This is a genomic window from Bordetella bronchiseptica (assembly GCF_900636925.1).
In the GTDB taxonomy this organism is placed as follows: Bacteria; Pseudomonadota; Gammaproteobacteria; order Burkholderiales; family Burkholderiaceae_B; genus Bordetella; species Bordetella pertussis.
The window spans coordinates 2,609,693-2,666,281 of record NZ_LR134326.1 but is presented as its reverse complement, the minus strand read 5'-3'; the positions used below and the strand labels follow the sequence as shown (position 1 = coordinate 2,666,281).

Here is a 56,589-nt window from a genome sequence, read left to right as displayed (position 1 = left end):
CCGATGTCGGCCGCCCAGGACGGCAGGGGCCGGCCGGCCAGGCGGCGCAGCAGGCCGCCGCCGCCAAACGGCCGGTTGACCAGCACCGCCACGCCACGGTCGGCGGCCAGCGGCAACAGGCGCTGCGCGGCCTGGCGGTCGTCCAGCGCATAGTTGATCTGCAGGAAGTCCAGCCGCTCGGCGCGCAGCACCGCCTCGACTTCGTCATACGCGCTCGCCGTGTAATGGCTGATGCCGACGTAGCGGATGCGGCCGGCGGCCTGCCATTCGCGCAGCACCGGCAGGTGGGTGCGCCAGTCGAGCAGGTTGTGGATCTGCATGAGGTCGATGCGCTCGCCGCCCAGCTGGCGCAGCGACGCCTGCATTTGCGCCAGGCCGGCGGCGCGGCCGCTGGTCCACACCTTGGTGGCGACAAAGGCGCGCTGGCGCAGGCCGGCTTCGGCCAGCAGCCGGCCGGTGACGGCCTCGGCGCGTCCGTACATCGGGGAGCTGTCCAATACCGTGCCGCCGGCGGCGAACAAGGTCCGTACGACCTCGCCGAGGGCGTCGTACTCGGCCGAGGGCCGGGCGACGTCGAAACCGATGTAGGTTCCGCAGCCGATCACGGGCAGCGGGGAGCCGTCGGCCGGGACCGGCCGCGTCAGCAGACTGGGCGCGGCCGGCACGCGCGGGGCGGCCAGGCCGAGGGCAGCCGCGCCGGCCAGGCGCAGGAAGCGCGCCCGGCTCATGGGCAGGTACTCGGCCGGGCGGGGCGCGGGACCTACTTCACCAGCGTGATCGGCACGTCGGCCAGGTGGATCACCTTGCGCGCCACCGATCCCAGCAGCAGGCCGCCGACCGCGCCCAGGCCCCGGGTGCCCATGACGATACGGTCGCACTGTTTCTCCTTGGCGTAGTTGGCGATGGTCTCGCCGTACTGCCCGGTGCGCATTTCGGATTCGAACGGGATGCCGGACTCGGCGACGACGGGCAGGACGGTGGCCAGGGCGGCTTCGCCTTCGGCCTGGTAGTAGCTTTGCAGCTCGTTGTGGCGCAGGAACATCTTGGCGTGGCCGGAGATGAGCGGCAGCTGCACGTTGAGCAGATGCAGCTGGGCGCCCTTGCTGTCGTTGGCGACCTTGATGGCTTCACGCACGGCGCGCACGGCGCATTCGGAACCGTCCACGGGAACCAGGATTTTCAGCATATCAGCCTCTGTGTTGAGAGTTGTCCATGGTTCAGCATAGGTTATCGCCTTTTTCAGCGCATTGACAGGAATCAATCCTGGTCGCGGCGCCTGCGTTGCCTGGCGCCCAGCAAGGCGCCCAGGCTCATGCCCACCAGCGCCAGGGCGTAATCGGCCAGCGCGACGCGCAGGTGGGTGGCTTGCGCTTCGGGGGGCAGACAGGCGTAGGACAGTCCGTGGCGGTCGAACCAGACTCCCGGCGCGAGCTCGGCCGGCCGGCCATCGGGCGGCAGGTGGGCGCGGGCGCGGTTGTACAGGCCGAGGTTGCAGCCCAGCGGCGTGGCGGCATCGATGGCGGCGAGCTGGGCCGGCGTGCATTGCTGCAGCCAGGTCGTGGCGGCGGCCAGCAGCAGGAATGCCAGTGCGGCCACGGCCAGGGCCGCCACCCGCGCGCGCGGGGCCAGGCGCGCCAGCACGGCGCCGGCGGCCAGGGCGCTGAGCAGGGCGAGAAAGAATGTGAGGCTCACCCGGCCGATGGGCAGCCGCTGCTGCACGGCCGGCGCAAGGTGGTTGGCCAGGATGGCATGGAGCGCGGCGCCCACCACGCCGGCCAGGCCGATGCGGGAGAACTTCGACATGGCGCGCACTATATATGAGGGCCCGATCGCGAATCGCTGGAACAGCAGGCTAAATCGGCCGTTGCGCCGGGTCATCGGGGGGCGGCGACAAGGGGGCGATGGCCGCCGGGTGCAGGCAGGCATCCACCGAGCACGGGCCCGGGCCGTGGCACCACAGCAGCGCCAGGCAGGCCAGCCACAGGGCCGAGGGCAGGGGTATCCAGAGGCCATGGGCCGGCAAGGCCAGTGCGACGCCGGCGATATGGGCGGCGGTCATGCCGGCGGCGGCGATGCGGGTGGAGGCGCCGGCCATCAGCAGCACCGCGCAGCCCGCTTCGAATGCGGCGTAGAGCGCCAGCGGCGTGGCGCCGGCGGCCACGCCATCGAACAGCGGGCGAACCGGCCGCAAGTCGACCAGGTAGCGCCAGGCGCAGAACAGTCCGCTTATGCCCATGCCCACTCGCAGCGACAGGACCGTGGCCGCCCAGGCCAGGGACAGGAGCCGGTGCGGGCGGGGGGCGAGAGAAGAGAGGCTGGTGCGCGACATCTGAGGGCGTTCGGAAAATAACCGCCCCATTATGGGAAGTCGCCTGGTTGATGTGGTCAGGACTTTATTTACAGAAGCGTAGGATATTTCTTAAGTCCGTCCCGCGCGTCCAGGCACAGCCGCAGGTCGCGCGCCAGGCGGCGCGCCGTGGCGTGCTCCAGCGTGGCGATGGTGATGCGCAGGCCATGGACGTCCTGGCGTACGCCGAAGGACCTGCCGTTGCGCAAGCGCCAGCCGCGATGCGCGAGCTCCAGCAGCAGCGCGGGGCTGTCCTGGGCCAGCGGCACCCACAGGTTCAGGCCGTCGGCCGGCCACTGCGCGGCGATCCCTTCGGCGCGCAGCGCGTCGGCCAGCCAGGCGCGCCGTTGGGCGTAGGCCCTGCGCGCCTGGGCCATCTGCGCTTGCACCGGCGCGGATGCCAGGCAGCCCGCCACGACGTCCTGTAGCAGGTGGCTGACCCAGGTCGTGCCGCTGGCCAGCCGCAGGCGCAGGCGCCGCGAGGTGTCGGGATCGCTGGCGACGAAGGCCAGCCGCAGGTCGGGCCCGAGCGCCTTGGAAACCGAGCGCACCAGGGCCCAGCGCAGGGCGGCGGCGGGAATGGGGCTGTGATAGGGCGAGGCCGACAGGTGGGCGAAGTGGTCGTCGGCGATGACCATGACATGCGGGTAGCGTTGCAGCACCTGGCGCAGCGCCCGCGCGCGGGCGCGGGTGAGGCTGGCGCCGGTCGGGTTCTGTGCGCGGGGTGTCAGCAGCACGGCCTGCGCGCCGTCGGCCAGCGCGCGCTCGAGGGCGTCGGGCAGCATGCCGGCGGCGTCCAGCGCCACGCCCTCGGCGCGCAGGCCCAGCGCGCGCAGCGCATTGATGCTGCCGAGAAAGCCCGGAGCCTCGACCGCCACCGTGTCGCCCGCGGCGAGGTTGGCGCCCAGCAGGCGCTCGATGGCGTCGATGGCGCCGTGGGTGAGATCGACCTCGAAGGCGGCCGGGCAGTCGCCGGCATACCACTGGCTTGCATAGGCCTGCAGGCGCGGGTCGACCGTGGCTTCGCCGTACAGGCGCGGCGGGCTGGCGCGTCCGGCCATGATGGCCAGCGGATCGGGCAGGCGGGCGGGGTCGGGGTTGCCGCTGGCCAGGTCGATCAGGGGCGAACCGGGATGCGCGCCGTCCTGCTCGCCCGGCTCGGACGGGCCGCGGATGATGGTGCCGCGCCGGCCCTGGCTGAGCGCCAGGCCGGCGCCGACCAGCCGCTTGTAGGCGGCGGCCACGGTATTGCGATTGACCCCCAGCGTCTGCGCCAGCTCGCGCACCGGGGGCAGCGCCTGGCCGGGCAGCAGGCGGCGCGCCTGCGCCAGCTGGCGCACGCTGTCGAAGATCTCGGCCGCGCTGGCGCCGGTGATGCTCATCTGGCCTGGGTCGTTATATACTTTGTCATAGGACAAATTCTATAGGATTCGAAACAGCCATGCACGCCGATACTGCCCAGGATGCGCCCGACGCGGCGGCGCGTTACCCCCGCGCCGACAGCGTGGCCGATTTCGAGCACAACCTGGCGGCGGTGCGGGCCCGCATGGCGGCGGCCTGCCAGCGGGCCGGGCGCGACCCGGCCGGCGTGCGGCTGTTGCCGGTCAGCAAGACGGTGGACGAGGCCCGCATCCGCATGTCGTATGCCGCCGGCTGCCGCGAGCTGGGCGAGAACAAGGTCCAGGAGGCCTACCGGAAATGGGAGGACATGGCCGACCTGGCCGACTTGCGCTGGTCGGTGATCGGCCATCTGCAGACCAACAAGGCCAAGCTGGTGGCGCGCTTCGCGGCCGAGTTCCAGGCGCTCGACAGCGTGCGCCTGGCCGAGGCGCTGGAGCGCCGCCTGCAGGCCGAGGGGCGCGCGCTGGATGTGTACGTGCAGGTCAATACTTCGGGCGAGGCCAGCAAGTACGGCCTGCATCCGGACGAGGCGGCGGCCTTCATCCGCCAACTGCCGAGCTACGGCGCGCTGCGTGTGCGCGGGCTGATGACGCTGGCGGTGCTGTCGGCCGACGCCGCGCGCGTACGGCAGTGCTTCGTGCTGCTGCGTACCTTGCGCGACCGCCTGCGGCAGGAAGCGCCGGCCGGCGTGAGCCTGGACGAGCTGTCCATGGGCATGTCGGGCGACTACGAGATCGCCATCGAGGAAGGCGCCACCGTGGTGCGGGTCGGCCAGGCGATCTATGGCGCGCGCGCCTTGCCCAACGATTATTACTGGCCTGACAGCGGCGCGGCGGACCGGGCGGAGGATGAATGATGAAGCTGGCGGCCCCCAATCCGCAGGCGCTTGCGCCGCTGCCCATCGACGTGGTGTCGATCCAGTCGCAAGTGGTGTACGGCCAGGTCGGCAACAGCGTGGCCGTGCCGGTGTTCAATGGCTTCGGCCTGCGGGTGGCGGCGGTGCCCACGGTGGTGCTGAGCAATACGCCGCACTATCCGAGCATGCATGGCGGCGCCGTGCCGCTGGATTGGTTCGAGGGTTATCTGGCCGACCTGGGCGCGCGCGGCGCGCTGGCGGGGGTGCGGGTGGTGCAGCTGGGCTACCTGGGCGGGCCGGCGCAGGCCGAGGCGCTGGGCCGCTGGATCGCGGGCCTGGTGGCGGTGCGTCCCGACCTGCGCGTGCACATCGATCCGGTGATCGGCGACCACGACAGCGGCGTGTACGTGGCGCCCGGCATGGTCGCGGCGTACCGCGATCATCTGCTGCCGCTGGCGCAGGGCTTGACGCCCAACGGCTTCGAACTGGAATGCCTGACCGGGCTGCCCACCGGCACCATGGAGCAGACCATCGCCGCAGCCCGCACCCTGCTGGGCGGGCGCGCCCGCTGGGTGATCGTGACCAGCGCGGCGCCGGCCACCTGGCCGCCGGGCCGGGTGCGCGTGGCGGTGGTCACGCACGACGACGCGCAGGTGCTGGAGCATGCCCATGTCGACACGGCGCCCAAGGGAACCGGCGATATGTTCGGTGCTGCGCTTACCGGCCACCTGCTGGCCGGCCAGCAGGTGGCCGAGGCCGCGCGCCGCGCCGCCCTGCAGGTCATCGAGGCGCTGGAACGCACGCGCGAGGCGGGCTGCGGGGAGCTGCTGCTGGCGGGGCCGCTCAGGTAGCGTCGTGTTACCTCGCGTAGTGGTATGACCGGCGCGGCCTGCAATACAGTGGTTCATCGGGCCGGCGGCAGCCGGCCATGGCCGCCACACGAGGACCGCGATGCTGCGCAAGGGAGACCGGGTTTCCAGCCCGTGGACGAATACGCTGGCGCGTCTGGAGGACGAGCGGGTGATGCTGCAGCGCATCGCCGCAGGCGTGCCCTTGACCGATGTGCTGCTGCACGTGATGCAGGCGGTCGAGGCGCAGTCCAGCGTGGAGCTGCTCACCTCGATCGCGTTCGTAGATGACTCGGGCATGCGCCTGCGCCATGTGGCGACGCCCAGCCTGCCGGCGGCCTATGTGCAGGCCACCGATGGCGCGGCGATCGGCCCGGGCGTGGCGTCGTGGGGCGCGGCGGCGTTCCTGGGCACGCCGGTCTATGTCGAGGACCTGACCGTGCATCCCAATTGGCCGCCCTGGCGCGAGGCGGCGACGCAGCACGGCTTGCGCGCCTGCTGGTCCACGCCGATCAAGGCGACCGACGGGCGCACCCTGGGCGTGTTCTCCAACTACTATCGCCAGCCGCGCCTGCCCACGCGCGAGGACATCGAGGCGATCGCGCTGGTGACGCGCACCGCGGCGCTGGCCATCGAGCGCCACCTGACCGAACAGGCGCTGCGCAACAGCAGCGTGCGCTGGCGCGGCATGTTCGAGCGCATGCAGGAGGGTTTCTTCCTGGCCGAGGCGCAGCGCGACAGCACGGGCAGCGTGGACGATTTCACGCTGCTGGAGATCAACCCGGCATTCGAGACGCAGAGCGGGCTGGCCGTCGGCCAGACGCTGGGCCCCATGCTGCGCGTCATGAGTCCGGCCGCGGCCGACAGCATCATGCGGATCTTCGTGGGCGTGATCGAGAGCGGCGAGCCGGCGCAGTTCGAAGTGGAAGCGCCCGGGCCGCCGCAGGCCTGCTACGAATGCCGCGCCGGCAAGGAAGGGCATGATCGGGTGGCGGCCTTGTTTCTCAATGTGACGGCGCGCAAGCTGGCCGAGAGCGAGCTGTGGGAGCGGCAGTACCGCAAGAATTTCCTGCTGACCCTGGGCGATCGCATGCGCGAAATCCACCAGCAGGACCAGATCGAGCAGATGGTGTGCGAGGAGTTGGGCCGGCACCTGGAACTGGGCGCGGTGGCGGTAATGGAATCCGTGCCGCAGCGTGGCGACCGCATCGCCGCAAGCTGGGGGCCGCGGCCGCCCTACGATGGACGGTCGATGCTGGAGTCCGCGCCGCTCACGCCCGATTACTACGAGGCGGTGCGCAAGGGGCGCACGGCCTATCTGTCGCCGTATCTGGCCGGCCCGGCGGGCAACCAGCAGCCTTCGGCCATCGTGGTCCCGCTGCGCCGCTGGGGCCGCGCCGACGGCACCTTGCTGGTGCGGCCCGATCCGACCCATCCGCTCAAGGGCACGGACATCGCTTTTATCGAAGAAGCGGCCGAGCGTATGTGCGAAGCGATCGAACGTTCGCAGTACGCGCGCGTGCTGGAACAACGCGTCGAGCACGCCATCGCCGAGCGCGACCGCATCTGGCGCCTGTCGCCCGAACTGCTGGCGGTGGCCGACCATGGCGGACGGCTGGTATCGGTGAACCCGGCAGTGCGCGCCATATTGGGCTGGTCGCCCGAACAGTTCCTGGCGATGGGGCTGGACGAGGGCGTGCATCCCGAGGACCTGGCGTCGATGCAGGCCACGCTGGAGGCCGAGCCCGCCGAGGGCATGCAGCCGGTGCGGCACCTGGAAAGCCGCCTGCTGCACAAGGACGGCAGCTATCACTGGATTACCTGGAGCCTGTCGCGCGCCGAGGGCAATGTGTACCTGGCCGGGCGCGACGACACCGACCTGAAGGCGCAGGCCGAAGTGCTGCGCCAGACGGAGGACGCCCTGCGGCAGTCGCAGAAGCTGGAGGCGGTGGGCCGGCTGACGGGCGGGATCGCGCACGACTTCAACAATATGCTGCAGGGCATCTCCGGCGCGCTGTACCTGATAGACCGCAAGCTGCGCCGCGGCAAGCCGGAGGAGGTCGGCAAGTATGTGCGCACCGCCCAGGAATCGACCGACCGCGCCGCGCGGCTGACCCAACGGCTGCTGACTTTCTCGCGCCAGCAGGCCATCGATCCGCAGGTGTTCGATCCGGGCGATATCCTGCGTTCCATGGATGAGCTGTTTCGCCGCTATACGGGCGAGCAGGTGCGCCTGACGCTGAAGCTGCCGGCGCAGTCGTGGCGGGTGCGCTGCGACATGAACCAGTTCGAGAACGCGGTGCTGAACCTGGTGATCAACGCCTGCGACGCCATGCCGGCCGGCGGCGATCTGGAGATCGAGGTCGCCCACCGCGAACTGGACGCGGCGGCGGTGCAGACCAATCCCTGCGCCGAGGCGGGCGAGTTCGTCGAGGTCTGTGTCTCGGACATGGGATGCGGCATGGCGCCGGACGTGCTGGCGCGCGTGTTCGAGCCGTTCTTCACCACCAAGCCGATGGGGCAGGGAACCGGCCTGGGGTTGTCGATGATTTATGGTTTCGCCCAGCAGGCGGGCGGCATGGTGACGATAGCCAGCGTGCAGGCCGAAGGCACCGCGGTGCGGCTGTTCCTGCCGCGCCATGTGGGCGAGCCCGTGGCCCTGCCGGCGCCCGAGTCGTCCGAGCCGCCCGCCGCGCCCGCGCATGCGGCGGTGGTGGCGCTGGTGGAGGACGATGAGCATGTACGCGACATGGTGCGCGCGGCGCTGGAGGAGCTGAACCTGACCGTGCTGACGGCGGCCGACGGCGACGCCGGCCATCGCCTGCTGCAAAGCGACGCCAGGATAGACCTGTTGTTGAGCGATGTAGGGCTGCCCGGCATGAACGGCCACGCGCTGGCGCAGGCCGCGCGGGCGCTGCGGCCGGCCCTGCGCATCATTCTGATGACGGGCTACGCCGATGAACGCGAGAATGGCTGGGCCCGGCAGGAGCGCGACGTCAGCCTGATACGCAAGCCGTTCTCGCCCGGGGAGCTGACCGCCCGCGTGTGCCGCTTGCTGACGACCAGTCAGGACTGAACGCGGCACAGCGCCACCGGCCAGCGCGCGAGCAGTTCGCTCAGCGCCAGGGCGCGGCCCTGGTGGCCGGCGTGGGTAAGGATGTCGCGCCAGGGCGGGGCGTCGGCCGGCAGGTGTACGCAGGTGTCGCGCCAATGCGCGGCGGCGTCCCGGTCCGGTCCGGTCTGCCCGGCCAGCGCCAGGGCGCTGGCGCGCGGCACGACGATCAGGGCCTGTTGCGGCCCGCGGGTGCGCAGGCAGGCCAGCACATGCCGGGCGCGCGCGCCGCTGACGCGCAGCCAGCGGCAAGCGCCGTGTTCGAACAGCGCGGGTTGCTCGCGGCGCCATTGCAGGGCGCGGGCCACCAGGGCCTGCTTGGCGCGGCCGTCGCGCCACAGCTCGGGCAGCGCCAGCGCGCCGTTGCCGAGACTGGCCAGCGCGCCGCGCCGCGCGGCGTAGTCCACGGCGCGGCGGTTGTCCGGGTCCACCAGGCTGAGGTCCCACATTTCACAGCCTTGGTATAGATCCGGCACGCCGGGCAGGCCCAGCCGCAGCGCGGTCTGGGCCAGGCTGTTGACCAGTCCGGCCGGCGCCAGCCGGCGCGCCAGGGCGGCGACGGCGGGCAGCGCCGCGCCATCGTCGGCCAGGGCGCGCAGATAGCGCGCGCACAAGGTTTCGTAGGCCAGGTCGGGACAGGTCCAGCTGCTGCGCTGCCTGGCTTCGCGCAGGGCCTTGGCCTGCCAGGCGGCCACGCGCCGCAACAGCGCGGCCATGCCGGCCTGGTCGTCGGGCGCGAGGTCGGCGGGCCAGGCGCCCACCAGGGTCTGCAGCAGCATGTAGCGGTCGGCCCAGGCGGGCGGGGCGGCGCTGCCGCCGGCGTCGGCCAGCCATTGCCGGGCCCAGTCGCACCATTGTTGCGGCATTTCGCTCAGCACCGCCAGGCGCGCGCGCACGTCCTCGCCGCGCTTGTGGTCGTGGCTGGCGGTGGCCAGCAAGGCTTGCGGATGGCGGCGCGCGCGCGCGGCCACACTGCGGCGCAGCGCGCCGCCGCCCAGCGCGAACTGGGCCGGCGCGGCGCCGACTTCGTTGCGTGAGAGCAGGGTGCCGTCGCGGTAGAACCAGGTATCTTCGAGGGCCTTGGCCGCCAGGGGCGGGGTGAGTTGCTGCAGGCGCCGCAGCGCCAGACGGTGCGGCGCGTCCGCCATGCGTCCGTCGAGAGCCAGGCAGAGCGCGGCCAGCAGCGCCTGCTGGGCAGGGTCGAGGTGGGCGTTGGCGCGGGTCTGCGCCGTCTGGCGCCAGGCCTGGTCGGCGGCCTGGCCGGCGCCGCCTTCGGCATAGGTGCGGTAGACGGGAAAGCAGGCCAGCCATTGCGTGAGCACAGGGTCGATGGCGGCCGCCGAGGCACGCAGTTCGGGCAAGTCGGCCAGGCTGCGCGCCAGCGCGCGCCGCTCGGCGCCGAAGTGGCGCCGCAACAACCGTAGACGTATCCGCCGCAATTGTTCGCGCCAGTGTGGCCAGGTGCCGGCATTGTCGCGCCAGAACGCGGCCAGCGGCGCGGCGCCGCGCGCGTCGTGCAGCCAGGCCGAGGCTTCGTTCATGAAGTCGTAGCCGGTGGTGCCCTGGACCGGCCAGTCGGCGCGCAGCGTCTCCTTGTCGCCGAGGATCTTCTCCACCACCACATAGGGTTCGGCGCTCAGGCCGCGCGCGGCGCGCGCCTGGCCGGCCTGCGCGAGCTCGGCGCGCAGGCGGCGGCAATAGGCGCCGGGCTCGGCCAGGCCATCGACATGATCGATGCGCAGCCCATCGATCAGGCCCGCGCGGTACAGCGCCAGGGGCAGTGCATGCACGGCGTCGAATACCTCGGGCCGTTCGACCCGCACGCCCACCAGATCGCCGATCTCGAAGAAGCGCCGCCAGTTGATGGCCTGCGCCGCGCTGCGCCACCATGCCAGGCGGTAGGCCTGCGCCCGCAGCAAGGCATGCCATTGGGCGGGCGTTCCGCCATGGTGCAGCAGCAGCGCGGCCATGGGCAGGCTCGCCGGCGCCAACGGCAGGTCCAGCCCGTTGGCATGCAGCGCCGGCGTGCCGTCGGAGCCGGCGCGCAGCCCGATCTCGCCGCTGGCCAGCGCGGCGCGCGCGCCGCAGGTGAGCACGGGCAGCAGCACCCGGCCGCGCAAGGTCCGGCCGGGGGGGCGCCAGTCGATGTCGAACCAGTCGGCATAGGCGCTGGCCGGACCGTCGCGCAGCACCTCGCGCCACCAGCGATTGTCCGGATGGGCGGCCATGTGGTTGGGCACGATGTCGAGGATCAGGCCCATGCCGCGCGCACGCGCCGCGCCGGCCAGGCGCCGCAGCGCCGCCAGCCCGCCCAGTTCGGGGTTGACCTGGGCGTGGTCGATCACGTCGTAGCCATGGGTGGAGCCGCGCCGCGCGCGGGCGACCGGCGACAGGTACAGATGGCTGATGCCCAGCGCGTCGTAGTAGTCCAGCTGGGCGGCGGCGGCGTCGAGCGTGAAGCCGGCATGCAACTGCAGGCGGACGGTGGCGCGGATCATGGCCGTCCCCGGTGCGCGGCGATCGCCGCCAGCGCCAGGCGCGCGGCCGGCTGCACCAGCATCGCCGCGGCGGTTGCGGGCATGCGCCGGCGCCAATTGGGATGGTCCGGGCAGCCCGGCACGTTGGGCTGTTCGGCCAGCCCCGCCAGATCCTCGAGCGGCACCAGCATCAGCGGCGCACGGCTGCGCGCCACATGGGACAGCAGGGCGGCGCAGGGCGGCTCGGCGGGCGGCGCCGTAGCGGCCAGGCCGGGCGGGGCCGCCTGGCGCCACAGGGCGCGCCGGTCCTGGTCGCGCTGCCGGCGCTGCGCGTCGGCCTCGTGCGCAGGCACGCACCAGTCCAGATCGCGCGCCTGCCACCAGCCTCGCAGGGTAGGCAAGTCGTGCGTGCTGGTCATGGCGACGGCGCTGGCGGGCCAGCGGCCCGGCGGGCGAAAGCGTCCCGCGCCGCCTGGCCCGGTCTCGCGCTGCAGCCACAGTACGTCCATCCCGAGCACGCCGTGCGCGCGCAGGCGCGCGTTGAAGTCCCGCGGCACCGTGCCGAGGTTCTCGCCGATGAGCACGGCGCGGTGGCGCCACGCTTCCAGGGCCGCCAGGCGCAGCAGGTCTTCGACCGGAAAGGCCAGGTACGCGCCCTGGTCGGGCGGCGCGCCCTCGGGGATGACCCAAAGGCGCGCCAGGCCGAGTACGTGGTCGATGCGCACGCCGCCGGCGCTGGCCAGCGCGCGGCGCAGCATGTCGATGTAGGCCGCGTAGCCTTGCGTGGCGAGCGTGGCGGGCGAGCAGGCGGTCAGGCGCCAGTCCTGCCCGCCGGGGTGGCGCAGGTCGGGCGCCGCGCCCACGTTCAGCCCGCCGAGCATGGCGTCGGGCTGGGCCCAGGTCTGGCTGCCGGCCGGGTCCACCCCGACGGCGAGGTCTGCGATCAGTCCCACGCCCATGCCTGCCGCGCGCGCGGCGGCCTGGGCGTGCGCCAGGCTGCGCCGCGCCAGCCACTGGGCAAAGACGTGGAAATCCATCTCGCGCGCATGTTCGCGCGCGCAGCCGGCGGCCAGCGCCGCGGCGGGGCGGCGCCACGCCGCCGGCCAGCCGCGCCAGTCGGTGGCGCCATTGGCCGCGTGCAAGGCCTCGAACAGGGCGTGGTCGCGCAGCGCCTGGCCGCCTTCGGCGCGAAAGCGCGCCAGTTCGGCGGCGCGCGGGTCGTCGGCGGCCAGGCCGCGGTGCAGGCGCCGCAACATGGCCAGCCGCGCGCCCGCGGCCTGCGGCCAGTCGATCAGGGGGCCGTCGGCGCCGGACGAGGGCCGGCGCGCGGCGGCGCATTCGGCGTCGCTGAAGGTGTCGAGCGGGTCCGCGTACAGGATGTTGAGGAACAGCCGCGTGGAGGGCGAGTACGGGCTGCAGCGCCGCGGAGCGGCGGCAAACAGCGCGTGTGCGGGGCTGAGCGCCACCGCGTCGGCGCCGTGGCCCGCCGCGGCGACCGCCAGTTCGGCCAGCGCGCCGAAATCGCCATGGCCGCCATCGGGGTCGGCCGTGCCGCGCAAGCTGTAGATCTGCGCGGCCACGCCCCAGCGGCGCGGCCGTGGACTGGCGAGCAGGCGCGCCAGCGTGGGCGCGCGCGGCGGCGCGACCGCCAAGGCGATGGACGCGCTGCCCAGCCGCAACGTGTGGTAGCCGGGTTGCCTGGGTGCGCGCAGCGCCAGGCCGCCGGCGCCATCGGGCTCGGCCAGGCCGTGCGCCACCTGGCCGTTGTCCAGTTCGATGGCGTAGGGCGCGGCCGCGTCGCCGGGCACGCGCAGCATCCCGCCGGCGCGCGCGGTCAGCATGGCCGGACGCCGGGCGCGCCAGCGCGCCAGGGTGTCGGCGGCCTGGGCCGGCGTGGCCGCGGGCAGGTCGAGCGCGGCCAGTACCGCGCGCAAGACCGGCGGGGCGACGTCACGCGTGCGGCCCCATACATCGGTCCAGCGCGGCGAGACGCCCGCCAGCGCGCACAGCCGGGCGAGGGCCTGGTTCTCGCTCATGGCGCGGGCTCCCACAGCGCCAGCGCGCAGCCGCCGCGCAGCACGCCGGCGGCCAGGTCCTGGCCCGCGCCGGCCAGTGTGGCATAGGCCAGCTGGCCCGCCGGCGGCGCGGGCACGATGACGCTGCCGGGCAGCAGGTTGGCGTACAGCGTGAGCCGGGCGCCATCGCCCAGCCGCCACGCGGCGCGCACCGCCGCCGGGCCCAACGCCGCGGCGCCGTCTGCGCGCGCGCCAGTCAGGCGCCCGCCCAGCAGGCGCGCGCGCAGGCGTAGCAGTTCGCGGTAGTACTCGAACCAGGCCTGGCGTTCGGCGCCGGGCGGCGGCCAGGGGCACGAGCGGCGGTAAGTGTCCGGATCGTTCGGGTCGGGCGGGGGATCGCAATCATGCATCGACGCCGCGAACTCGCGCGCCCGGCCCGCGCGCACCGCGGCGGCCAGCTCGGGACCGTGGCTGGTGAAGTAGAAGAAGGGCGCGGTCGAGCCGTACTCTTCGCCCATGAAGAGCAGGGGAATGTGCGGCGCCAGCAACTGCAACGCGATGGCCGCGCGCAGGGCCGGCGAGCCGGGAGCGAGCAGCGAGGTCAGCCGCAGGCCGTCGGCGCGGTTGCCGACCTGGTCATGATTGTGCAGGAACAGCACGAAGGCCCACGGCGGCAGGTGCGCGCTGGGCTCGCCGCGCGCGCGCCCGCCGCGCGTGGGCGCGGCCTGGCCCTGGTACACGTAGCCTTCGCCGAGCGCGCGCGCCAGCAGCGCGGCGGGCGCCTGCGCGTAGTCGGCGTAATAGCCCTGCCGCTCACCGGTCAGCAGATGGTGCAGGACATGGTGGGCGTCGTCGTTCCATTGGGCATCGAACCCCTGTTCAAGCAGGCTGGCCTGGTTGGCGTCGTTTTCCACCACGAGGTGGACGCGGCGGTCCGGGCAGGCCGCGCGCGCCTCGCGGGCCAGCCCGGCCAGCCAGTCGGTGCGGCCCATGGCGTGCACGGCGTCGAGCCGCAGGCCGTCGAAACGATATTCCCGCAGCCAGTACAGCGCGTTGTCGATGAAGTAGCGCTGCACGGCCTGCTGCCGATAGTCGATGGCCGCGCCCCACGGCGTGTCGGCGCGCGCGTCAAAGAAGTCGGCGGCGTAGCGATGGAGGTAATTGCCGTCGGGCCCGAAGTGGTTGTAGACCACGTCCAGCATGACGCCCATCTGCAGGCCGTGCGCCGCGTCGATGAGGGCCTTCAGTTCATCGGGCGTGCCGTAGGCGGTGTCCGGCGCGTACGGCAGCACGCCGTCGTAGCCCCAGTTGCGCGGGCCGGGAAAATCCGCGATGGGCATGAGTTCGAGCAGCGTGACGCCCAGGCGCGCCACCTCGGGCAGGCGGCGGCGCAGGCCGGCGTAGCCGCCGCACAGGCCGGCATGCGCTTCGTAGATGACGCTGTCCTGCCAGGGACGGCCGCGCCACCCGGTGTGGCGCCACGGATAGCGGTCGGGTCCGACTACCACGCTGTGGCCGTGCACGTCGCCGTCCTGCAGCCGCGAGGCGGGGTCCGGTACGGCGCAATCCGCGGCGAGCCGATAGCGATAGCGCAGGCCGGGCGCGCCGTCCACGATGGCCTGGGCGTAGCCGTCGGGGCCGGGCCGCAGGGCGATGGGCGCGCGGCCTTCGATCTCCAGGGCGAGCGCGGGCGGCGCGCTGGGGGCCCAGAGCCGGAAGCGGATCTTGCCGGGCGCGCAGACCGTTGCGCCCATGGCGGCCGGCCGGTTCATGGCGCGTGCGCGCCGTCGACCGACGCCGTCAACAGCAGCACGGCGCGCGCGCCCACGATCGCTTCGCCCCCATCGCAAGGCGCGGCCGGCGCCTCGGGCGAGGCACTGTCGAGCGCCAGGGTCCAGGCCAGCGTCGGCGCCGGCAGGACGCAGGGCCGCGGCTCGGCCGCGGCGTTGCACAGCAGCAGGGTGACGTCGACGCGGCCAGGCTGGGCCGGGTCCGGCAGGGCGCGGCGCAGGACCAGCAGACGGCCTTCGGGCGCGTCCCAGTCCGCGGACGTCATGGGCGCGCCCCGCCCATTGAACCAGTCGATGGCGCCCAGGCCTTCCTGCCATTGGTGCGCGGGGTCGCCGTAGCGCGTCGCGCGCAGGCTCGGGTGGGCGCGGCGCAGCCCCGCCAGCCGTGCGGCGTAGGCGGTCAGGGCGCGGCCCGGCGTGCTCTGGGCGACGGCCCAGTCCAGCCAGCCCATCGGGCCGTCCTGGCAGTAGGCGTTGTTGTTGCCGCCCTGGCTGTTGCCGAACTCGTCGCCGGCCAGCAGCATGGGCGTGCCGTCGGCCAGCATGACGGTGGCCAGCAGGGCGCGCTGCACCCGGGCGCGGGTTTCGCGGATGGCCGCGCTGCTGGCGGCTCCCTCGACGCCCCAGTTGCTGCTGTAGTTCTCGCCGTGGCCGTCGGCGCCGTCCTCGCCGTTGGCCTCGTTGTGGCGCTCGGCGAAGCTGACCACGTCCTGCAGCGTGAAGCCGTCATGGGCGGCGGCGAAATTGATGCTGCTCCAGGGCCGCCGGTGGCGGTGGTCGAACACGTCGCGCGAGGCGGTCAGGCGCGTCGCCAGCGCGCCGGCCATGCCCGGGTCGCCGCGCCAGAAGCGCCGCGCGGTGTCGCGGAACTGGTCGTTCCACTCGGCCATGCCGGGCGGGTGGCGGCCCAGCTGGTAGCCGTCGGGGCCGACGTCCCAGGGTTCGGAAATCAGCTTGACGCGCGCCAGCACCGGATCCTGCAGCAAGGCGTCGAAAAAGCCGCTGCCGGCATCGAAGCCGGTACCCTCGCGGCCCAGGGTCACGCCCAGGTCGAAGCGAAAGCCGTCGACGCGGTAGTGGACGGCCCAATGGCGCAGCGAGTCCATGACCATCTGCAGCACGCGCGGATGCGACAGGTTGAGGGTGTTGCCGGTGCCCGTGTCGTCGATGTAGCGGCGCTCGTCGCCGGGCACCAGCCGGTAATAGCTGGCGTTGTCGAGCCCGCGCCACGATAGCGTGGGACCGAGTTCGTTGCCTTCGCAGGTGTGGTTGTAGACCACGTCCAGGATGACTTCGATGCCGGCCGCGTGCAGGCGGCGGATGGCGCGCCGCAGGTCGTGGGGCTGGCCGTCGGCCAGATAGGCCGGCTCGGGCGCGAAGTACGCCAGGGTGTTGTAGCCCCAGTAGTTGCGCAGCCCGCGTTCGACCAGGGTGCGGTCCTGCAGGAAGGCATGCACCGGCATCAGTTCCAGCGCGGTGACGCCCAGCCGGTGGAGATGGTCGATGAAGCGGGGGTCGGCCAGGGCGGCGCAGGTGCCGCGGATGGGTTCGCGCAGGTCGCTGCGCAGCATGGACACGCCGCGCACGTGCGCTTCGTAGATGACCGTGTGCGCCCACGCCGCGGCGGGGCGCCGCGTTGCGCCCCAGTGGAACGCCGGCTCGGTCACCACGGCTTTGGGCACGCCGGCGGCGCTGTCGCGCCGGTCCATGCTGAGGTCGGCGCGCGGGTGCTGCATGCGGTAGCCGAACAGCGCGTCCGACCAGCGCAGCGCGCCGGTCAGGGCGGTGGCGTACGGGTCGAGCAGCAGCTTGTGCGGATTGAAGCGATGGCCGGCGCGCGGGTTGTACGGCCCGTGGGCGCGATAGCCGTAGACCAGGCCCGGCTGCGCGTCGGGCAGGTAGCCGTGCCACACCTCGTCGGTGCATTCGGGCATGGGCAGGCGCGCCAGCTCCTTGCGGCCGCGCGCGTCGAACAGGCAAAGCTCGATGCGCGCGGCGTTGGCCGAGAACACGGCGAAATTCACGCCCAGGCCGTCGCTGGTGGCGCCCAGCGGGGCGGGCAGGCCGGGCAGCAGTCGGTCGGGCAGCGACGGATACATGGCTTTACTCCGAGTGGCGCAGGTACAGCGCGGTGAAGCCGGGCAGGTCCAGGACCAGCGATTGCGGGTGCCCATGGGCCGGGATGGGTTCGCTGCGCAGGCAGATGGGCGGACCGCCGCCGGCGCCGCCGTAGCGCGTCGCCCCGGTGTCCACGCGTACGCGCCAGTCGCCCGCGTGGGGTACGCCGAAGCGATAGCCCGGTCGCGGCACCGGCGTGAAGTTGCACACGGCCACCAGGCAATGGCTGGCGTCCACGCGGGCGAAGGCGAGCACGCTGTTGTCCGCGTCGTCGCCGACGATCCAGGCGAAGCCGCTCGGGTCGGCGTCGCGGCAATGCAGTTCGGGCAGGGTGGCGTAGACGTGGTTGAGATCCGCGACCAGGCGCTGCAGCCCGCGATGGGCCGGATCGTCCAGCAACGACCACTGCAGCATGGCGTCGTGGTTCCACTCGCCTTGCTGGCCGAACTCGCCGCCCATGAACAGCAGCTTCTTGCCGGGATGGGCCCACATGAAGGCGTAGTACAGCCGCAACTGGGCCAGCTGGGCGGCCCGCTCGCCCGGCATCTTGCCCAGCAGCGAGCCCTTGCCGTGCACCACTTCGTCATGCGAGAGCGGCAGCACGAAGCGTTCGGCATAGGCATAGACCATGCCGAAGCTGAGATCGTGGTGGTGATGGCGGCGATGGATCGGATCGCGCCGCATGTAGCGCAGCGTGTCGTGCATCCAGCCCATGTTCCACTTGTAGTCGAAGCCCAGACCGCCGTTGGCCACCGGCGCGGTCACGCCGGGCCAGGCGGTGGACTCCTCGGCCACGGTGATGGCGCCGGGGCACTGGACGCCCACGGCGGCGTTGAGTTCGCGCAGGAAGTCGATGGCTTCGAGATTCTCGCGCCCGCCGTGGCGGTTGGGGATCCACTGGCCGGCCGGGCGGCTGTAGTCGCGATACAGCATGGACGCGACCGCGTCCACGCGCAGCCCGTCTACATGGTAATGGCGCAGCCAGTGGATGGCGCTGGCGATGAGAAAGGCTCGCACCTCGCGGCGGCCGTAGTTGTAGATCAGCGTGTTCCAGTCGGGATGGCGGCCTTCGCGCGGGTCGGCGTGCTCGTAGAGCGGCGTGCCGTCCAGGCGCGCCAGCCCGTGCGCGTCGTCGGGGAAGTGGGCCGGAACCCAGTCCAGGATGACGCCCAGCCCGGCCTCGTGGCAACGGTCGACGAAATGCGCGAAGTCGGCCGGCGCGCCGTGCGCGGCCGCCGGCGCGAACAGTCCGAGCGGCTGGTAGCCCCACGAACCGCCGAAGGGATGCGCCATCACGGGCAGCAGCTCGATATGGGTGAAGCCCAGCGAGCGCGCGTATTCGGGCAGGCGGGCGGCCAGGCTTTGCCAGCGCGGCGCGCCGGCGTCGTCGAACCAGGAGCCGGCATGCACTTCGTAGATGGAGATCGGCGCGTCGCAACGCTGGCGCGCCGCGCGTTGTTCCATCCAGGCCTCGTCGGTCCACGCGAAGGGGCGTTCGTCGGGGACGATGGACGCGGTGGCAGGCGGCGCCTCGGCCTGGCGCGCCAGCGGGTCGGCCTTGAGCACGGTATGGCCGTCGGCGCCCAGCACCTGGAATTTGTAGCGCGCGCCCGGCCCCACGTCGGGCAGGAACAGCTCCCAGACGCCCGCCGGATAGCGCAGGCGCATGGCGTGGCGCCGGCCATCCCAGCCGTTGAAATCGCCCACCACCGCCACGCGCCGGGCATTGGGCGCCCATAGCGCGAAGCGGGTGCCCGCGCAGCCGTCCACGCTGGCGGCGTGCGCGCCCAGCAGGCCGGCCAGGTAGCGCCAGCCGCCGGCCGCGCAATGGTCGAGCTGGGCGGCGTCGAGCACCGGCCCGAATGCGTAGGGGTCGGCGGTGTGCTGGATGCCTCCCTCCCATTCGATGCACAGTCGGTAGGCTGCCGGCGCGCCCGGCTGCAGGCCCGGCACGGTGTTTTCGAACAGGCCGGGCTGCATGGGCAGCAAGGGTGTGCGCTGGCCGCCGGGCAGCACGGCCATCACGGTGCGCGCGCCGGGCGCCAGCACGCGCACCACGGTATGCGCGCCGGCCTGGTGCGGCCCCAGCACGGAAAACGGATCGGCATGGCGGCCGGCCAGCAGCGCGTGCTGGGTGGCCGCGTCCAGCGTGCCCTGGATGGAAGGCGAATCTCGCATCATGGCGCCGGTCCTTCATCGTGGTCGACGGCGGCCGCCAGCAGCGCGGCGCGGGCGGTTTCGGCCAGGCCATGGATGGGCACCGGCAGTCGCTCGGGCCGGTAGGCCGACTCGTAGCAGATTTCGTAGGCGGCCTTCTCCAGCAGGTACAGGCAGGTAAGCGCCTGGGCACGCTCGGGCGGCAAGGCCAGCACGGGGTCGATGGCATTGCCATAGCTGGCCAGCAGGGCCGCGCCGGCGCGCTGCCGGAAGCGCGCCAGCAGCGCCTCGCGCGTTTCCCGGGGCGCGCTGGCCGGGTCGGCCGGCTCGGCCACGCCGGTGTTGAAGTCGCGCGGCGCGCCGCCCAGCGGATCGTCGCGGCTGAGTTCGGCCACCGCATAGTCGAACGAGCGCAGGATGCCGGCAACGTCCTTGAACGGGCTGCTCAGTTGCCGGCGCTCGGCCATGGGCCGGGCCGGCTCGCCCTCGAAATCGATCAGGTAGGCGTCGGTCTGCGCGACCAGGATCTGGCCGAGATGGAAGTCGCCGTGCACGCGGATGCGCAGCGCGCCGGTTTCGGCCTGCGCCAGTGTCATGATGTGGGCCGCCAGCCGGTCGCGATGCTCGAACAGCCATTGCGCGCAGGCGTGCGATGCAGGGGCGAGCCCGCTCTCGCACGCCCGCAAGGCCTGCAGCGCGCGGTCCAGCTGCGCCACCGCGTGCTCGCCCGCCAGGGCGGCGTCGCGCTCGCTGGCCGGCCGCGGCGCGAAGCCCGGCAGTTCGCCGGCACGCGCCAGCACCGAGTGCATCTGAGCCAGGCGTTGCCCGATGGTGCCGGCCAGCACTTCGTAGCCGGCCAGTTCCTGCTGGTAGTCGTCGGCGCTGGCGCCGGTCAGCATGGCGGCGTCGACCGTGCGCTTCAGGTAGGCCACGGTCCAGTTCCACGCATCGCCTTCGTTGACGACGTAGGCGTGGGCCAGCGCCAGCGTATGGGGCGCCTGGTCGCCCTGCACGCGCACGACCTCGCCCAGCAGCGCCGGCGTATGCGCGTAGCCGGCCTGGGTGAGGTAGCGCGTCATCTCGGCTTCGGGGTGCGGGCCGGCATGCAGCTCGCGCAGCAGCTTGAACACGACGCGCTCGCCGACCAGCAGCGAACTGTTGGACTGGTCGGCGCTGAGCGCGCGCACCTTGCTGTCATCGCGCAGCGCCAGGTCGGCCAGGCCCGGCTCGGGCAGGAAGCGCAGCCGCACGGCGGGCTCGCCGCCGGCCTGGATATCGCGGCCGGCCGTCAGGGCCGCCAGCAGCACGCGCGCATAGCCGGGCTGCAGCGAGGCGTCGGTGAGCGTGCCCAGCTGCGCGCCGCGCCGCACGCGCGCCAGCGGATACTGGGCGGCGGTATCGTCCTGCCAGGCCAGCGCCACCGGCGTATGGAAGCGGCGCGGCGGTCCGTCGTCGCTGACTTCGATCTCGGCTTCGTAATAGCTTTCCACGTCGTCGTTCAGCGGCACGCTGTAGGCCAGCCGCATGACGCCGGGTTTGCGGCGCGCGGCATACCAGCGCTGCCGCTGCAGGTAGGCCGGCAGCACGTCCGCTTCCAGCTGGCGGCGCGATGCCTCGGTCAGGCGCAGCGCCGCGCCCGCGCCGCGCGACACCAGGGTGATCGATTCCGGCATTTGCGGCGGCAGCTCGCTGTGCCACGCGGGCGGCGCGGCGCCGGCGCTCAGGTCCAGCCAGTAGAAGCCGAAAGGCGGCAGCGTCAGCAGATAGGGCAGCTCGCCGATCTGCGGAAAGGCGGTGCCGCCCAGCATTTCCACCGGTACGCGGCCGGCGTACTCGGACAGGTGCAGTTCGACCGGCTGGGCCGCCTGCGAAAGGTTGGCCACGCACAGCACCACCGTGTCTTCCCAGGTGCGCAGATAGGCCAGGATCTTGCGGTTGCCTGGATACAGGAACGACAGTTCGCCACGGCCGAACACATGGCTCTGGCGGCGCTTGGCCAGCATGCGGCGGGTCCAGTTCAGCAGCGAATGCGGGTCGCGCTGCTGCGCCTCCACGTTGACCGCCTCGTAGCCGTACAGCGGCCCCATCAGCAGCGGCAGCGGCAGGCGCTCGGGGTCGGCGCGCGAGAAGCCGCCGTTGCGGTCGGGCGACCATTGCATGGGCGTGCGCACGCCGTCGCGGTCGCCCAGGTGGATGTTGTCGCCCATGCCCAGCTCGTCGCCGTAGTACAGCACCGGCGTGCCCGGCATGGACAGCAGCAGGCTGTTCATCAGTTCGATGCGGCGCCGGTCGCGCTCGAGCAGCGGCGCCAGGCGGCGCCGGATGCCCAGGTTGATGCGCGCGCGCGGCTCGGCCGCGTAGACGTTCCACAGGTAGTCGCGTTCGCGGCTGGTCACCATCTCCAGGGTCAGCTCGTCGTGGTTGCGCAGGAAAATGGCCCATTGGCATTGCGGCGCGATGGACGGCGTCTGGCGGATGATGTCGGTGACGGGCAGGCGGTCCTCCTGCGCGATGGCCATGTACATGCGCGGCATCAGGGGAAAGTGGAACGCCATGTGGCATTCGTCGCCGGCGCCGAAGTACTCTTGCGCGTCCTCGGGCCACTGGTTGGCCTCGGCCAGCAGCATCCTGCCGGGATACTCGCTGTCGATGACGCGGCGGATGCGCCGCAGGATGGCGTGGGTTTCCGGCAGGTTCTCGTTGTTGGTGCCTTCCCGCTCGACCAGGTAGGGCACCGCGTCCAGGCGCAGGCCGTCCACGCCCATGTCCAGCCAGTAGCGCATCGCGCCCAGCACTTCGCGCAGCACCTGCGGATTGTCGTAGTTCAGGTCGGGCTGGTGCGAATAGAAGCGGTGCCAGAAATAGGCGCCGGCCACCGGGTCCCAGGTCCAGTTGGACTTTTCCGTGTCGCAGAAGATGATGCGCGTGCCGGCATAGGCCTTGTCGTCGTCCGACCAGACGTAATAGGCGCGGTGCGCCGAACCCGGCCGCGCGGCGCGGGCGCGCTGGAACCAAGGGTGCTGGTCGGAGGTGTGGTTGATGACCAGCTCGGTGATGACGCGCAGGCCGCGCGCGTGGGCCGCCCGCACCAGCCGCCGGGCGTCGGCCAGCGAGCCATAGTCGGGGTGCACCCCGCGATAGTCGGCGATGTCGTAGCCGTCGTCGCGGCGCGGCGACGGATAGAACGGCAGCAGCCAGATGGTATTGACGCCCAGCTCGACGATGTAGTCCAGCTTGGCCAGCAGGCCGGCGAAGTCGCCCACGCCGTCGTCGTTGGCGTCGAAGAAGGACTTGACGTGCAACTGGTAGATGACGGCGTCCTTGTACCAGAGCGGGTCGGGAGCGGGATGGGTGGCAGGCATGATCGGTACGCTCAGGATGACAGGGGTCGGGACCACAGGCGCCACAGCCGGTATGGACGTTGCGGCGTCAATTCCAGGTCCAGCGCGGCCTCGCGCCAGCTTGCGCGCGCGCCGTCGAGCAGGTCCTCGCCGTGCAGGTCGGCGCTGTCGTCCAGGCCGAACAGCCAGCGCGGCAGGGCCACCCGGACCGATTGCGGCGCCCAGGGGTCCAGGCTGATCGCCACCAGCACCACGCTGGCCCGGTTCGGCGTGGCCTTGCAGAACGTCAGCACCTGCTCGTTGGCGCACTGCAGCGGCACGTAGCCCAGGTGGCTGTGCAGCGCCGGGTTGGCGCGGCGGATGCGATTGAGCGCCGCGATCTCGGCGGTCACGTTGCCGGGGGCATGCCAGTCGCGCTGGCGCAACTGGTACTTCTCGGAGTCCAGGTATTCCTCCTTGCCGGGCACCGGCTGGGCCTCGCACAGTTCGAAGCCGCTGTACATGCCCCACAGTCCGCTGCCGGCGGTGGCCAGCGCGGCGCGGATGAGAAAGCCGGCCCGGCCCGAGGCCTGCAGGAAATACGGATTGATGTCGGGCGTGTTGACGAAGAAGTTGGGCCGGAACCACTCGCAGACCGGCGGGCGCGACAGTTCGCGCAGATAGCTGTCCAGCTCATGGCGGGTATTGCGCCAGGTGAAATAGGTATACGACTGGGTGAAGCCCAGCTTGGCCAGGCGGTACATCATGCGCGGGCGCGTGAAGGCTTCGGAAAGAAACACCACGTCGGGGTGGCGGGCGTGGACGTCGGCGATCAGCCACTGCCAGAACGGCAGCGGCTTGGTATGCGGATTGTCGACGCGGAAAATGCGCACGCCGGCGTCGATCCAGTACAGCAGCACATCGCGCAGCGCGCGCCACAGCGCCCGGCGCGGGCGGCCGCTGGCCTGGTCGTAGAAGCTGACATTGACGATGTCTTCATAGCGCTTGGGCGGGTTCTCGGCGTGCCGGATCGAGCCATCGGCGCGGTGCTCGAACCAGTCGGGGTGGCGTTGCAGCCAGGGATGGTCCGGCGAACACTGGATCGCGAAGTCCAGCGCGACTTCCATGCCATGCGCCGCGGCGGCTTGCACCAGCCGCGCGAAGTCGGCCCGGGTGCCCAGCTGCGGGTGGATGGCGTCGTGGCCGCCGTCGGGCGAACCAATCGCGTAGGGGCTGCCGGGGTCGTCGGCGGCGGCCTGCAGCGCGTTGTTGCGGCCCTTGCGCTGCGACTGGCCGATGGGGTGGATGGGTGGCAGGTACAGGACGTCGAAACCCATGGCGCGCAGCGCGGGCAGGCGCGCGATCACGTCGTCGAAGGTGCCGTGCGCGCCGGCGGGCACGGCCTGCGACCGCGGGAACAGTTCGTACCAGCTGCCGTGGCCGGCGGCCGCGCGGTCGACCCAGAGCGGCCGGCTTGCGCTGGTGTGCATGAAGGGCCGCGCGGCCAGCGCGCGCATGGCCTGGGCCAGTCCGTCGCGCAGCAGGGCGGCCACGGCGTCGGCCGGCGCCGGCCCGCCATTCAGCATGGACAGGGCCGCTTCGATGGGCGCGCGGCGCGCGTCGCCGCGCGCCTGGCGCCGCGCCAGGGCTGTCCGCAGGTGCGCGGCGCCCTCGGCGAGGTCCAGCGCGATGTCCTGGTCGGCCTCGTGCTTGAGGCGCAGCTCGCGGCAGAAAGTCAGCCAGGTGTCGCGCCAGGCGCACACGCGGAACTCATGCAGGCCGACCCGGCGCGGCGCGAAGCGCGCGTGCCAGCGGTCGTTGTCGCCCGGCGCCAGCGGCACGCCGTGCCAGCCGGCCTGGTCGACGGCCCGCCATTGCAGCTCGCCGGCCAGCTGTTCGTGTCCGTCCGAGATCAGGTCGACGCCGACTTCGACCGGCACATGGGCCAGGGCCTTGGCGGCCAGGCTGCCGTGCGCCACCGAAGGCGCGACGTGCTCGAAGACGACGCGGGCGTCGCGGTCGCACGCCGAGGGCGGGCCGGGCAACAGCGCGCCCGCCGTGGCGCGTACCGGACGCTCGGCGGCAACGCGGTACAGCGCGCAGTGTTCGACCGGGTCGGCCAGGTGCCTAGGCACGCCGGCCGGCAGCAACGCGGCGCCGGCGCTCCAGTCGACCCGCGGCTCATGCGCGGCCTGCGGATCCAGCGCCAGCACATGGCTCGTGCCGGGCGGGCCCGGGCGGATGATCAGCGTGGCCCAGCCATCGCGCCCGCACAGCAAGACCGGCCGGCCGCGCGGCGCGGCCTGGCGGCGCCAGCGCAGCGCGCGCGCCACGGCGGGCATCATGCGCTGCAGTTCGCTGCCCACCAGCAGCCCGTCGCCCCACAGCGCGGCCACCCAGAGGGCGCGCAGCGCGGCGTGCGCGGCCGCGCTGGCGGGCGCCAGCGGCGCGCCGCCGGCCGGGGCGAGCGGGGCGGCGAGCAGCGGCGCTATCTCGCGCAGGCGCTGCGATTCGGCGTCCAGCCACGCGGCGTCGGGCGACCACCAGGGGATCGAGCCGAATACGCCGTCGAACCCCGCGCCGGCCAGGGCGGCCGATTGCGCCGGCGTCAGGCCCGCGGTCCAGGCCAGCAGCCGCAGCGCCGGCCGGCTGGCCCGCAAGGGTTCGAACAGGGCGCGCCAATCGGAAGGATCGAGACGCTGCGGCGCGGTGCAGCGAAAGCCGGCCACGCCGGCGTCCAGCCATCCGGCCAGGCGGGACTGCCAGGCCTGCAGGAAACCGGTCGGAGCCGGGCGTGTGCGCACATAGCGCACGCCGTGCCGCGCAGCGGGCTGGCGCGGGTCGCCGGCCGGCTCGTCGGCCGGGCTCTCCAGCCATTGCGCCTGCGCGGTGCGCGGCGCGGCGTCGCGCGCCACCCGGTCGGGCTCCAGGTCCAGCAGCAGTGTCAGGCCTTGCGCGGCGGCCTCGCGCGCCAGGCGCGCCAGGGTGGCGTCCATGGCGCCGCCGCCCCAGCGCGCATCGGCATGGTCCACGTCGGCCGGCGCGCCCTGGATGTCGTCGCGACATTGCCACGGCGGCGTCAGGCACACGGCGTTGAAGCCGCAGCGGCGCAGCCGCGTGCACAGCGCCTGCCATGCCGCGTACGGGCTGGCGCGCGCGCCGCGCGCCAGCGCGATCGCGGCGGCGTGAAAAGCCAGCAGTTCGGCGTCGCGATCGAGGCGGGCGGCGGCGCGGCGAACCATGGCGCCGTGCCTCAGGCCGCGTTGGCCAGCAGCGGCAGCGTGGGCGCGGGCACCCGGCCGCGCTGCGGCCCGCTGGCCAGATTGGCGTACAGCCCCGCATAAGCCTGCGCCGAGGTGCGCCAGCTGAAATCGGCCTGCATGGCGTTGCGGCGCATGGCGTCGCGCACCGCCGGCTTGGCCAGCGCGCGCAGCGCGCGCGCCACGGCCAGCTGCATATCGGCGGGCTCGCTGCCATCGAACAGGAAGCCCGTACCCTGGCCGGCGCAGGACTCTTCGATCGCCGGGCCCGGGTCGCGGATGGTATCGACCATGCCGCCCACCCGCGAGGCCACCGGCAGGGTCCCATAGCGCATGGCGTACAGCGGGGTCAGGCCGAAAGGCTCGAAGCGGCTGCCGTGCAGCAGCAGGTCGGCGCCGGCGTGCAGCCGGTGCGCAAGCGGTTCGTCGTAGCCGATGTGGACCGCGCAGCGGCCCGGGTAGCGCGCCGCCAGGGCGCGCAGCGCCGCTTCGAGGTCCGGCTCGCCGCGGCCGATCAGCGCGAACTGCAAGTGTTCGTGCGCCTCCAACAGGGCGGGCAGGGCGGCGATGGCCACGTCGGCCATCTTCTGGCCGGTCAGGCGGCTGCCCATGGCCAGCACGGTCGCGTCCGCGCGCAGCTGCAGGCCCAGCTCGGCCTGCAGCGCGGCCTTGCAACAGGCCTTGTTGCGCATATCCAGCGCGTCGAAGCGCAGGCCGCCCAGATGCGGGTCGGCGGCCGGATTCCACAGCGCGGTGTCGATGCCATTGGGCACCGGGCTCAGGTCGGCGCCGCGCACGCGCAGCAAACCGTGCAATCCGCAACCGAACGCCGGCGTGAGAATCTCGCGCGCATAGGCGCGGCTGACGGTGGTGACGCGGGTCGCATAACGGATGCCGGCCTTGAGGAAATTCACGCGGTCATCGGACAGCGCGCCGTCGTCGTGCCGGCACGCCAGCGGGATGCCCAGCGCGCTGGCCAGCTCGGCCGGAAACGTACCCTGGAACGCCAGGTTGTGAATGGTGAGCAGCGTCTTGACGTAGTGCAGTCCGGCCGCGTGGATGAGCAGCGGCGCGAGCGCGGCATGCCAGTCGTGCGCGTGCACCACGTGCGGCGGCCGCAGCCCGGGCAGGCCCTGCGCCAGCCGGGCGGCCGCGTGGGCCAGGGCCGCATAGCGGCGGGCATTGTCCGGGTAGCCCTGGCCGCTGTCGTCCACGTAAATGCCGGGCCGGTCGTACAGCGCGTCGTTGCGCAGCAGCAGCACCGACAATCCCGAGCCCGGGCAATGGCCGCGCACCAGACTGGCCGGGCCGCCGGGCAGTCCGCCCAGCCGCGCGACCGTGCGCGGCCGGTACAGCCTGTCCAGCGTGCCGCGATAGGCGGGCATCAGCAACTCGCACTGCACGTCCACACCGCCCGGCCGGTGGCCCAGCGCCTGCACCATGCCCGCCACGGCGTCGCCCAGGCCGCCCGTCTTGGCCAGCGGAAACGCCTCCGCGGCCACCACCAAGGTACGTATGGTCGTCATGCAAGCTCCCTGAGAGGATGCCCGCGCCGCAAACAGGGACGTGATCGGGCCGATGCGCTGGTTCCGCAAGCGCCGTGCCCGGGTTGTTCGCCAGCCGTATCCGGTCGCCGGCGGCCGTTGCGAGCCCGCGTATCGGCGGGGCGCGCGCTGCCGGCGCTGCGCCGTTGTTGCATGCGCCGGTAATTCCGCCTCGTCGGTCGGCGCGCAATGTTCGCCGCCGCCAGCAGTGATGCGCTGCAACGCAGGCGACGGGCCGCGTGGCCGACAGGCACGCCGCTTGCGAAATGGAGGGGCCTTACCTGGAGGACATCGATATGAAGCAACGAAGCCTGATTTACCTGGTTGCCGGCGCCATGGCCGCGCTGCTGGCGCATGGCGGCGCCCTGGCGCAAAGCGGCACCGCGCCGACCACGCCTTCGACCACGCCCAACGATTCGACGGCCGTGCCGCCGAACCGGCCGGTGCCGCCGGGCCAGGTGCCGCCCGCGCCCGGCACCACCACCCACGACGGGATGCCCAAGACGCCGCAGCAGCACATGAACGAGCATCGCGGCAACGACACGCGCGGCGACATGCCGCGGCGCCAGCCCGACATCAACGACAACCCGCCGGCCACGCCGGCGCAGGGCGCTTCGCCGCCGCCGGGATACCCCAACACGGGCGGATCGAAGTAGCGGCGGGACCGGTCCGCGCCGGCGCGCGTCAGTAGTACTGGCGGCGCGCGTCGGCGGCGGGCAGGCGCAGTTGCAGCCGGTACTTGGACACCGTGCGGCGCGCCACCACGATGCCGTCGCCGGCCAGCCGTTCGGCCAGGGTCACATCCGACAAGGGCATGCGCGGGTCTTCCGCGTCGATGTATTCGCGGATCAGCGCGCGCACGGCCGCGGCCGAACACGTGCCGCCCGATTCGGTGCTCAGTTCGCGCGAGAAAAAATGGCGGAACTCGAACACCCCGCGCGGCGTCGACATGTACTTGTTGGCGGTGGCGCGCGAGACCGTGGACTCGTGCATCTCCAGCTCGTCGGCCACCTCGCGCAGCATCAGCGGCCGCAGCGCGATCTGGCCGAACTCGAAGAACATCTGCTGGCGCTGCACGATGGCCTCGGCCACGCGCCGGATGGTGGCGTAGCGTTGCTCGACATTGCGCACCAGCCAACGGGCTTCCTGCAGCTCCTGCGCCATCGGGCTGCGCTCGTCCATGCGGGCGCGCCGGAACAGGTCGGCATAGGCCTGGTGCAGCCGGGCATGCGGCATGGCGCCCCGATTCGGCACCACCAGCCATTGCTGGCGCTGTTTGCTGACCACCACATCCGGCACGACGTAGCTGGGCGGTTCGTGCGCATAGCGGCGGCCGGGCTTGGGGTCGAGGCCGCGGATCACCCCGCACGCCTGGCGCAACACCGGTTCGCTGCAGCGCAGCGCGCGCCGCATGCCGGGGTAATCGCTGCGCGCCAGGCGCGGCAGGTGGGCGGCGACGATGGCCAGGGCGGCGTCGCGCACGGCCGGATCGAGCCGGCTACAGGCGCGGATCTGCAGGGCCAGGCATTCGGGCAGGTCGCGCGCGGCCAGGCCCGGCGCATCGAGTTGCTGGACCAGGTGCAGCGCCGCCTGCCATTCGCTGGCCTCGGGCGGCGGGTCGAAATCGGCGACGCCGGCCAATTGGGCCAATTCCTGCCGCAGGTAGCCGTCGTCATCCAGTCCATCCACGATGAACTCGGCCAGCGCACGGTCGCGTTCGCTCAGCACATAGGCGCCCAGCGCCTGCGACAGGCGTTCGTGCAGGCTCAGGGTGGCCGGCACCCAGGCCGCCGCGTCGCTGGCCACGCCAGGCCGGGCGGCGGCGCTGCGCGTGGGATAGTCGCCGGCATAGGAGGGCGGCTCGGGCGGCGGCTCGGATGTCGCGGGCGGCTCGGACGCTGCGGGCGGCGCCGGCGCGTCGTCCTGCGCTTCGGTCTCGTCGGCGTCCTCCAGGAACGGATTGGTCGCCAGGGCCTGTTGCACCGTCGTGGTGAACTCCAGCGCCGACATTTGCAGCAAATGAATGGACTGCTGCAGGCGTGGCGCCAGCGTGGTTTGCTGGCGCAGCCGCAGATCCTGCAGGACGTGGCTCAAGTTTTCCTCCGACAGGGACGCGCCTGGGCGCGGGAACATACCAGAGGAGTACGCAAGATCGGTGCCAGCCAGCGCTTCTCTCGGGGCGCGGCGTTACGGCGGCGCGCGGCGGAGCCAGGAGTTACAACGTCGCCGTATTTTTTTCCGGGTCCGCGCCGGCGCCCACGCCATAGGCGTTGAGGCGGTTGTAGAGCGTCTTGAGGCTGATCGCGAGGGTGCGGGCGGCGCGCCGCTTGTCGCCGCCTGCGCGCGCCAGCGTGGCGAGGATGAGCTCGCGCTGGACGCATTCGAGGGGAGTTCCCACAGGAAAGGCCAACGTATCGGCATCCTGCCGGGCCGGGCGGCGCAACACCGTATCGGCCAGCGCCTGCGGACCGATCGGGCCGTCTTGCAGGATATAGGCGCGCTGCACCGCGTTGCGCAGCTCGCGTGCGTTGCCGGGCCAGTCGTGGGCGGCCAGCGCGTCGAGCATGGCGCCGGAAAAGCGCTTGGCGGTGCGGTGGCGCGCATTGAGTTCGTCGAGAAACCGCTGGGCCAGGAAGCGGATGTCCTGCGGCCGCTCGCGCAGCGGCGGCACCCGCAGGGGCAGCACCAGCAGGCGATGCAGCAAGTCCTCGCGCAGCCGGCCCTCGGCCACCGCGGCGTGCGGGTCGCGGTTGGTGGCGCCGATGATGCGCACGTTGGCGTGCAGCAGCTCCACGCCGCCGACCCGGCGGTACGCGCCGGTTTCCAGCACCCGCAGGAAATGCACCTGCATGTCGGGCGGCATCTCGGTGATCTCGTCCAGGAACAGCGTGCCGCCGCTGGCGTTCTCGAAGTAGCCGGCGTTGTGCGACAGGGCGCCCGTGAAACTGCCTTTCTCGTGGCCGAACAGCTGCGCATGCGCCAGCGTCGGGCTGATCGCGCCGCAGTTGATGGCCATGAAGGGCGCGTCGCGGCGCGCGCCCAGGTCATGGATGGCACGGGCCAGCACATCCTTGCCGGTGCCGCTTTCACCCACCAGCAGTACGGTGGCGTCGCTGTCGGCGGCGCGCTCGATGCTGGCGGCCAGCTTGCGCATGCATGCGCTGGGGCCCAGCGCCGCAAGGCGTTCGAGGGCGTCGGAAATCGTTGCAGCCGGAGTTACGGTTTGGTTGGGCACGATGCAGCCTCGCGGCAAGAAACCAGGCGACGGGTCCATTGTCATGCGCCGACCGTGCAAGGGGTGAGACCAGATGCAAAGGTTGGAAAAAAATGTTGCGCCGTAGGGTGTTGTTACCGCCATATCGACCCCGCCACGCTACGCTATCAAGGCAGCACGGGTACTTCACTCATGCACACTGACTGCACGGCAGGGCGGCTGGCGGCGCCGTGCGCAATTCTTGCATTGCGGGGGAACGATGCCTCACTTGCTGATCGTTGACGACGACGATGCGGTACGCGAAAGCCTGGTCGAGATCGGCCGCGAGCACGGCTATACCGTGGCGCAGGCCGGCACGGTGCGCGACGCGCTGATCCAGGTGGAACGGCAATTGCCGGACCTGGTGCTGACCGATGTGCGCCTGCCCGGCGCCACCGGCATGGACCTGTTCTCCCGCATTTCGCATGCCGGGGTCGAGGTGGTGGTGATCACCGGCTACGGCAGCATGGAAAACGCCATCGAAGCGCTGCGCGCCGGCGCCACCGATTACCTGGTCAAACCCATTTGCATGGAACGCCTCGAACAGATTCTTGCGCGCGTGGCGTCGGCGGGGCAGGACGGCGACTGGGACCCCTCCCAGCCGTTCCAGCAGGACGGCCGCTTCGGACGCCTGGTAGGGGCGTCGGCGCCCATGCAGGCGCTGTACCGCCAGATCTCGCGCGTGGCGCCCACCGAGGTCACGACGCTTCTGATCGGCGAGAGCGGCACCGGCAAGGAACTGGCCGCGCACGCGGTGCACGAGCTCAGCGCGCGGCGCGCCGGCCCCTTCGTGGCGGTCAACTGCGGCGCGATCTCGCCCAACCTGATCGAGAGCGAACTGTTCGGGCACGAACGGGGCAGCTTCACGGGCGCCGAGCGCCAGCACAAGGGCTATTTCGAACGCGCCGACAACGGCACGCTGTTCCTGGACGAAGTGACCGAAATGCCGCTGGACTTGCAGGTCAAGCTGCTGCGCGTGCTGGAGACCGGCGCCTTCATGCGGGTGGGCACCAACCGCGAGATATCCTGCAGCGTGCGGGTGGTGGCCGCCACCAACCGCAGCCCCGAGCAGGCGGTGCGCGACGGCAGGCTGCGCGAAGACCTTTATTACCGCCTGAGCGTGTTTCCCATCGAGTTGCCGCCGCTGCGCGAGCGCGGCGACGACCTCGCCATGCTGGCCGAGCGTTTCCTCGACGGACTGAACCGCGAGTACGGCAAGAGCAAGCGCTTCGCGCCGCAGGCGCTGCAGAGCATGGCGGAGTACGCCTGGCCCGGCAACGTGCGGGAACTGAAGAACTTCGTGCGGCGCGCGTTCATCCTGGCCGAATCCGACACGCTGGACGCCAGCGCGCTCACGCCGCAGATCTCGCCCAGCGACGCGGCTGGCGGCGGGCAGGTGATCGTGCCGGTGGGCTCGACGCTGGCCGAGGCGGACCGGCGTCTGATCCTGGCCACCTTGCAGCGTTGCGGCGGCGTCAAGAAACAGACCGCGGCGATGCTGGGCATCAGCGCCAAGACGCTCTACAACCGGCTGGAAGAGTATGGCGAGGCAGGACCGCCGGACGCCGCGGCCAACGAAGAGGGAGCAGCCCCGCGCGCGCAGCACTGAGACCCGCACGGGCATGGCACATGCTGACCCGCCAGCCAGGCGCCCCAGGGGCGCCGGCACTTTTCGGGGGCAGGCATGGAAACCGTATCGGACTTCGTACTGGAGCGTCTCGCGCAATGGGGCATCCGGCGCATCTTTGGCTATCCTGGCGACGGCATCAACGGCCTGATGGGCGCATTCGGGCGCACGCGCCAGCCGCTGGAGTTCGTGCAGGCCCGCCACGAGGAGATGGCCGCCTTCATGGCCTGCGCGCATGCGAAGTTCACCGGCCAGGTCGGCGTCTGCATGGCGACCTCGGGGCCGGGCGCGATCCATCTGCTCAACGGCCTGTACGACGCCAAGCTGGACCACCAGCCCGTGCTGGCGCTGGTGGGCCAGCAGGCGCGCCGCGCGCTGGGCGGCGACTTCCAGCAGGAAGTCGACCTGGTTTCGCTGTTCAAGGATGTCGCGCACGACTTCGTGCAGCAGGCCGCCAGCGCCGAGCAGGCGCGGCACCTGGTCGACCGCGCGCTGCGCATTGCGCTGGAGCGGCGCTGCGTGACCTGCGTCATCCTGCCCAATGATGTGCAGGATCTGCCGGCGGTGCGTGAACTGCCGCGCGAACATGGCAGCGTGCCGACCGGCATCGGCGTCACCTCGCATGCGGCGGTGCCGCCGGATACGGCGCTGCGCAATGCCGCCGACATTCTCAATCGCGGCGAGCGGGTCGCCATCCTGGCCGGCGCGGGCGCGCTGGAAGCGGCCGAGCCCTTGCGGGCGGTCGCCGAGCGGCTGGGCGCCGGGGTCGCCAAGGCCTTGCTGGGCAAGGCCGCCTTGCCCGACGCCTTGCCCTACGTGACCGGCGCCATCGGCCTGCTGGGTACGCAGCCCAGCTGGGAGATGATGAACGAATGCGACACCTTGCTGATGGTCGGCACGGCCTTTCCGTACAGCGAGTTCCTGCCGCGCGAAGGCCAGGCGCGCGCGGTGCAGATCGATCGCGACGGCCGCAACCTGAACCTGCGCTATCCGGTGGAAGTGGGCCTGGCCGGCGACAGCCGCCAGACCCTGCAGGCCTTGTTGCCGCTGCTCGAGAACAAGCCGCGGGCGCGCTGGCGCGAACGCATCGAAGCGTCGGTGGCGCGCTGGTGGCGTACCGTCGAGGCGCGCGCCATGGTGGACGCCTCGCCGGTCAACCCGCAACGCGTGTTCTGGGAGCTCTCGCAGCGCCTGCCGGACCGCAGCATCGTGACGGCCGACTCGGGCTCGGCGGCCAATTGGTATGCGCGCGACGTGAAGCTGCGCGAGGGCATGATGGCGTCGCTGTCGGGCGGGCTGGCCACGATGGGCTGCGCCGTGCCTTACGCGCTGGCGGCCAAGCTGGCCTATCCCGAGCGGCCGGTGGTGGCGCTGGTGGGCGACGGCGCGATGCAGATGAACGGCATCAACGAGCTGATCACCATCGCCGACCGCTGGCGCGCCTGGGCCGACCCCACGCTGGTGGTCCTGGTGCTGAACAATGGCGATCTCAACCTGGTGACCTGGGAGCAGCGCGTGATGGGCGGCGATCCGCGCTTCGAGGATTCGCAACGCCTGCCGCCGTTCGCCTATGCCGATTACGCCCGCATGCTGGGCCTGCATGGCTTGCGCGTGGAGCGCGCGCAGGATCTCGGCGCGGCCTGGGGCGAGGCGCTGACCGCCGGCCGCCCGGCGGTGCTGGAAGTCATGACCGACCCCGAGATGCCGCCGCTGCCGCCGCACATCCCGGCGCGCCAGGTGCGCGCCTACGTGCAGGCGCTGCGGGCGGACCCGGCCGGTGGCGCGGCGCTGCGCGCCACCCTCAAGCAATGGTGGGCCGGCTGAGGCCGGCCGACATGCCGTTTTCTTTCCGCCATCAGCAGGAGCCGCATCATGAAAGCATCGAACGATACTCCATCGTCCAAACCGTCCGCGCCACGCCGCGACGAGGCGCCCGCGCCCAGAAAGCCGCGGCCGCGCGTAGAGCAGGCCGACGGCAGTCCGGGCGAGTCCGGCGCCATCGCCAACCCCATGCCAGGGCTGAGCCCGCAGAACACGCCGGGCATGGATCGCTGGTCCGACAACGATTTCGAGGCGGTCTGGCGGCGGGCCACGCGGGAGCTGTGACAGGGACCGCAACGGCCGTGCCGCGGGGCGGCACGCGACTTGCGCACTGCGGCCGGCGAGCGTTCGCCACCTCGGCGGCGCCGGCATTTTCTGCAAGGAGACGTCATGCATGCACATACCGAAGACCGCGCCCGCATGCGCGAATCGAAACAGCAGGTCAAATCCGGCCTGCATGAATTGATCGCCGGCGCCGAGGCGCTGCTGCGTTCGACCGCGTCGTACGGCGGCTCCGAACTCGAGTCGGTGCGCGACCGGCTCAAGCACCAACTGGAAGCGGCGCGCGACCAGGCCGGCGGCTGGGAACGCAGCGCCGTCGAGCGCTACCAGCGCGCCTCGCGCGTCGCCGACGGGTACGTGCACGAGAACAGCTGGAAGCTGATCGGGGTGGCCATCGTGCTGGGCGCGCTGCTGGGCGCCTGCGCCATGTCCGACCGCGGGCGCAGACGCTAGCGTCCCGGACAGCGCCCGGCTACAGCGGATTGCGTACGCGGCTCTCGTTGCGTGCTTCGCGCACGCCTTGCCCGCCTTCGCGCCAGGCCGGGCAAGGCCGGCACAGCACTTGCGCGCCGCAGCGGATACGAAGCCCGGCGGCGCGCAAGTGCTGTGCCGGCCCGATCCGCAACCCACAACGCAGGAGAAGGCGATGCGTAACGACAACCGACGCCAGCCGCCGTATGGCGACGACGATTTCGGCCCCCATGACGAATTCGAGCGCGACTTCCGGCTGGGCGGCCGCGACGTCCGGCAAGGCAGGCCTTCGTGGCATGGCAACGACCGTCCCGAAGCGCAGGACTACAGTCGCGGCAGCGGCCGCTGGGGGGCCGAAGAACCGGACTACGGCCGTCCCTACGGCGAACGCCCCAATCGCGCAACGGGCGGCCAGCCGAACCGCCGCGGCCCGCAATACGAGCAGGGCGGACCTTATCCCGGCACGCGCCGCGCGCAATGGAACGAACCGATCACCAGCCGCAGCGCCGATCCGGGCCAGAGCAGCTATGGCGGGTTCCGCGACGAGGACCCGCGCTGGCAGCGGCAGCAATTCCATGACGGCCCGCTGGCCGGCGACTACGGCGGCTACCACGGCGACGGCGGCGAATGGGCCGGCCTGGCCGGCGCCGGGCACCGCGCAGGCAGCCGCCGCATCCTGCCCAAGGGCTACACCCGCTCGGACGAGCGCTTGCGCGAGGATGTCTGCGAACGCCTGGCGCACAGCGGCCTGGATGTCAGCGATGTATCGGTCTCGGTGACAGACGGCCAGGTCGAACTGAGCGGGACGGTAGCCCGCCGGCGCGACAAGTACGCCATCGAGAACTGCGCGGACGACTGCCTGGGCGTGGCCGACATCGACAACCGCATTCGCGTCGTCGCGCCCACGAACGCGCCATGAACAAGGAGCCGGACATGGACATCTCTTCCCGACAGGCGCCGCTGGCCGCGGCCGCCGCAGCCAGCGGGCCGACGCGCATCGTCGGCCGCGCAAAGTTCAGCGCCGTCGGCCCCGGCCCGCAGATCATGGCCGCCGACACGCTGGAGGGCAACCGCGTGCTGAACCCCCAGGGCGAGCATCTCGGTTCGGTGCAGCACATCATGATCGACGTGCCGCAAGGCCGCGTCGCCTACGCGGTGCTGTCGTTCGGCGGCGTGCTGGGCATGGGCGACAAGCTGTTCGCGCTGCCCTGGAGCGCGCTGGTGCTGGATACCGACCATAAATGCTTCGTGCTCGACATCCCCAAGGAACACCTCAGGCAGGCTGGCGGCTTCGACAAGAACGACTGGCCGGGCATGGCGGACAAGCGTTGGGCCGAGGAGCTCTACGATTATTACGACCAGCGGCCGTACTGGTAGGCCAGTCCTGCCGGCCGACGCCGGGACGGCCGCGCCCGGCGCCGGCCTGCTCAACCGTGCCGGCGCAACGCGCTGATGTTGCCGTCGGGTTCCATATAGGCGCGGTGTACGTCGTCCAGGCTGTCGTAGCCCTTCAGGCGCAGCTCGCTCATCAGTTCGGCTTCGGTGATATATTCGCGCCGCATATTGCGCCGCTGCAACTCGCCGTCGCGCACCAGGCAGACCGTGGAGGGCGCCAGCACGCGGCCCACCGCGGGCAGGAAATAACTGGCGCGGTCGATGGCCACGGTCCAGCCCACGATGGTCAGCAGCAGGATGGCGCCGTCGGTGACGGACTTGTATTCGCCCGCCATGGCGTTTTGCGCCGCGTCGGCGATCAGCACCAGCACCAGCATGTCGGCCACGCCCAGGGAGCCGATGTCGCGCCGTCCCGCCAGCCGCAACAGCGCCAGCAGGAACCAGTAGATCAGCGTTCCGCGCAGGAACAGCTCCAGAGGCGGTACGGTCAACGCGAACACGCCGTTCCAGTCCACGTCCATGATGCGCTCCTGTGCAGGCCTGGGGCCGAAGTGGATTTTCTACACGCCGGGTCAAGGCTGGTCCGGCGGCCCGCCGTTGCGCACGGAGTCGGGGCGATGGCGGGAAACCCCGGCATGTCCGGCGTCGGTCTGCGTGTCGGGCGCGATATCGGCGCCGTCGGGCGGTTGCCGGTCATACTCGACGCCGGGGCGCTCGCCGGTGCCGCCGGTATCGCTGTCGGTCTCGGCCGCCGCGTCGGGCAGGTCGCTGGCGGAGTCCGATGAGTCGCTGGGGCCCAGGCCGGGGCGGGGCTCGGCATCGGGAGGGGAAACGGGCCAGAGTGAACGCTTGGGCACGATGGCTCTCCGGAGTGGGGGATGCCTCATGCCCTGCAAGCGGCGTGCCTGCGGCGCGGCGGCGCCCGCCGGCTCGCGCGGGCGCCACGGGCACGGCGTTTGCGGCCTGCGCACTCGTTCAGGAGCTGCGATCATGTTCGAGCAATACTCTCACTCCGCCCGACGGGCAGTGCGCCCCGTTCCACGGGCCATCGGCGCGACCCGTGTGCGCGCCGTCGATGGACCATGGAGCGGGATGGCGCCGGCTTGTCGGCCCTGACCCGGGCACGGCCATGGCGCAACGCCTGCTGGTGGTGTCCCCGCATTTCGACGATGCCGTATTCAGTTGCGGCGGCCTGCTGGCGGCCACGCCCGGCGCCACGGTGCTGACGGTGTTTTCCGGCGTGCCCAGCGTCGCCGCCGCCTTGCCGGACTGGGACCGGCGCTGCGGTTTCGAACGCGCCGACCAGGCCATGCAGGCGCGCCAGGCGGAGGATCGCAACGCGCTGGCCGAACTGGGCGCGTCAGGCCTGGGCCTGGACCTGCTCGACAGCCAGTATCCGGGCAGCGAAGCGATGCTGGCGCGGCTGCCCACAGTCCTGGCGGCGGCCGTCCAGTCGATCAGGCCCGGCGCCTTGCTGATTCCCCTGGGTCTGTTCGATGAAGACCATGTGCGGGTGGCCGACGCCGCGCTGGCGGTGCGCGGGTTGTTCGATGGCTGCGACTGGCTGGCCTACGAGGAGGTCCTGTACCGGCGCCGCCGCGGCGCGGTGCAGGCACGGCTGACCCAGTTGCACGGGCGCAAGGTGTATGCCACGCCGGTGGCCCTGCCGGGCGATGCCCGCGGCGCCAGCAAGACGCGGGCGGTGGCCGCCTACCACAGCCAGCTCGAACCCTTGGGACTGGTGCCTGGGCATGGCGACGATGCGGCCCCGGAGCGCTACTGGCGCCTGACCTGGCCCCGGCCGGATGCCGGATGAGCACCGCGGGCATGCCGCTTGCGGGCCTGGCAGCCCCGGATACAGGAGGACGGACCATGTCGATGATCGTCGCCGCCCGTTTCATGACTTTCGATGCCGCCGCGGCCGCCGCCGGGCGCTTGCAGGCGGCAGGCATTTCGCAGGAAGATATCCATACGTTCTACGTCAACAGCGCCGGCGCGCACGACCGCTACCCATTGGGCGGGGACCGGCGCGCCGACCCCGATGCCGGGCCGGCGCAGTACGGCGCCATCACGGGCGCCGCGGTGGGCGGGCTGGCGCTGGGCGCGATCGCCGGCGTGGTGGCCAGCGCCCTGGCGGCCACTTCGCTGGCGCTGGTCGCGGCGGTGGGCGTGGGCGCCTATGTGGGCGCGCTGTTCGGCGCGCTGTGGGTGGCCGGGCGCGGCCGCCGGCCGTTGCGGCCGGCCACGGCCAGTCCGGCAGCCAGCCCGCCGGGCGCCGACGAACACGCGCCGGTGCGTCATGCCGGCGTGATGCTGGCCTTGCATGTGGACGGTGTGCAGGCCGAACGGACGCTGGCCCTTCTGCGCGATGCCGGCGGCCAGGATCTCGAACGCGCCCAAGGGCGCTGGGTGGACGGCAAATGGGAAGACTTCGATCCCTTGCAACCGCCGCAACTGGCGGCCGGCGGCTAGCCCTGGCCGCCCGTTGGCTGGCCGGCCTGCTGTGCCTGGGGATATGGGCGGCGCAGGCCAGCCCGGCGGCCGACGAAGCATGGCTGCGGCGCGCCGCGCAACTGGCGCAGACCTCGGCGCAAGCCGCCGCGTTGGCGCGGCAGCACGGCGCCAGCGGCGACGTCCAGGCCTATGCGCGCCAGGCGGCCGCCCGGCTGCAAGACCTGGGCCGCGAACTGGCCGACGTGGCGCACGCGCAGGCGGTGACGCTGCCGGCCGGCCCCGACGTGACGCAACGCACCCATTTGCAGGAACTGGCGCAGCAGCGCGAGGCCGCCTTCGACCGGATGTACCTGCATTGGGCCGGCGTGGCCCTGGGCGAGGAAACGCTGCGGCACTACCGGCAGGCGGCCGACGAGGCGCAAGCGGCGCCGGTGCGGGAGTTCGCCGTGCATACGCTGCCCATGCTGCAGAACCTGCTGCAAGACGCCCGGCGGCTGGCCCGGCCGTCGCCGCAGGCCGAACCGCGCAAGCTGCCGCCGGGCGGCCCGGGCGAGCCCGCGCCGCCTTCGCCGGCCTCGCCGAGCGCGCCGCCGTCCATCGACGCCACGCGCCCGGGCCGCTAGGGCCTTACTCGCCCGGGGTGCCCGTCACCGGCAGCACGATGCCCGTGATGTAGCTGGCGCAGGCCGGGCTGGCCAGGAACACATAGGCGGGCGACAGTTCCTCGGGCTGGGCGGCGCGCTTGAGCGCGGTCCTGGCGCCGAAGTCCTTGATCTGCCCGGGCGCCTGGTCGGCGGGGTTGAGCGGCGTCCACACCGGCCCGGGCGCCACCGCGTTGACGCGGATGCCGCGCTCGGCCACATTGGCCGCCAGCGACCAGGTGAAGGCATGAATGGCGCCCTTGGTGCTGGAGTAGTCCAGCAGCGTGGGATGGCCGCGCAGGCCGGTGACCGAGCCGGTGTTGACGATGGTGGCGCCTTCCTTCAAGTGGGGCAGCGCGGCGCGCGCCATGTGGAAGTAGCCGTAGATATTGGTGCGGAAGGTTTCGTCCAGGCGCTCGTCGGTGATGTCCTGCAACGACGAAGCGTGCTCCTGGTAGGCGGCGTTGTTGACCAGGATATCCAGCTTGCCGAACTCGCGCAGCGTGCGCGCGACGGCCTCCTCGCAGAAGACCGGGTCGCGCACGTCGCCGGCGATCAGCAGGCAGCGCCGGCCTTCGGCCTGGACGTGGCGGGCGGTTTCCCGGGCGTCGTCGTGCTCCTGCAGGTACACGATCGCGACATCGGCGCCCTCGCGCGCATACAGCACCGCGACCGCGCGTCCGATACCGGAGTCGCCGCCGGTGACCAGCGCGGCCAGGCCTTCCAGCTTGCCGCTGCCGCGGTAGGCCGGCGCCAGGAACTGCGGCTGCAGCGCCATGTCGGCTTCGTTGCCGGGTTTGGCCAGATGCTGGCGCGGCATGGGCGGTTCGGGATGGTCGCGCGCGCCGGTGCGCGGCGCCTCGCCTGGCCGGCCTGCCGCGGGCTTGCGTTGGTCGCGCTGGTCTTGCTCGCGCTGGATGGCGCGCTGGCGTTCGGCGGTCCGGTCGGCGGCCTGCCGGGCCTTGGGGGAAGCGTCGGATGGGGTCTTGGGCATGACGGGGCTCCTGATGCGTGACTGCGCCGCGAGGCGCGGCGCCGCCGATCAGCAACGCGCATGCCTGCGGTCAATCGCGCGGCAGCCGCGCCTGCATGCGCGAACCCAGCGTGCGCCGGCTGGCGGCATAATCGGCCCAGGGGTCGGGCTTGCGCCGGGCCTGCTCCAGCGCGTTGGCGATGTTCCAGCGCGCGCCGCGCAAATCGTCGCCGGCGTCCAGCGCGTCCCAGGACAGCGGCATGGAAACGGGCGCGCCGTCGCGCGCCCGCGCCGAGAACGCGGCCACCGCGGTGGCGCCGTTGCCGTTGCGCAGGTAGTCCACGAAGATGCGCCGTTCGCGCCGGGCCTTGGCCATGTTGGCGGTGAACCGGTCGGGCAGGGCCACGGCCAGCTGGCGCGCCAGCGCGCGCGCGAAATCCTTGACCGTGTCCCAGGGCTGCGTGGGCCGCAGCGGCGCCACCAGGTGCAGGCCCTTGCCGCCGGTCGTCTTGAGAAACGGTTCCAGCCCGACTTCCTGCATCAGCAGGCGGGCCATCTGCGCGCCTTCGACAATGGCCGGCCACGCCACGCCGGGGCCGGGGTCCAGGTCCAGGGTGATCCGGTCGGGCGTGTCGGGATGGCGGGTATCGGCGCCCCAGGTATGGAACTCGATGGCGCCATACTGCACCAGCGCGATCAGGCCGGGCAGCGATTCGATCACCAGGTGCCCGCCGTCGCGCCGCACGCCGGCAGGCAGCGACTGGCTCAGGTGCTTCTGAAAGAAGCAGGTCGTGCCGGCGCCGTCGGGACAGCGCAACAGGGCCACGCGGCGCTGGCGCAGGTGCGGCAGGATATGCGGGCCGATGGCCGCGTAGTACTCGGCCAGCTGCAACTTGGTGTAGTCGGGCTCGCGATAGGCCAGCCGGTCCGGATGCGAGATACGCACGCCGGCCACCTCGGCGCGGCCATCGCCGGCGCGGCGCGACGGCGTGGCGGCCTTGGCCGCCGGCGGCCGCGCGGCCACCTCGCCGCGCACTTCGCTGGCGGGCTTGTCGGCGCGCAGGCCGGCAAACGAAGCCTGGCGCAGCAGGCCGTCGCGCGTGATGCCCGCATAATTCACTTCGGCCACCAGCTCGGGGCTGACCCAATGTATGGCGGCGTCGCCGCGGCCGCGCGGCACGTCGCCCGAAAACGGCTTGGCATCCTGGCGCAGCGCCGCCAGCCGCTGGCCCAGCGTGCGCAGCGTGGCCGCGCCGAAGCCCGTCCCCACGCGGCCCGCATAGCGCAATTGGCGGCCTTGGCGCAGGCCCACCAGCAAGGCGCCCAGGTGGCGGCGCGCGCCGGCCGGTTCGGTATAGCCGCCGATGACGAATTCCTGGCGCGGGCGGCACTTCAGCTTCAGCCAGCCTTGCGAGCGGCCGGACCGGTAAGGCGCGTCCAGGCGCTTGCAGATCAGGCCTTCCAGGCTCAGCCGGCAGGCTTCGTTCCAGGCCGCCTTGCCTTCGGTGTCGTCGGCCACCGGCAGGCGTTGCGTGAGCATCAGCGGCGCGTCCTCGGGCACCTCCCGCAGCAGGTCCTCGAGCCGCTCTTGCCTGGCTTGCAGGGGCAGGGCGCGCAGGTCCTCGCCATTCCAGAAGGGAAGGTCGAACGCGACGAACACCAGCCCTTCGGCCTGGCCGTCCAGCGCATTCTGCAACAGCTGGAAATCGGCCACGCCGCGTTCGTCGAGCACGACGACCTCGCCGTCGAGCCAGCCGCGCCCCAGCTTCAGCGCGCCCAGCGCGCGCGCCAGCGGCGCCATGCGAGCCTGCCAATCCTCGTTGCCGCGGCTGACCAGGCGCACGCCGCCGGCCGAGCAGGCCGCCAGGATGCGGTAGCCGTCGTACTTGACCTCGTACGACCAGCCCGGCCCATGCGGCGGGCTGTCCACCAGCGTGGCCAGCTGGGGCGCCAACGTGCGCGGCATCGCGGCGCGGCGCCCGCGCGGCGTGGCCGCCGGGGCGTGCTCCGGGGCGGGCTCCGGGGCGGGCGGCGGGGTGGCCGGCGCGCGTTCGGCGTCATCGCCCGGCACCGCCGCCTCGTCGTCTTCCTTGCGCAGCAGCCATTGGTCCTGCTCGCCGCTCATGCGCACCAGGACCCAGTCGCCGGCAAGACGCCGGCCGCGCAACGCGAAATGCAGCTTGCCGCGCCGCAAGCCCTGGCGCGGATCGCCGCGCGGGATCCAGACGCCGCTGTCCCAGATGTCGACATGTCCGGCGCCGTACTGGCCCTTGGGAATGTCGCCGGAGAATCCGCCATACTCGAGCGGATGGTCTTCCACATGCACGGCCAGGCGCTTGACGGAAGGATCGCGCGACGGGCCCTTGGGCACCGCCCAGCTCACCAGCACGCCGTCGATTTCGAGACGGAAATCGTAATGCAGGCGGCGCGCCTGATGGCGCTGGATGACGAAGGACAGGCCTTCGCTTGCGCGGGCGGCCGCGCGCGGGCGCCGGGCGGCGCCGGCCGGTTCGGCGGTGGCGCGGAAATCGCGCTTCTCGCGGTACTGCCGCAGTGGCTGTGTCATGGGCGCGGTGCCCTCCTGTCAGGCCGCCTTGCGGGCCGGGGCGCGCCGCGCGGGCGTCTTGCGCGCCCGCTTGGCGGCGGCGCCCTTGGCCGTGGCTTTGCGGGCCGGCGCGGCCTTTTTCGCCGGGGGCGCGGGCGCGCCGGCGCGCCGCTTGCCGCGCTCCAGGCTCTGTTGCAGCATGGCCGCCAGGTCGATGACCTTGGCGCTGGCGCGCGGCGCGGCTTCGCCCGGCTCGGCCAGCTCATGCGTCTTGCCGGCGCGCACTTTCCTGTCGATGGCGGCCAGCAGGTCGTCGCGATAGGCGTCGCGGTATTGCGCGGGGTCCCACTTGCACGTCATGTCGTCGAGCAGGCGCATGGCCATGCGCAGTTCGCGCGCGCCGGGCCTGTCGTGCGTGGCCGCGTCATCCAGGCCGAATTCCTCGGCCGGCACGATCTCGTCGGCGTAGCGCATGGTGACCAGCATCAGCACCTCGCCCACCGGCATCACGGCCGCCAGGTGCTGGCGCGTGTGCAGCACGACCTGGGCAATGCCGATGCGGCCGCTGTCGCGCAGGGCGCGGTGCAGCAGCGCGTAGCCTGGCCCGCCGCGCCGGTCGGGCGCCAGGTAGTACGGCGTGTCGAAGTAATACAGCGGTACTTCCTCGGCCTTGACGAAGTCGAGGATCTCCACGGTCTGCGTGGCGGCGACGTTGGCGCGGGCGAAATCCTCGTCGTTCATGTAGACGTATTCGCCTTTCTCGTATTCGTAGCCCTTGACGATATGTTCGCCATCGATCGCGCGGCCGGTGCGCTTGTTGATGCGCTGGTAGCCCACCGGCGCATTGTCGCGCCGGTCGATCCAGTCGAAATCGAGCCGGCTGGGGCGGCTTGCCGCATGGACCACGATGGGCACGTGCACCAGCCCGAACGCGATCGCGCCTTTCCAGACGATTCTGGCCATCATGCCTCCTTGTCGGGACGGCAGGCTCAGCAAACGGCGTGCCCGTGCCAGGTCAGCGTCGGCACAGCAGGGCGCCGACCAGCATGCCCACGCCAGCCGCGACGCCAACCGCCTGCCAGGGCCGCGCATGGACGAACTCGTCGGCGCAGTCGGCCGCTTCGCTGGCCAGGCTGCTGGTGGTGTCGGCAAGCTGGGACCAGGCTTCGCGCGCCGCGTCCAGCTGTTGCCGCAGGCGGGCCTTCAGTTCTTCGATATCGGCGTATTGGGGATCGTCCAGCGTGGCGTGGATTTCATCGAGCCAGCGCTGGCGCGCGCCGGCGGACATGGGCGCGGTCGGGTCGGCGGGGAAGTTGGCGGGGCGCTTGGAAGTAGGCATGGCGGGCTGCTCCGGTTGGGGGAAGGGGTTGGGGCGGGACGAAGCCGGTGGGGCGTGGCCTCAGGGCCGGGCCATGGCGCGGCAGGCGCTGGCGCAGGCATGGCAGGCCGTGGCGCATTCCTGGCAGTGGCGCGGCTCGTGGCGGGCGCACTCGTCGCCGCACACTTCGCAGATGCGCGCGCACAAGGTGCACATGTCTGTAGAAAATTCGCTTTCGCGCGCCATCATGGCGGCGCACAGGCGGCAGGCGGCGGCGCAGTCCAGGTCCAGCGCGATGCAGCGGGCCATATCGGCGCCGTGGCCTTCGCGCAGGCAGCTGCTGGCGCAGTAATCGCACGCCGCGGCGCAACGGCCGCAGGCCTGCAGGCATTCGACAACGTGAGTATTGAGCATGACCATCTCCTGGGGGCAAACCACGCATGCCGCAAGCGGCGAGCCTGGCGCGCCGCGCTCAGACTTGCTTGCAAATGGAGACCAGCCGTGATGGCGGCGCGCCGCGCCGCCCACTACCATGCACTGTACGCAATCTCTTGCGCGAGGTGCAAGATGTCCAAGCCCAAACCCGCGCGCGGTGCCGACGCGCACGATGATCCGTCACTCGATCAAGCCAAGGTGCTGCCGCCGCGCGGCCCGGTGCTGGTGCCCAACCTGCCGCCCAAGCCGCCGGCGCGCGCGCAGGCGGACAAGCACGGGCCGGCGGTGGACAACCAGACCGAGTCCAACTGGGCCGATGGTGCGGCGCCGCAGCCACGCGCCAGGAACGCGCGCTCATCGATCTTCTGAGTGCGGCCAGGCCGCCACGAAGGCCAGCAGGCGGCGTTCGTCGGCGGCCAGCCCGCGCGGCCCGGCCGGCGCGGCGCCGCCCGCCGGCAAGGCGCCGTCCAGGTAGGCCTGGACGATGCCGGGATGGATGTAGCAGGCGCGGCACACCGCGGGCGTGTTGGCCAGGCGGGCGGCCACCAGCTTGACGACCTCGACCACGGCCGCGCGGCGCGCCGCGGCGTCCGTGGCCGGCCAGCGCACCAGCAGCGCAAGCGCCAGCGCCGAGGCGGCCCAGGTCCGGTAATGCTTGGCGGTGAAATCGCCGCCGCCGGCCTCGCGCAAATAGGCGTTGATCAGTTCCGAGTCCACCGGGCGCGGCTCGCCGTCCTCGTCCAGGTAATGGAGCAGCTGTTGCCCGGGCAGGTCCAGGCAGCGCTTGACCACGCGCGCGATGCGGCGGTCGCGTACGGTGACATCGTGCGCCACGCCGCTCTTGCCGGTGAAGCGCAGGCGCAGCCGGCTGCCCTGCAGCCAGGCATGGCGGCGCGTGACGGTGGTCAGGCCGAACGAGCCGTTCTCGCGCGCGTACGCGCGGCTGCCGACCCGCGCCAGCGTGGTTTCGAGCAGGCGCACCACCGTGGCGGCGACCTTGTCCGGCGCCAGGCCGCGGCTGGACAGGTCGCGCGCCACGCGGCGCCGGATGCGCGGCAGGGCGCGGCCGAACTCGCGCAGCTGGCCGTACTTGGCCGCGTCGCGCCAGGCCCGCCAGTCGGGGTGGTAGCGGTATTGCTTGCGGCCGCGGGCGTCGCGCCCGGTGGCCTGCAGATGGCCGTCCGCGCGCGCGCAGATCCACACTTCGCGATAGGCGGGGGGGATGGCCAGCGCCGCGATGCGCGCCAGCGTGGCAGGGTCGCGTACCCGGCGGCCGTTCGCATCGTAGTAGGCGAACTTTCCGCCGGGTAGCCGGCGGCGCGCCAGGCCGGGACGGCTGTCGTCCACATAGCGCAGCGCGGCGGGCGCCGCGGGGCTCACGAGCGGCGCGCGCCCTGGCCCCGGTTGCGTTGGCTGGACTGATCCTGGTTGCTGCCTATCTGCGATACATGGCCGTCCTTCTTGGTGCGTGCCTGCTGGCTGCCGTGGCTGCGCTGCGCTTCGCGTTGGGTGTCGTCATCCTGCTTGCGGTCCTGGGACGTGGGGGTGGGTTTCATGGTCTAGGGCTCCGGGTTGCCCGCCGCGCGCCGCAGGGCGTGGTAATGCGGCAGGCGTTGCAATGGGTTCATGGCGTCTGCGTGGCCAGTGGGCGGCAAGCGGCGTGCCCGCGCGCTCAGGCGGGCCGGCCCGCGCCCACCCGCGCGCCCACCACCATTTCGGTGGCCCAGTTCAGCAGGATGGACGAATAGGCCTGCTGGCAGCGCTTGTCGCTCAGCGCGTGGTCGGCGCCGTCGACGATGCGATGGGTCAGCGAGTGGGAATGCAGGAACGCGCCGCGGTAGCTCATGATGGTCGAGTGCGGAATGTAGTCGTCGTGCTCGGCCTCCACGATCAGCACGTCGCCGCGAAACGACGAGCAGGCGCTCAAGGCGCGGTTGCCCTCCGGCGCCACGGTGGCGTGCCGGTAGGCGGAGATGGCGGCGCGGTCGAGCTGCAGCTTGGGCTGGGCCCATTCGTCATCGCGGTACAGCGCCGGCACGTGCAGCGCCAGCCAGCGCACCGCGCGCAGCGTGGTCAGGATGGCGGCCAGATAGCCGCCATAGCTGCTGCCCACCACCGCGATGGCGGACGTATCGACGGCTGGGTGGGCGATCAGCGCGTCATAGGCGGCCATGATGTCGCGCAGGCTGTCCTCGCGCGTGACCTGGCGCCGCTGCGCCTCGGTGGCGGCATGGCCGCGCAGGTCGAAGGTCAGGCAGATGCAGCCCAGCCCGGCGATGTCGCGCGCGCGGCTCAGGTCGAAGCGCTGGCTGCCGCCCCAGCCATGGACGAACAGCACGCCGGGCAGCTTGGCGCGCGGCGTGAGCAGGGTGCCGGCCACCTGCGTGTCGAACACGGGGATCGTGATGGTTTCGCTATGTGTCGTCATCGTCCGTGCCGTTGTCTTGCGTCATGCCGCCGGCCTTGGAAATGAAGCCGACCTCGGCGTCGTGGGCGTGGAATACGATGCGCGTGCCGGGCGGGTGCGCCGGGTCCGGACCGTAGTGTTCGCTGGTGGCGGCGTGCGCGCGCCGCAGGCCGCCATCCTGCGCGAACGCGCGCAGCGCGGCGATCTCGGCCAGGCTGGCCCCGCCGGCCCGCCACGATTGTTCCAGCACGCCGGTGCGCCAGCGGCCCTGCGCATCGCGGCCGCGCGCCACGTCATAGTTGCGGCGCGACGCGTACAGGCGCGGATAGCAGGCGAACGCCTGTTCGTCGTAACGCATGGCATGCTCCAGCGCGGCGCGCCGCGGCGCGTCCAGTTCCAGCTGCAGCAGGGCGGGCAGGGGACCCGGCACGAACCACAGGTCCGAGCCGCCGTAGACTTCCAGGCCCGCGTGGTCCAGCGTCAGCGACTGCGTGCCGATATAGCTGGCCAGATGGACGCCCACCTGCGCCACGCCGACGCTGTAGGTCGAGATGTCTTCCAGGTGTTCCTCCAGCACCAGGCCATAGCGGCGCACCTCGCCGGCATCCTGTTCGGCCAGCGCCTGGTCCAGCGCCGCCGCGTCGGCGACCTTGCGCTGGCCGCGGCCGGCGGTGGCGCGCACCGGCTTGACGCGCAGCGCACCGGTGCGCAGCATCCGCGCGCCGGCCTGGCGCGCCTCGTCCAGCGCGAAGACCGTGCAGCCGGGCAGCACGCAGTCGGACAGCCGCGCGCCCAGTTCGCGCGACCAGGCCGCAGGGGCGGCGCAGCCGTCATGCGGCAACGCATGGGTGATCGCCTTGGTGGCGACGAAGCCATGCGGCGCGACGCCGCCGAACAGGTCGTCCGGGCCCTGGATGCCCAAGGCCAGCGCGCGGCCGTCCAGCAGGGTGCGCGCGGGTACGTAATACACGCGCAGGCGCGGGTCGCGCGCCGCCGCAGGCAGCGCGTCGGCGTACTCGCAGCCCAGCAGCTCGGCGATGTCCCGGCCCAGCGCGCGCAGGCTGGCGCGCTCGTGGCGCGGCGCGTCGCGCCGGCCGGGATGGGCGACCACCAGATCGACGGGACGGCGCGGTACGGCGGCGGCAGGGTTCATGGGCGGATCCGGAAGCGGGAACAGCGCCGCAGCAGCAAGCGCCGTGCCCGGGCTCAACCGGCCGCCGCGCGCCGGTGGCGCCATTCGGCGCCCAGGTAGGCCGGCAGCGCCACGCACAGCGGTATCCACGCATACAGCAAGCGGTACATCAGCACCGCGCCCAGGCTTTCGCTGGCCGGCATGCGGGTGGCCAACGCGGCGGCGAACAGGGCCTCGATCACGCCCAGCCCGCCCGGAATGTGGGCCAGCAGCGCGGCGATGCTGCTGAACAACAGGATGGCCAGGACTTCCGGATACGGCGCGCGGCCCTGCAGCAGGACGTAGATGATGCCGCCCATGATGGCCCACGACACGCCGGCCAGGCCCATCTGCCGCAGCGCGGTCGGCAGGTCGGGCAGCACCCAGCGGTGGCCGCGCAAGGTATAGGCGCGCCGCCGCGCGTACCGGCACAGGTACAGGTAGGCCAGCGCGCCGGCCAGCAGCGCCGCGCCCACGGTGCGCAGCAGGCCGGCGCCCAGGTGCCAGCCGGCGGGCGTGGGCATCTGGCCGGCCAGTAGAAGAGCGCCGGCCAGCCAGGCGTAGCCCACCCAATTGGTGGCGGTGGCGAACGCCACCACGCGCAGTCCGCAGGCGGTGCGCAAGCCGTGGCGCCCGTACAGCCGCAGGCGCACGGCGACCCCGCCCAGCAGGACGCCCAGGTTCAGGTTGAGCGCATAGCTGGTCATGGCGATGGCCGCCACCTGCCAGGCGGGCAGGCGGTGGCCGGCATAGCGGCGCGCCAGGATGTCGAAGCCGGCGTAGGCCAGGTAGCCGGCCAGCGCCAGCGCGGCGGCCAGCGCCACGGCCGGGCCGGGGATATCGTGGGCGGCGCGCGCCACCGCGTGCCAGTCGATGCGGCGCGCCTGGTACAGCAATACCCCGACGACGGCCAGGCCGACGATGCCGGCCAGCCAGGCGCCCAGGCGGCGCCGGCGGTGTCCATGATGGTGCGCGTGCCTCATGTCGCCTCGTCCGGTTGGCCCTGGCCATCGGGCCGCAGGGTCTGGATGCGGGGCTTGTGGGCGGGCAGGCTGCCGGCCCAGGCGGGAAAGCGCCGCAGGAAGTGGTAGACCAGCGCGCCGGCGAACAGCCGCCGCAGCTGGCGCCCTGCGCCATCGCTTTGCGGCGCCGGGCGGCAATGGTCGATCGCCAACCGTTCCAGCCGCTCTCGCAGGCCGCTGGCGAAGGCGCTGTCGCGCACCTCGACATTGGCCTCCAGGTTCAGCGCCAGGCTGAACGGATCGAGGTTGCTCGACCCGACCGTGGCCCACTCGTCGTCGATGCTGGCGACCTTGCCGTGCAACGGACGCTCGCAGTATTCGAGGATTTCCACGCCGGCCTCGGCCAGGGCGTCGTACAGCAGGCGCGCGCCCAGCTGCGCGATGGGCATGTCGGGCTCGCCCTGCAGGATCAGGCGCACGCGCACCCCGCGCGCGGCCGCCGCGCGCAGGTCGCGCAGCAAGCGGTAGCCGGGAAAGAAATACGCGTTGGCGATCACGATGTCGCGGCGCGCGGCCCGGATCGCCACGCGGTAGCTTTGCTCGATATCGTTGGTGTGCTGGTCGTTGTCGCGCACCACCAGGCGCGCGCGCGCCGGGCCGGCGGCCTGCGGCGGCGCGGCCGGCCGCGCGCGGCGCCAGCGCCGCCGCGGCACGGCGGCCAGCGCGGCGCGCGCGAAATCGCGGATGTCGGCCGCCAGCGGGCCGGCGATTTCGATGGCGTAGTCCTGCTTGGACTGGGGGCCGTAGTCGTCGAGATGATCGGCCGAGAAATTCAGGCCGCCGACGTAGGCCAGCGTGCCATCGATGGCGACGATCTTGCGGTGCAGGCGGCGAAACAGATTGGTGCGCATGCCCAGCAGGCGCGGGCGCGGATCGAATACATGGAACCCCACGCCCAGTTCGACCAGGCCGGCGATGAAGTCCGGCGGCAGGCTGTCCGAGCCATAGCCGTCGACCGTGACGTCGATGCGCACGCCGCGCCGCGCCGCCGCCATCAGCGCCTCGCGCAGTTCGCGCCCGACCGCGTCGTCGAACAGGATGAAGGTCTCGATGAGGATTTCCTCGCGGGCCTTGCCGATGGCTGTGTAGACCCGCGGGAAATAGCTGGCGCCATTCTCGAGAATGGCGAAGCGGTTGCCGTCGCGCCAGGGCGTGCTCACAACGTCACCTCGGCGGCCAGCGGCACATGGTCGGACAGCCGCGACCATGGACGCCGGCTCAGGCGGCGCGGCTCGGATCCGGCGACGTTGCGCACGTAGATGCGGTCCAGCCGCAGCAGCGGGCAGGCGGCCGGAAAGGTACGCGCCGCGTGCCCCAGCGCCAGCCGGTGGACGTCGGCCAGCCCGCAGCGCGCCAGCGTTGCGTCGGCCCGCTGGCGCCAGTCGTTGAAGTCCCCCGCCAGCAGGGCCGCGGCCTGCGCCGGCACGTGCTGGCGCAGGTACTGGCACAGGCGCCGCAGCTGCTCCTGGCGATGCGCCTCGCGCAGGCCCAGGTGCACGCACAGCGCATGCAGGGGCGCGGGCGCGTCGCGCACGTCCAGCACGCAGTGCAGCATGCCGCGCGGCTCGTGCGCCGCGCCCACGCTCAGGTCCTCGTTGCGGTGCGAGACGATCGGATACTTGGACAATACGGCGTTGCCATGGTGGCCATCGGGGTAGACGGCGTTGCGGCCATAGGCATAGGCGCTCCACAGGGTGTCGGCCAGGAACTCGTATTGCGAGACCGCCGGCCAGCGCGCGTGGCGCGCCGCGTGCCGCTGGTGTTCGCCCAGCACTTCCTGCAGGAACACGAGATCCGGCCGTGCCTCGCGCAGGGCCTCGCGCAGTTCGTGCAGGATGAAACGGCGGTTGAAGCTGGTGAAGCCTTTGTGTGCATTGACGGTCAGGATCCTGAGCCGGATCGGTTCTGGCGGCATGGGCGCTCCGGACGGCGAGATGCCGCAGCCCAGCAAACCGCGTGCCCGCCACACGATGGCGCGGGCACGACGCTTGCGCTACGCTGGTTCCCGATGGTTCGCGCCCGCCCCAAGGAGACGACGATGTCCGCCACGCTGCGCTGTCACGTACCCCCCAAACCCGATCCCATCCCGCCCGATTCGCCGCCCGGGGACCTGCCGGTCGACCCGGATACCGACGATCCCGATATCGACCTGCCGCCGCCCGACGCGCCGGGCGATCCCGCCAGGCGCCTGGCGGCCTCGGTTCGCTTCCTGCTCTCCTGACGGCGCCTGCGCGCGGCTTGCCGGGGCGGCGCTTTCTACACGCTGCTTGACAGTTCCGCGGCGGTCGATATATCGTAAGACATATATCTTACGATATAGGTGACCCTATGCATCCATTTCACGTCTTTGCCATGTCCGCGCACGGCGGCCGCGGCGGCGGCCATGCCGGGGGACGGCACGGCGGCGGCCACGGCGCCGGCGGCGACGGCCCCGACTGGCGGCGCGGCCGCAAGTTTTCGGCCGACGACCTGCAGTTGATGATCCTGGCGCTGCTCGACGAAGGCCCCAGCCATGGCTACGAGCTCATCAAGGCGCTGGGCGCGCGCAGCCGCGGCTTCTATACGCCCAGCCCGGGCATGGTCTATCCGACCCTGACCTGGCTGGAAGAGGCCGGCCACGCCACGGTCAGCCAGGACGGCGCGCGCAAGCACTACCACCTGGCCGAACCGGGCCGCGCGCATCTGCAGGCCAACCGCGAGCGCGTCACGCTGCTGATGGCGCAACTGGCCCATGTCGGGCGCAAGATGGAGTGGATGCGGCGCGCCTGGGCCGGGCAGCCCATCGAAACCGGCTCCGAAGGCGAGGACCTGGCCACCGGCTGGCTGCCCGAGTACGTGCAGGCGCGCATGGCGCTGAAACAGGCGCTGGCGCGCCACGCCGACGCCACGCCCGCGCGGCAGCGGCAATTGGCCGCCATCCTGGCGCGCGCGGCCGCCGAACTGGACGACCTGTCGTCCTGACACAAATTTCCCTGGAAAACCTGCAATGCCCCCAACCGAACTGAACGTGCAGCGGGTACGCCATCCGCTGAAAATGCGCCTGCTCGAAGTCAAGCGCGTGACGCGGCCCACGCCGCATCTGGCGCGCATCACCCTGGCCGGCGACGCTCTGCGCGACTTCGTCTCGGCATCGTTCGACGACCACGTCAAGGTGTTCTTCCCGCCGCCTGGCGCGGCGCGGCCGGTCCTGCCCGAACTGGGGCCGGACGGCCTGGTGTTCGCCGAGGGCGAACCCCGCCCGCCCATGCGCGATTACACGCCGCGCCGCCACGACGCGCGCGCCGGCGAGCTCGACCTGGAGTTCGTGCTGCATGGCGAAGGGCCGGCCGCCAGCTGGGCGGCCCGGGCGCAGCCCGGGCAGCAGCTGGGCGTGGCCGGGCCGCGCGGCTCGTTCGTGGTGCCGCTCGAATACGACTGGCATTTGCTGGTGGGCGACGAAAGCGCCTTGCCGGCGATCGCGCGCCGCCTCGAGGAATTGCCGCCCGGCAAGCCCGTCATCGCCCTGATCGAGGTCGCCGACCCCGCGGCCCGGCTGGCGCTGTCGACCCGCGCGCAGGCCAGCGTGCAATGGCTGCTGCGCGAGCCGGCCGGCAGCCGTCTGCCCGAGGCCGTGCGCGCGCTGCGCCTGCCGCCGGGCGAAGGCTACGCCTGGGCCGCGGCCGAGGCGGCCGTTGCGCGCGCGGTGCGGCAGGCGCTGGTCGACACGCACGGGCTGGACAAAAGCCGCATCCGCGCCGCCAGCTACTGGAAGCGCGGCGAGGCGGCCGTGCACGAAACGCATGATTGAGCCGACGCCGGCCTTGTGACATCGACGCAACGGGGCGCCGGGCGCGCGCCCTTGCAAAAGCGACAGAAAATGGCGTAATTTTTACAAATTGCACACATCTCTCGCGTATCCAGCCGCTACTCTCGCACAAACTATGCAAGATGTTGCGAACTGGAGCCCCGATGCGTAGCGCCCGCCGCCGTACCCCAGCACGACTTGCCCCGTTGCCGGCCATGCTGGCCGCCGCCGGCCTGCTGCAATCCTTGGGCGCGACGCCCGCGGCCGCGGCCTGTGCGCCCACGCTGGCGCCAGCCAGCGGGCAGAGCGTGCAATGCGACGGCGCCGTGGTCAACCAGTCGGTCGAGGCGGCGGCCGGCAGCCAGAACGTAACCATCACGGTGGCGCCCGGCGCGCTGTTCTCGACCAACGCGACGCGGGCGCTGTCGGTCGATGACCGCAGCCGTATCGTCAACGAGGGCACGATCCAGATGGCCGGCGGCGCCGGCGCCTCGCGCGGCGCCATGGTGGGTTTCGGCGACAACAACCAGTTGATCAACCGCGGATCGATCACGACATCGGGCAGCGGCGTGCGCGGCATCTCGGTGCCCAACGTCGGCAGTACCGGGACGCTGGTCGACAACAGCGGCAGCATCCGCACCCAGGGCGCCAGCGCGCACGGCATCGCCATCAACGGCCCGGGCAACCGCGTCCAGAACAGCGGCGCCATCACCGTCAACGGCACCGACGCCAAGGGCGTGTATCTGCAAGGCGGCAGCCCCGCGGCCAACGTACTGGTCAACGGCGGCACCATCCATGCGCGCGGCGCCAGCAGCAACGGCATATTCGGCCCCGACGGCGTGCATGTGAACACCACCAACGCCAACGGCTTTCATGCCCGCGTCGAGAACCTGCCCGGCGGGCGCATCCTCAGCGATCACTCGTATGCGCTGCGCGGGCAGAACGGCAACGATACCTTCATCAACGCCGGCTACCTGCAAGGGCACGGCGGGGCCGGCCGCGACACGGCCGTCTACATGGGCCCCCAGGGCACGGGCACGCTGATCCTGCGCACCGGCTCGGCCATCGCCGGCCTGGCCGACGGCGGCGGGGCGGCCAGCCATGCGTATCTGGAGGGCAGCGGCACGGTGGACAACCGGTTCGCCAACTTCCGCACCCTGACCATGCGCGGCGCCGACTGGCGCTGGACCTCGGACGCCGCGTTCACCGAAAGCGTGGACCTGCGCACCGGCACATTCTTTCTTGCCGGCACGCTCGCCAGCCCGGCCAACCGCCTGGCCGCCGGCGCGGTGCTGGCCGGCACCGGCACGCTGGCCGGCGCATTGCGCAACGCCGGCGAAATCCGGCCCGGCCCGAACGACGGCAGCGGCTACGGCGCGCTGACGGTGCGCGGCGATTACACCGGCGCGGGCGGCGCGCTGCGCGTCAACACGGTGCTGGCCGGCGACGGGGCCGCCTCGGACAGGCTGGTCATCGATGGCGGGCACGCCGGCGGCAGCACCCCGGTCACGGTGGTCAACCGGGGCGGGCAGGGCGCGCTGACCGCGGCCGACGGCATCCTGGTGGTCCAGGCCATCAATGGCGCAAGCTCGGACGCCGGCGCCTTCTCGCTGGCCGCGCCCCTCAACGCCGGCGCATACGAGTACAGGCTGTACCGCGGCGACGCCACGGGCGCCGCGCCGGACAGCTGGTACCTGCGCTCGCGGGCCTATCTGGTCGAGGACCAACTGGCCGGCAGCCTTGCCGAAGCCGAGGCGATCGCCGACGACATCGGCCGGCGCACCGGCGAGCGGCCGAGCATCGAGGACACGCCGCTGTACCGGCCCGAGGTGGCGCTGTACAGCAGCATTCCCATGCTGGCGCGGCGCATGGGCCTGGCCCAGCTGGGCACCTTCCACGAACGGCAGGGCAACCAGGCGCTGCTGGCGCGCGACGGCGAACGCGTCGCGGCCTGGGCGCGCGCCTATGGCGGCAACAGCAAGCAGGCGCTCGACGGCGATGCGCAACCCGGCATCGACGCCCGCCTGGCCGGTGTGCAACTGGGGCAGGACCTCTACAGCAGCGTGCGCCCGGACGGCGGACAGCACCGCTTCGGGCTGTTCGGCGGCTATGGCCACGCGCGCGGCGACACCCACGGCTCGGCCGGCGGCGAGCGCGACGCCGCTACCGGCCGGCTGACCATCGACGGCTACAGCGTCGGCGGCTACTGGACCTATGTCGGCCCGCGCGGGTGGTACGTGGATACCGTGCTGGCCAACACCTGGATGGACATCGACACCGACTCCAAGGCCGGGCGCGACGCCGATACGCGCGGCCAGGCGTTGACGGCTTCGCTGGAAAGCGGCTACCCGCTGGCGCTGTCCGAGCGCTGGACGCTGGAGCCGCAGGCGCAGCTCATCTACCAGCACACGCGCGTGGACGACTTCTCTGACGCCGTGTCCGAGGTGCGCATCCGCGACGACAACGCGCTGACCGCCCGCCTGGGCGCCCGGCTGCAGGGCGAGTACGCGGCCGCCGCGCAGGTGTGGCGCCCCTACGCGGCGCTGAATTTCTGGCGCACCTTCAGCGGCGAGAACACCGTCGTGCTGGGCGAAGACAGCATCGATACCCGGCGCGGCGCGACCTCGCTCGAACTGGCGGCCGGCGCCAGCGTGACGCTGGCCCGCAGCCTGGCCCTCTACGGCAGGCTGGCCTATGCCACCAGCATCGACAGCCAGTATCTGCGCGGCGCTTCGGCGCAGCTGGGGATGCGCTACACCTGGTAAGGCGACGCGCTGCCCGTCTCGGCCACCCAGCACAAGGTGTTGACCAGGGCCATCTGCTCGGCGCTGCGGCAGCGCACCGCCGTCAGCGCCGGGCTGGCGACCAGGATGGCCAGCGTGCGGGCGCGCGATATCGCCACATTGAGGCGATTGCGGCTGAACAGGAACTCCAGGTCGCGCGGCAGGTAATCGCCGCTGGAGGTCGCCATGGAGACGATCACGACCTGGGCCTCCTGGCCCTGGAACTTGTCGACCGTGCCCACGCGCGCGCCGTCGGGCAGGGCGGCGCGCAGGGTATTGACCTGCACGTTGTACGGCGCGACGAACAGGATGTCGTCCAGCGTCAGCGGCGCGGGCGCGCCGGCTTCGTCCACATGGCGCTGGCGCAGCAGGAGCGCGCACAGTTCGGCCACGCGCGCGGCTTCCTCGCGGCTGGATTGCGTATTGCCGTCGTGCGGCACGGGCACGTAGCGGATGCCGTGCGCGGGCAGTTCGCGGCCGGCCGCCTCGTCGAGCAGCAGGCGGTGGGCCGCGGTGGCCGGCGCCGCGCGCAGCCTGCCGTCGTAGATGGCTTCGGAAATGAAACCGCAGATCTCCGGATGCATGCGGTACGAGGTGTCCAGGAAAACGCCCTGCGACGCCGCGATGGTGGCCTGGCCGTCGAGCAGGTACTCCAGCGCTGATTCGCCCGAACGGCCCGGATGCGTGCCCTGGCTGGGCTGGCCGAGCTGCATCTGGTCGCCCAGCAGCACGATGTTGCGCGCGCACTGGCCCATGGCGACGAGGTTGGCCAGGCTGACCTGGCCCGCCTCGTCGACGAACAGATAGTCGAACGCCTGCTCGAACTCGGGGCGGGCGAACAGCCACGCGGTGCCGGCCACCAGTTGATGGCGCGCCGGATCGACGTCCTTGTTGTCGAACACATCCTCGATCTGCGCGCCGCCCAGGCAGCTGTCGTCGCCGGCGCTGGTGGATTTCTTGGC

The 56,589-nt window shown here is 72.1% G+C and carries 48 protein-coding genes (2 of these 48 only partly in view); 18 read left to right on the top strand and 30 right to left on the bottom strand.

The features are described 5' to 3' along the window. From EL288_RS12455 to ptsJ, 5 genes are all read right to left on the bottom strand, one after another. On the bottom strand, positions 1-728 hold the 5' portion of the coding sequence (locus EL288_RS12455) for an aldo/keto reductase (RefSeq protein ID WP_010926674.1). It extends 160 nt beyond the left edge of the window; the window shows 728 of its 888 coding nt (coding positions 1-728); it begins with the start codon at positions 726-728; its stop codon lies beyond the left edge, outside the window. Between the two features lie 32 nt (positions 729-760). Continuing rightward, the gene (locus EL288_RS12450; protein WP_003811322.1) at positions 761-1,186 is read right to left on the bottom strand and encodes a universal stress protein; all 426 of its coding nucleotides are present in this window, start codon (positions 1,184-1,186) and stop codon (positions 761-763) included. Between the two features lie 71 nt (positions 1,187-1,257). Further along, on the bottom strand, positions 1,258-1,803 hold the full coding sequence (locus EL288_RS12445) for a hypothetical protein (RefSeq protein WP_225665619.1): 546 nt from the start codon (positions 1,801-1,803) through the stop codon (positions 1,258-1,260). Positions 1,804-1,852: 49 nt separating this feature from the next. Next, on the bottom strand, positions 1,853-2,359 hold the full coding sequence (locus tag EL288_RS12440; RefSeq protein WP_003811324.1) for a hypothetical protein: 507 nt from the start codon (positions 2,357-2,359) through the stop codon (positions 1,853-1,855). A 38-nt stretch (positions 2,360-2,397) separates the two neighbouring features. Then, positions 2,398-3,729, bottom strand: coding sequence for a MocR-like B6 salvage transcription factor PtsJ (gene ptsJ / locus EL288_RS12435; RefSeq protein ID WP_126621952.1), 1,332 nt, complete (start codon positions 3,727-3,729; stop codon positions 2,398-2,400). A gap of 59 nt (positions 3,730-3,788) precedes the next feature. Between ptsJ and EL288_RS12430 the strand changes: the two genes are divergently transcribed. The 3 genes from EL288_RS12430 (at position 3,789) to EL288_RS12420 (ending at position 8,528) form a co-directional block, all read left to right on the top strand. Beyond that, entirely contained in the window at positions 3,789-4,604 is an 816-nt protein-coding gene (locus tag EL288_RS12430) for a YggS family pyridoxal phosphate-dependent enzyme (protein ID WP_126621951.1), read from the top strand. Then, positions 4,601-5,455, top strand: coding sequence for a pyridoxine/pyridoxal/pyridoxamine kinase (gene pdxK / locus EL288_RS12425; RefSeq protein WP_050483032.1), 855 nt, complete (start codon positions 4,601-4,603; stop codon positions 5,453-5,455). The genes EL288_RS12430 and pdxK overlap by 4 nt, the downstream gene beginning before the upstream one ends. A gap of 100 nt (positions 5,456-5,555) precedes the next feature. After that, positions 5,556-8,528 (top strand): GAF domain-containing protein, encoded by a 2,973-nt coding sequence (locus EL288_RS12420; protein ID WP_033450964.1) that lies wholly within the window; start codon positions 5,556-5,558, stop codon positions 8,526-8,528. Here the strand turns inward: EL288_RS12420 and treY are convergent. Genes treY through glgA form a run of 8 tightly spaced genes read right to left on the bottom strand, consistent with a single transcriptional unit; the run spans position 8,519 to position 27,227 of the window. Then, positions 8,519-11,062, bottom strand: a complete 2,544-nt coding sequence (treY, locus tag EL288_RS12415; protein ID WP_033452366.1) for a malto-oligosyltrehalose synthase — start codon at positions 11,060-11,062, stop codon at positions 8,519-8,521. The two genes, EL288_RS12420 and treY, sit on opposite strands and share 10 nt — an antisense overlap. Further along, positions 11,059-13,077, bottom strand: a complete 2,019-nt coding sequence (gene malQ / locus EL288_RS12410; protein ID WP_126621950.1) for a 4-alpha-glucanotransferase — start codon at positions 13,075-13,077, stop codon at positions 11,059-11,061. The genes treY and malQ overlap by 4 nt, the downstream gene beginning before the upstream one ends. After that, a complete protein-coding gene (treZ, locus tag EL288_RS12405; protein ID WP_033456568.1) occupies positions 13,074-14,828 on the bottom strand; it encodes a malto-oligosyltrehalose trehalohydrolase in 1,755 nt (584 codons plus the stop codon). Before treZ ends, malQ begins: the two co-directional genes overlap by 4 nt. After that, complete coding sequence (gene glgX / locus EL288_RS12400) at positions 14,825-16,945, bottom strand: glycogen debranching protein GlgX (RefSeq protein ID WP_126621949.1); 2,121 nt, start codon at positions 16,943-16,945, stop codon at positions 14,825-14,827. Before glgX ends, treZ begins: the two co-directional genes overlap by 4 nt. Before the next feature lie 4 nt (positions 16,946-16,949). Beyond that, on the bottom strand, positions 16,950-19,145 hold the full coding sequence (glgB, locus tag EL288_RS12395; RefSeq protein ID WP_003811333.1) for a 1,4-alpha-glucan branching protein GlgB: 2,196 nt from the start codon (positions 19,143-19,145) through the stop codon (positions 16,950-16,952). After that, positions 19,142-22,483, bottom strand: coding sequence for a maltose alpha-D-glucosyltransferase (gene treS, locus EL288_RS12390; protein WP_033461607.1), 3,342 nt, complete (start codon positions 22,481-22,483; stop codon positions 19,142-19,144). Before treS ends, glgB begins: the two co-directional genes overlap by 4 nt. Before the next feature lie 11 nt (positions 22,484-22,494). Beyond that, positions 22,495-25,683, bottom strand: coding sequence for an alpha-1,4-glucan--maltose-1-phosphate maltosyltransferase (locus EL288_RS12385; protein ID WP_126621948.1), 3,189 nt, complete (start codon positions 25,681-25,683; stop codon positions 22,495-22,497). Between the two features lie 11 nt (positions 25,684-25,694). Continuing rightward, positions 25,695-27,227, bottom strand: a complete 1,533-nt coding sequence (gene glgA, locus EL288_RS12380; RefSeq protein WP_126621947.1) for a glycogen synthase GlgA — start codon at positions 27,225-27,227, stop codon at positions 25,695-25,697. 257 nt (positions 27,228-27,484) lie between these two features. Here glgA and EL288_RS12375 point away from each other — a divergent pair, with 257 nt between their 5' ends. Next, a complete protein-coding gene (locus EL288_RS12375; protein WP_010928784.1) occupies positions 27,485-27,901 on the top strand; it encodes a hypothetical protein in 417 nt (138 codons plus the stop codon). Positions 27,902-27,929: 28 nt separating this feature from the next. Here EL288_RS12375 and EL288_RS12370 read toward each other — a convergent pair whose 3' ends face one another. Beyond that, the gene (locus tag EL288_RS12370) at positions 27,930-29,339 is read right to left on the bottom strand and encodes an RNA polymerase factor sigma-54 (RefSeq protein ID WP_456298093.1); all 1,410 of its coding nucleotides are present in this window, start codon (positions 29,337-29,339) and stop codon (positions 27,930-27,932) included. A 121-nt stretch (positions 29,340-29,460) separates the two neighbouring features. After that, entirely contained in the window at positions 29,461-30,399 is a 939-nt protein-coding gene (locus EL288_RS12365; RefSeq protein WP_003811338.1) for a sigma 54-interacting transcriptional regulator, read from the bottom strand. 319 nt (positions 30,400-30,718) lie between these two features. Between EL288_RS12365 and EL288_RS12360 the strand changes: the two genes are divergently transcribed. The 6 genes from EL288_RS12360 (at position 30,719) to EL288_RS12335 (ending at position 36,076) form a co-directional block, all read left to right on the top strand. Further along, positions 30,719-32,107, top strand: coding sequence for a sigma-54-dependent transcriptional regulator (locus tag EL288_RS12360; protein ID WP_015063841.1), 1,389 nt, complete (start codon positions 30,719-30,721; stop codon positions 32,105-32,107). A 75-nt stretch (positions 32,108-32,182) separates the two neighbouring features. Beyond that, the gene (locus tag EL288_RS12355; RefSeq protein ID WP_033467018.1) at positions 32,183-33,949 is read left to right on the top strand and encodes a thiamine pyrophosphate-requiring protein; all 1,767 of its coding nucleotides are present in this window, start codon (positions 32,183-32,185) and stop codon (positions 33,947-33,949) included. A 48-nt stretch (positions 33,950-33,997) separates the two neighbouring features. Continuing rightward, positions 33,998-34,231 carry a hypothetical protein gene (locus tag EL288_RS12350; RefSeq protein ID WP_003811341.1) on the top strand — a complete coding sequence of 78 codons (234 nt, stop codon included), beginning with the start codon at positions 33,998-34,000 and terminating at the stop codon, positions 34,229-34,231. A 105-nt stretch (positions 34,232-34,336) separates the two neighbouring features. After that, positions 34,337-34,681, top strand: coding sequence for a DUF883 family protein (locus EL288_RS12345; RefSeq protein WP_003811342.1), 345 nt, complete (start codon positions 34,337-34,339; stop codon positions 34,679-34,681). Between the two features lie 193 nt (positions 34,682-34,874). After that, on the top strand, positions 34,875-35,618 hold the full coding sequence (locus tag EL288_RS12340; protein WP_010926659.1) for a BON domain-containing protein: 744 nt from the start codon (positions 34,875-34,877) through the stop codon (positions 35,616-35,618). Between the two features lie 14 nt (positions 35,619-35,632). Further along, entirely contained in the window at positions 35,633-36,076 is a 444-nt protein-coding gene (locus EL288_RS12335; protein ID WP_015063838.1) for a PRC-barrel domain-containing protein, read from the top strand. A gap of 50 nt (positions 36,077-36,126) precedes the next feature. Here the strand turns inward: EL288_RS12335 and EL288_RS12330 are convergent, their stop codons facing one another. Beyond that, positions 36,127-36,615, bottom strand: a complete 489-nt coding sequence (locus tag EL288_RS12330; RefSeq protein WP_003811345.1) for a DUF421 domain-containing protein — start codon at positions 36,613-36,615, stop codon at positions 36,127-36,129. A gap of 51 nt (positions 36,616-36,666) precedes the next feature. Then, positions 36,667-36,951: a hypothetical protein gene (locus tag EL288_RS12325; RefSeq protein WP_225665623.1), complete on the bottom strand. Its 285-nt coding sequence runs from the start codon at positions 36,949-36,951 to the stop codon at positions 36,667-36,669. A 272-nt stretch (positions 36,952-37,223) separates the two neighbouring features. On the opposite strand from EL288_RS12325, the gene EL288_RS12320 reads away from it, so the two are divergent. From EL288_RS12320 to EL288_RS12310, 3 genes are read left to right on the top strand one after another with little or no spacing between them, the layout of a single operon-like run. After that, entirely contained in the window at positions 37,224-37,910 is a 687-nt protein-coding gene (locus EL288_RS12320; RefSeq protein ID WP_225665624.1) for a PIG-L deacetylase family protein, read from the top strand. Between the two features lie 56 nt (positions 37,911-37,966). Continuing rightward, positions 37,967-38,566, top strand: coding sequence for a hypothetical protein (locus tag EL288_RS12315; protein ID WP_033461617.1), 600 nt, complete (start codon positions 37,967-37,969; stop codon positions 38,564-38,566). Continuing rightward, positions 38,515-39,171 (top strand): DUF4142 domain-containing protein, encoded by a 657-nt coding sequence (locus EL288_RS12310; RefSeq protein WP_225665625.1) that lies wholly within the window; start codon positions 38,515-38,517, stop codon positions 39,169-39,171. Before EL288_RS12315 ends, EL288_RS12310 begins: the two co-directional genes overlap by 52 nt. A 4-nt stretch (positions 39,172-39,175) precedes the next feature. Here the strand turns inward: EL288_RS12310 and EL288_RS12305 are convergent, their stop codons facing one another. From EL288_RS12305 to EL288_RS12285, 5 genes are all read right to left on the bottom strand, one after another. After that, entirely contained in the window at positions 39,176-40,183 is a 1,008-nt protein-coding gene (locus EL288_RS12305) for an SDR family oxidoreductase (protein WP_126621945.1), read from the bottom strand. 70 nt (positions 40,184-40,253) lie between these two features. Then, positions 40,254-42,728 carry a DNA ligase D gene (ligD, locus tag EL288_RS12300; RefSeq protein WP_033461619.1) on the bottom strand — a complete coding sequence of 825 codons (2,475 nt, stop codon included), beginning with the start codon at positions 42,726-42,728 and terminating at the stop codon, positions 40,254-40,256. A gap of 18 nt (positions 42,729-42,746) precedes the next feature. Then, a complete protein-coding gene (gene ku / locus EL288_RS12295) occupies positions 42,747-43,673 on the bottom strand; it encodes a non-homologous end joining protein Ku (protein WP_010926655.1) in 927 nt (308 codons plus the stop codon). A 49-nt stretch (positions 43,674-43,722) separates the two neighbouring features. Continuing rightward, complete coding sequence (locus tag EL288_RS12290) at positions 43,723-44,046, bottom strand: DUF883 family protein (RefSeq protein ID WP_003817524.1); 324 nt, start codon at positions 44,044-44,046, stop codon at positions 43,723-43,725. A gap of 60 nt (positions 44,047-44,106) precedes the next feature. Beyond that, positions 44,107-44,439 carry a four-helix bundle copper-binding protein gene (locus EL288_RS12285; RefSeq protein ID WP_003811357.1) on the bottom strand — a complete coding sequence of 111 codons (333 nt, stop codon included), beginning with the start codon at positions 44,437-44,439 and terminating at the stop codon, positions 44,107-44,109. 90 nt (positions 44,440-44,529) lie between these two features. Here EL288_RS12285 and EL288_RS12280 point away from each other — a divergent pair, with 90 nt between their 5' ends. Then, on the top strand, positions 44,530-44,829 hold the full coding sequence (locus EL288_RS12280; protein ID WP_003811358.1) for a hypothetical protein: 300 nt from the start codon (positions 44,530-44,532) through the stop codon (positions 44,827-44,829). Here EL288_RS12280 and EL288_RS12275 read toward each other — a convergent pair. From EL288_RS12275 to EL288_RS12245, 7 genes are all read right to left on the bottom strand, one after another. Further along, complete coding sequence (locus EL288_RS12275; RefSeq protein WP_033458745.1) at positions 44,815-45,840, bottom strand: DNA topoisomerase IB; 1,026 nt, start codon at positions 45,838-45,840, stop codon at positions 44,815-44,817. The two genes, EL288_RS12280 and EL288_RS12275, sit on opposite strands and share 15 nt — an antisense overlap. Further along, complete coding sequence (locus EL288_RS12270) at positions 45,837-46,016, bottom strand: hypothetical protein (RefSeq protein WP_003811361.1); 180 nt, start codon at positions 46,014-46,016, stop codon at positions 45,837-45,839. The genes EL288_RS12275 and EL288_RS12270 overlap by 4 nt, the downstream gene beginning before the upstream one ends. A gap of 116 nt (positions 46,017-46,132) precedes the next feature. Then, a complete protein-coding gene (locus EL288_RS12265) occupies positions 46,133-46,888 on the bottom strand; it encodes an alpha/beta hydrolase family protein (RefSeq protein ID WP_010928665.1) in 756 nt (251 codons plus the stop codon). Then, entirely contained in the window at positions 46,875-48,020 is a 1,146-nt protein-coding gene (locus tag EL288_RS12260) for a DUF3182 family protein (protein ID WP_003811364.1), read from the bottom strand. Before EL288_RS12260 ends, EL288_RS12265 begins: the two co-directional genes overlap by 14 nt. Positions 48,021-48,073: 53 nt before the next feature. Continuing rightward, positions 48,074-49,021: a lysylphosphatidylglycerol synthase domain-containing protein gene (locus EL288_RS12255; RefSeq protein ID WP_003811366.1), complete on the bottom strand. Its 948-nt coding sequence runs from the start codon at positions 49,019-49,021 to the stop codon at positions 48,074-48,076. Beyond that, positions 49,018-50,220 (bottom strand): cardiolipin synthase ClsB, encoded by a 1,203-nt coding sequence (gene clsB, locus EL288_RS12250; protein ID WP_003811370.1) that lies wholly within the window; start codon positions 50,218-50,220, stop codon positions 49,018-49,020. Before clsB ends, EL288_RS12255 begins: the two co-directional genes overlap by 4 nt. Further along, positions 50,217-50,975, bottom strand: coding sequence for an endonuclease/exonuclease/phosphatase family protein (locus EL288_RS12245; RefSeq protein ID WP_003811372.1), 759 nt, complete (start codon positions 50,973-50,975; stop codon positions 50,217-50,219). The genes clsB and EL288_RS12245 overlap by 4 nt, the downstream gene beginning before the upstream one ends. Before the next feature lie 123 nt (positions 50,976-51,098). On the opposite strand from EL288_RS12245, the gene EL288_RS12240 reads away from it, so the two are divergent. The 4 genes from EL288_RS12240 (at position 51,099) to EL288_RS12225 (ending at position 55,609) form a co-directional block, all read left to right on the top strand. Then, a complete protein-coding gene (locus tag EL288_RS12240) occupies positions 51,099-51,281 on the top strand; it encodes a hypothetical protein (protein ID WP_353511666.1) in 183 nt (60 codons plus the stop codon). A 107-nt stretch (positions 51,282-51,388) separates the two neighbouring features. Then, positions 51,389-52,021 (top strand): PadR family transcriptional regulator, encoded by a 633-nt coding sequence (locus tag EL288_RS12235; RefSeq protein ID WP_003811375.1) that lies wholly within the window; start codon positions 51,389-51,391, stop codon positions 52,019-52,021. 25 nt (positions 52,022-52,046) lie between these two features. Beyond that, complete coding sequence (locus tag EL288_RS12230) at positions 52,047-52,847, top strand: siderophore-interacting protein (protein WP_003811377.1); 801 nt, start codon at positions 52,047-52,049, stop codon at positions 52,845-52,847. 161 nt (positions 52,848-53,008) lie between these two features. Continuing rightward, positions 53,009-55,609, top strand: coding sequence for a BP1344/BB2830 family autotransporter (locus EL288_RS12225; RefSeq protein ID WP_033459381.1), 2,601 nt, complete (start codon positions 53,009-53,011; stop codon positions 55,607-55,609). Here EL288_RS12225 and EL288_RS12220 read toward each other — a convergent pair. Beyond that, positions 55,597-56,589, bottom strand: the 3' end of a protein-coding gene (locus EL288_RS12220; protein ID WP_033459384.1) for a TM0106 family RecB-like putative nuclease. It continues 2,427 nt past the right edge of the window; 993 of the gene's 3,420 nt are visible here — the last part of the coding sequence; its start codon lies off the right edge, out of view; it ends in the stop codon at positions 55,597-55,599. The genes EL288_RS12225 and EL288_RS12220 overlap by 13 nt on opposite strands.

Bases quoted from the DNA above. Each gene is read 5' to 3' on its own strand.
- EL288_RS12450 (WP_003811322.1), bottom strand. From the start codon at position 1,186: ATGCTGAAAATCCTGGTTCCCGTGGACGGTTCCGAATGCGCCGTGCGC.
- EL288_RS12445 (WP_225665619.1), bottom strand. From the start codon at position 1,803: ATGTCGAAGTTCTCCCGCATCGGCCTGGCCGGCGTGGTGGGCGCCGCG.
- EL288_RS12440 (WP_003811324.1), bottom strand. From the start codon at position 2,359: ATGGGGCGGTTATTTTCCGAACGCCCTCAGATGTCGCGCACCAGCCTC.
- ptsJ (WP_126621952.1), bottom strand. From the start codon at position 3,729: ATGAGCATCACCGGCGCCAGCGCGGCCGAGATCTTCGACAGCGTGCGC.
- EL288_RS12430 (WP_126621951.1), top strand. From the start codon at position 3,789: ATGCACGCCGATACTGCCCAGGATGCGCCCGACGCGGCGGCGCGTTAC.
- pdxK (WP_050483032.1), top strand. From the start codon at position 4,601: ATGATGAAGCTGGCGGCCCCCAATCCGCAGGCGCTTGCGCCGCTGCCC.
- EL288_RS12420 (WP_033450964.1), top strand. From the start codon at position 5,556: ATGCTGCGCAAGGGAGACCGGGTTTCCAGCCCGTGGACGAATACGCTG.
- treY (WP_033452366.1), bottom strand. From the start codon at position 11,062: ATGATCCGCGCCACCGTCCGCCTGCAGTTGCATGCCGGCTTCACGCTC.
- malQ (WP_126621950.1), bottom strand. From the start codon at position 13,077: ATGAGCGAGAACCAGGCCCTCGCCCGGCTGTGCGCGCTGGCGGGCGTC.
- treZ (WP_033456568.1), bottom strand. From the start codon at position 14,828: ATGAACCGGCCGGCCGCCATGGGCGCAACGGTCTGCGCGCCCGGCAAG.
- glgX (WP_126621949.1), bottom strand. From the start codon at position 16,945: ATGTATCCGTCGCTGCCCGACCGACTGCTGCCCGGCCTGCCCGCCCCG.
- glgB (WP_003811333.1), bottom strand. From the start codon at position 19,145: ATGATGCGAGATTCGCCTTCCATCCAGGGCACGCTGGACGCGGCCACC.
- treS (WP_033461607.1), bottom strand. From the start codon at position 22,483: ATGCCTGCCACCCATCCCGCTCCCGACCCGCTCTGGTACAAGGACGCC.
- EL288_RS12385 (WP_126621948.1), bottom strand. From the start codon at position 25,683: ATGGTTCGCCGCGCCGCCGCCCGCCTCGATCGCGACGCCGAACTGCTG.
- glgA (WP_126621947.1), bottom strand. From the start codon at position 27,227: ATGACGACCATACGTACCTTGGTGGTGGCCGCGGAGGCGTTTCCGCTG.
- EL288_RS12365 (WP_003811338.1), bottom strand. From the start codon at position 30,399: ATGCGCAAGCTGGCCGCCAGCATCGAGCGCGCCGCCGACAGCGACGCC.
- EL288_RS12360 (WP_015063841.1), top strand. From the start codon at position 30,719: ATGCCTCACTTGCTGATCGTTGACGACGACGATGCGGTACGCGAAAGC.
- EL288_RS12355 (WP_033467018.1), top strand. From the start codon at position 32,183: ATGGAAACCGTATCGGACTTCGTACTGGAGCGTCTCGCGCAATGGGGC.
- EL288_RS12350 (WP_003811341.1), top strand. From the start codon at position 33,998: ATGAAAGCATCGAACGATACTCCATCGTCCAAACCGTCCGCGCCACGC.
- EL288_RS12345 (WP_003811342.1), top strand. From the start codon at position 34,337: ATGCATGCACATACCGAAGACCGCGCCCGCATGCGCGAATCGAAACAG.
- EL288_RS12340 (WP_010926659.1), top strand. From the start codon at position 34,875: ATGCGTAACGACAACCGACGCCAGCCGCCGTATGGCGACGACGATTTC.
- EL288_RS12335 (WP_015063838.1), top strand. From the start codon at position 35,633: ATGGACATCTCTTCCCGACAGGCGCCGCTGGCCGCGGCCGCCGCAGCC.
- EL288_RS12330 (WP_003811345.1), bottom strand. From the start codon at position 36,615: ATGGACGTGGACTGGAACGGCGTGTTCGCGTTGACCGTACCGCCTCTG.
- EL288_RS12320 (WP_225665624.1), top strand. From the start codon at position 37,224: ATGGCGCAACGCCTGCTGGTGGTGTCCCCGCATTTCGACGATGCCGTA.
- EL288_RS12315 (WP_033461617.1), top strand. From the start codon at position 37,967: ATGTCGATGATCGTCGCCGCCCGTTTCATGACTTTCGATGCCGCCGCG.
- EL288_RS12310 (WP_225665625.1), top strand. From the start codon at position 38,515: ATGGGAAGACTTCGATCCCTTGCAACCGCCGCAACTGGCGGCCGGCGG.
- EL288_RS12305 (WP_126621945.1), bottom strand. From the start codon at position 40,183: ATGCCCAAGACCCCATCCGACGCTTCCCCCAAGGCCCGGCAGGCCGCC.
- ligD (WP_033461619.1), bottom strand. From the start codon at position 42,728: ATGACACAGCCACTGCGGCAGTACCGCGAGAAGCGCGATTTCCGCGCC.
- ku (WP_010926655.1), bottom strand. From the start codon at position 43,673: ATGATGGCCAGAATCGTCTGGAAAGGCGCGATCGCGTTCGGGCTGGTG.
- EL288_RS12290 (WP_003817524.1), bottom strand. From the start codon at position 44,046: ATGCCTACTTCCAAGCGCCCCGCCAACTTCCCCGCCGACCCGACCGCG.
- EL288_RS12285 (WP_003811357.1), bottom strand. From the start codon at position 44,439: ATGCTCAATACTCACGTTGTCGAATGCCTGCAGGCCTGCGGCCGTTGC.
- EL288_RS12280 (WP_003811358.1), top strand. From the start codon at position 44,530: ATGGCGGCGCGCCGCGCCGCCCACTACCATGCACTGTACGCAATCTCT.
- EL288_RS12270 (WP_003811361.1), bottom strand. From the start codon at position 46,016: ATGAAACCCACCCCCACGTCCCAGGACCGCAAGCAGGATGACGACACC.
- EL288_RS12265 (WP_010928665.1), bottom strand. From the start codon at position 46,888: ATGACGACACATAGCGAAACCATCACGATCCCCGTGTTCGACACGCAG.
- EL288_RS12260 (WP_003811364.1), bottom strand. From the start codon at position 48,020: ATGAACCCTGCCGCCGCCGTACCGCGCCGTCCCGTCGATCTGGTGGTC.
- EL288_RS12255 (WP_003811366.1), bottom strand. From the start codon at position 49,021: ATGAGGCACGCGCACCATCATGGACACCGCCGGCGCCGCCTGGGCGCC.
- EL288_RS12245 (WP_003811372.1), bottom strand. From the start codon at position 50,975: ATGCCGCCAGAACCGATCCGGCTCAGGATCCTGACCGTCAATGCACAC.
- EL288_RS12240 (WP_353511666.1), top strand. From the start codon at position 51,099: ATGTCCGCCACGCTGCGCTGTCACGTACCCCCCAAACCCGATCCCATC.
- EL288_RS12235 (WP_003811375.1), top strand. From the start codon at position 51,389: ATGCATCCATTTCACGTCTTTGCCATGTCCGCGCACGGCGGCCGCGGC.
- EL288_RS12230 (WP_003811377.1), top strand. From the start codon at position 52,047: ATGCCCCCAACCGAACTGAACGTGCAGCGGGTACGCCATCCGCTGAAA.
- EL288_RS12225 (WP_033459381.1), top strand. From the start codon at position 53,009: ATGCGTAGCGCCCGCCGCCGTACCCCAGCACGACTTGCCCCGTTGCCG.